The organism is Christensenella tenuis (assembly GCF_014287795.1).
Taxonomy (GTDB): domain Bacteria; phylum Bacillota; class Clostridia; order Christensenellales; family Christensenellaceae; genus Christensenella; species Christensenella tenuis.
Genome location: NZ_JACOON010000002.1, coordinates 171753 through 229423 on the forward strand (window position 1 = coordinate 171753; position 57671 = coordinate 229423).

The 57671-nt window shown below is 47.0% G+C and carries 50 protein-coding genes and 2 tRNA genes (1 of these 52 only partly in view); 41 read left to right on the forward strand and 11 right to left on the reverse strand.

Going from position 1 to position 57671, the window contains the following annotated elements; genetic code table 11:
- Positions 1-57 precede the first annotated feature (57 nt).
- The 4 genes from H8S18_RS04555 (at position 58) to H8S18_RS04570 (ending at position 4536) form a co-directional block, all read left to right on the forward strand.
- The gene (locus H8S18_RS04555; RefSeq protein WP_186857118.1) at positions 58-1383 is read left to right on the forward strand and encodes a hypothetical protein; all 1326 of its coding nucleotides are present in this window, start codon (positions 58-60) and stop codon (positions 1381-1383) included.
- Between the two features lie 75 nt (positions 1384-1458).
- Complete coding sequence (locus tag H8S18_RS04560; RefSeq protein WP_186857119.1) at positions 1459-2268, forward strand: SGNH/GDSL hydrolase family protein; 810 nt, start codon at positions 1459-1461, stop codon at positions 2266-2268.
- 218 nt (positions 2269-2486) lie between these two features.
- Positions 2487-2846 (forward strand): L-rhamnose mutarotase, encoded by a 360-nt coding sequence (locus H8S18_RS04565; RefSeq protein ID WP_186857120.1) that lies wholly within the window; start codon positions 2487-2489, stop codon positions 2844-2846.
- A gap of 268 nt (positions 2847-3114) precedes the next feature.
- Positions 3115-4536 carry a hypothetical protein gene (locus H8S18_RS04570; protein ID WP_186857121.1) on the forward strand — a complete coding sequence of 474 codons (1422 nt, stop codon included), beginning with the start codon at positions 3115-3117 and terminating at the stop codon, positions 4534-4536.
- A 289-nt stretch (positions 4537-4825) separates the two neighbouring features.
- Here H8S18_RS04570 and H8S18_RS04575 read toward each other — a convergent pair whose 3' ends face one another.
- The gene (locus H8S18_RS04575; RefSeq protein WP_186857122.1) at positions 4826-5710 is read right to left on the reverse strand and encodes an AraC family transcriptional regulator; all 885 of its coding nucleotides are present in this window, start codon (positions 5708-5710) and stop codon (positions 4826-4828) included.
- Between the two features lie 200 nt (positions 5711-5910).
- Between H8S18_RS04575 and H8S18_RS04580 the strand changes: the two genes are divergently transcribed.
- From H8S18_RS04580 to H8S18_RS04600, 5 genes are all read left to right on the forward strand, one after another.
- The gene (locus H8S18_RS04580; protein WP_186857123.1) at positions 5911-6558 is read left to right on the forward strand and encodes a hypothetical protein; all 648 of its coding nucleotides are present in this window, start codon (positions 5911-5913) and stop codon (positions 6556-6558) included.
- Positions 6559-6967: 409 nt separating this feature from the next.
- Positions 6968-8233 carry an L-rhamnose isomerase gene (locus H8S18_RS04585; RefSeq protein ID WP_186857124.1) on the forward strand — a complete coding sequence of 422 codons (1266 nt, stop codon included), beginning with the start codon at positions 6968-6970 and terminating at the stop codon, positions 8231-8233.
- Between the two features lie 73 nt (positions 8234-8306).
- Positions 8307-9812: a rhamnulokinase gene (locus tag H8S18_RS04590; protein WP_186857125.1), complete on the forward strand. Its 1506-nt coding sequence runs from the start codon at positions 8307-8309 to the stop codon at positions 9810-9812.
- A gap of 15 nt (positions 9813-9827) precedes the next feature.
- Positions 9828-10685 carry a hypothetical protein gene (locus H8S18_RS04595; protein ID WP_186857126.1) on the forward strand — a complete coding sequence of 286 codons (858 nt, stop codon included), beginning with the start codon at positions 9828-9830 and terminating at the stop codon, positions 10683-10685.
- A gap of 481 nt (positions 10686-11166) precedes the next feature.
- Complete coding sequence (locus tag H8S18_RS04600) at positions 11167-11751, forward strand: HD domain-containing protein (RefSeq protein ID WP_186857127.1); 585 nt, start codon at positions 11167-11169, stop codon at positions 11749-11751.
- Between the two features lie 690 nt (positions 11752-12441).
- Here the strand turns inward: H8S18_RS04600 and bsh are convergent.
- Positions 12442-13419: a choloylglycine hydrolase gene (gene bsh / locus H8S18_RS04605; protein ID WP_186857128.1), complete on the reverse strand. Its 978-nt coding sequence runs from the start codon at positions 13417-13419 to the stop codon at positions 12442-12444.
- Positions 13420-13727: 308 nt separating this feature from the next.
- Between bsh and H8S18_RS04610 the strand changes: the two genes are divergently transcribed.
- The 3 genes from H8S18_RS04610 to H8S18_RS04620 all read left to right on the forward strand — a co-directional run bounded on the left by H8S18_RS04610 (position 13728) and on the right by H8S18_RS04620 (position 16448).
- Positions 13728-14432 (forward strand): hypothetical protein, encoded by a 705-nt coding sequence (locus tag H8S18_RS04610; protein ID WP_186857129.1) that lies wholly within the window; start codon positions 13728-13730, stop codon positions 14430-14432.
- A gap of 174 nt (positions 14433-14606) precedes the next feature.
- Positions 14607-16187, forward strand: a complete 1581-nt coding sequence (locus H8S18_RS04615) for an RNA-directed DNA polymerase (RefSeq protein ID WP_186857130.1) — start codon at positions 14607-14609, stop codon at positions 16185-16187.
- Between the two features lie 184 nt (positions 16188-16371).
- A tRNA-Met gene (locus tag H8S18_RS04620) sits at positions 16372-16448 on the forward strand.
- 52 nt (positions 16449-16500) lie between these two features.
- Here the strand turns inward: H8S18_RS04620 and H8S18_RS04625 are convergent.
- Positions 16501-17883, reverse strand: a complete 1383-nt coding sequence (locus H8S18_RS04625) for a TrkH family potassium uptake protein (RefSeq protein WP_186857131.1) — start codon at positions 17881-17883, stop codon at positions 16501-16503.
- Between the two features lie 611 nt (positions 17884-18494).
- On the opposite strand from H8S18_RS04625, the gene H8S18_RS04630 reads away from it, so the two are divergent.
- The 4 genes from H8S18_RS04630 to H8S18_RS04645 all read left to right on the forward strand — a co-directional run bounded on the left by H8S18_RS04630 (position 18495) and on the right by H8S18_RS04645 (position 21177).
- Positions 18495-19346 (forward strand): tyrosine-type recombinase/integrase, encoded by an 852-nt coding sequence (locus tag H8S18_RS04630; protein ID WP_186857132.1) that lies wholly within the window; start codon positions 18495-18497, stop codon positions 19344-19346.
- A gap of 162 nt (positions 19347-19508) precedes the next feature.
- Positions 19509-20093 (forward strand): TetR/AcrR family transcriptional regulator, encoded by a 585-nt coding sequence (locus H8S18_RS04635; RefSeq protein WP_186857133.1) that lies wholly within the window; start codon positions 19509-19511, stop codon positions 20091-20093.
- Positions 20090-20680: a TetR/AcrR family transcriptional regulator gene (locus tag H8S18_RS04640; protein WP_186857134.1), complete on the forward strand. Its 591-nt coding sequence runs from the start codon at positions 20090-20092 to the stop codon at positions 20678-20680. The genes H8S18_RS04635 and H8S18_RS04640 overlap by 4 nt, the downstream gene beginning before the upstream one ends.
- 140 nt (positions 20681-20820) lie before the next feature.
- Positions 20821-21177: a hypothetical protein gene (locus H8S18_RS04645; protein WP_186857135.1), complete on the forward strand. Its 357-nt coding sequence runs from the start codon at positions 20821-20823 to the stop codon at positions 21175-21177.
- Positions 21178-21267: 90 nt separating this feature from the next.
- On the opposite strand, the gene H8S18_RS04650 is transcribed toward H8S18_RS04645, so the two are convergent.
- Both H8S18_RS04650 and H8S18_RS04655 read right to left on the reverse strand, forming a co-directional pair.
- Positions 21268-22137, reverse strand: coding sequence for a radical SAM protein (locus H8S18_RS04650; protein WP_186857136.1), 870 nt, complete (start codon positions 22135-22137; stop codon positions 21268-21270).
- Positions 22138-22210: 73 nt separating this feature from the next.
- On the reverse strand, positions 22211-22579 hold the full coding sequence (locus H8S18_RS04655) for an FtsB family cell division protein (RefSeq protein ID WP_186857137.1): 369 nt from the start codon (positions 22577-22579) through the stop codon (positions 22211-22213).
- A 231-nt stretch (positions 22580-22810) separates the two neighbouring features.
- Here H8S18_RS04655 and H8S18_RS04660 point away from each other — a divergent pair, with 231 nt between their 5' ends.
- The 13 genes from H8S18_RS04660 (at position 22811) to H8S18_RS04720 (ending at position 37340) form a co-directional block, all read left to right on the forward strand.
- Positions 22811-23953 carry a DUF3048 domain-containing protein gene (locus tag H8S18_RS04660; RefSeq protein WP_186857138.1) on the forward strand — a complete coding sequence of 381 codons (1143 nt, stop codon included), beginning with the start codon at positions 22811-22813 and terminating at the stop codon, positions 23951-23953.
- A gap of 137 nt (positions 23954-24090) precedes the next feature.
- Positions 24091-25422 carry a type I glutamate--ammonia ligase gene (gene glnA / locus H8S18_RS04665; RefSeq protein ID WP_186857139.1) on the forward strand — a complete coding sequence of 444 codons (1332 nt, stop codon included), beginning with the start codon at positions 24091-24093 and terminating at the stop codon, positions 25420-25422.
- Positions 25423-25519: 97 nt separating this feature from the next.
- A tRNA-Glu gene (locus tag H8S18_RS04670) sits at positions 25520-25594 on the forward strand.
- A gap of 474 nt (positions 25595-26068) precedes the next feature.
- Complete coding sequence (locus tag H8S18_RS04675) at positions 26069-26767, forward strand: DUF1361 domain-containing protein (protein ID WP_186857140.1); 699 nt, start codon at positions 26069-26071, stop codon at positions 26765-26767.
- 1182 nt (positions 26768-27949) lie between these two features.
- Positions 27950-28999 (forward strand): LacI family DNA-binding transcriptional regulator, encoded by a 1050-nt coding sequence (locus tag H8S18_RS04680; protein WP_186857141.1) that lies wholly within the window; start codon positions 27950-27952, stop codon positions 28997-28999.
- A gap of 175 nt (positions 29000-29174) precedes the next feature.
- Complete coding sequence (locus H8S18_RS04685; protein WP_186857142.1) at positions 29175-30227, forward strand: uroporphyrinogen decarboxylase family protein; 1053 nt, start codon at positions 29175-29177, stop codon at positions 30225-30227.
- A 13-nt stretch (positions 30228-30240) separates the two neighbouring features.
- Positions 30241-30594 (forward strand): L-rhamnose mutarotase, encoded by a 354-nt coding sequence (locus H8S18_RS04690; RefSeq protein WP_186857143.1) that lies wholly within the window; start codon positions 30241-30243, stop codon positions 30592-30594.
- 49 nt (positions 30595-30643) lie between these two features.
- On the forward strand, positions 30644-31705 hold the full coding sequence (locus tag H8S18_RS04695) for a sugar ABC transporter substrate-binding protein (protein ID WP_186857144.1): 1062 nt from the start codon (positions 30644-30646) through the stop codon (positions 31703-31705).
- 137 nt (positions 31706-31842) lie between these two features.
- A complete protein-coding gene (locus H8S18_RS04700) occupies positions 31843-33324 on the forward strand; it encodes a sugar ABC transporter ATP-binding protein (protein ID WP_186857145.1) in 1482 nt (493 codons plus the stop codon).
- Position 33325: 1 nt separating this feature from the next.
- On the forward strand, positions 33326-34318 hold the full coding sequence (locus H8S18_RS04705; protein ID WP_186857146.1) for an ABC transporter permease: 993 nt from the start codon (positions 33326-33328) through the stop codon (positions 34316-34318).
- 15 nt (positions 34319-34333) lie between these two features.
- Positions 34334-35413 (forward strand): uroporphyrinogen decarboxylase family protein, encoded by a 1080-nt coding sequence (locus H8S18_RS04710; protein ID WP_186857147.1) that lies wholly within the window; start codon positions 34334-34336, stop codon positions 35411-35413.
- A 21-nt stretch (positions 35414-35434) separates the two neighbouring features.
- The gene (locus tag H8S18_RS04715) at positions 35435-36424 is read left to right on the forward strand and encodes a sugar phosphate isomerase/epimerase family protein (protein ID WP_186857148.1); all 990 of its coding nucleotides are present in this window, start codon (positions 35435-35437) and stop codon (positions 36422-36424) included.
- A 28-nt stretch (positions 36425-36452) separates the two neighbouring features.
- Entirely contained in the window at positions 36453-37340 is an 888-nt protein-coding gene (locus H8S18_RS04720) for a ribokinase (RefSeq protein ID WP_186857149.1), read from the forward strand.
- A gap of 52 nt (positions 37341-37392) precedes the next feature.
- Here H8S18_RS04720 and H8S18_RS04725 read toward each other — a convergent pair whose 3' ends face one another.
- Positions 37393-38286 (reverse strand): glycerophosphodiester phosphodiesterase family protein, encoded by an 894-nt coding sequence (locus tag H8S18_RS04725; protein ID WP_243165074.1) that lies wholly within the window; start codon positions 38284-38286, stop codon positions 37393-37395.
- 168 nt (positions 38287-38454) lie between these two features.
- Complete coding sequence (locus tag H8S18_RS04730) at positions 38455-39345, reverse strand: DegV family protein (protein WP_186857151.1); 891 nt, start codon at positions 39343-39345, stop codon at positions 38455-38457.
- A gap of 337 nt (positions 39346-39682) precedes the next feature.
- On the opposite strand from H8S18_RS04730, the gene H8S18_RS04735 reads away from it, so the two are divergent.
- The 6 genes from H8S18_RS04735 (at position 39683) to H8S18_RS04760 (ending at position 46706) form a co-directional block, all read left to right on the forward strand.
- Positions 39683-40876, forward strand: coding sequence for a pyridoxal phosphate-dependent aminotransferase (locus H8S18_RS04735; protein ID WP_186857152.1), 1194 nt, complete (start codon positions 39683-39685; stop codon positions 40874-40876).
- 17 nt (positions 40877-40893) lie between these two features.
- Positions 40894-42324, forward strand: a complete 1431-nt coding sequence (locus tag H8S18_RS04740; protein ID WP_186857153.1) for a 2-isopropylmalate synthase — start codon at positions 40894-40896, stop codon at positions 42322-42324.
- Between the two features lie 169 nt (positions 42325-42493).
- Positions 42494-44785: a 5'-nucleotidase C-terminal domain-containing protein gene (locus tag H8S18_RS04745; RefSeq protein ID WP_186857154.1), complete on the forward strand. Its 2292-nt coding sequence runs from the start codon at positions 42494-42496 to the stop codon at positions 44783-44785.
- Between the two features lie 610 nt (positions 44786-45395).
- Positions 45396-45593 (forward strand): hypothetical protein, encoded by a 198-nt coding sequence (locus tag H8S18_RS04750; protein ID WP_186857155.1) that lies wholly within the window; start codon positions 45396-45398, stop codon positions 45591-45593.
- Positions 45594-45603: 10 nt separating this feature from the next.
- Positions 45604-46005, forward strand: coding sequence for a hypothetical protein (locus H8S18_RS04755; protein WP_186857156.1), 402 nt, complete (start codon positions 45604-45606; stop codon positions 46003-46005).
- Between the two features lie 149 nt (positions 46006-46154).
- Complete coding sequence (locus H8S18_RS04760) at positions 46155-46706, forward strand: amino acid ABC transporter ATP-binding protein (RefSeq protein ID WP_186857157.1); 552 nt, start codon at positions 46155-46157, stop codon at positions 46704-46706.
- A 13-nt stretch (positions 46707-46719) separates the two neighbouring features.
- On the opposite strand, the gene H8S18_RS04765 is transcribed toward H8S18_RS04760, so the two are convergent.
- Positions 46720-48333, reverse strand: coding sequence for an ABC1 kinase family protein (locus tag H8S18_RS04765; RefSeq protein WP_186857158.1), 1614 nt, complete (start codon positions 48331-48333; stop codon positions 46720-46722).
- 142 nt (positions 48334-48475) lie between these two features.
- Complete coding sequence (locus H8S18_RS04770; protein WP_186857159.1) at positions 48476-48787, reverse strand: phasin family protein; 312 nt, start codon at positions 48785-48787, stop codon at positions 48476-48478.
- Positions 48788-48948: 161 nt separating this feature from the next.
- On the opposite strand from H8S18_RS04770, the gene H8S18_RS04775 reads away from it, so the two are divergent.
- From H8S18_RS04775 to H8S18_RS04800, 6 genes are all read left to right on the forward strand, one after another.
- On the forward strand, positions 48949-49728 hold the full coding sequence (locus H8S18_RS04775; protein WP_186857160.1) for an HAD-IIA family hydrolase: 780 nt from the start codon (positions 48949-48951) through the stop codon (positions 49726-49728).
- A gap of 41 nt (positions 49729-49769) precedes the next feature.
- Positions 49770-51227 carry an apolipoprotein N-acyltransferase gene (gene lnt, locus H8S18_RS04780; RefSeq protein ID WP_186857161.1) on the forward strand — a complete coding sequence of 486 codons (1458 nt, stop codon included), beginning with the start codon at positions 49770-49772 and terminating at the stop codon, positions 51225-51227.
- 48 nt (positions 51228-51275) lie between these two features.
- Positions 51276-51983: an MBL fold metallo-hydrolase gene (locus H8S18_RS04785; RefSeq protein WP_186857162.1), complete on the forward strand. Its 708-nt coding sequence runs from the start codon at positions 51276-51278 to the stop codon at positions 51981-51983.
- Between the two features lie 93 nt (positions 51984-52076).
- Complete coding sequence (locus tag H8S18_RS04790) at positions 52077-52355, forward strand: DUF3795 domain-containing protein (RefSeq protein ID WP_186857163.1); 279 nt, start codon at positions 52077-52079, stop codon at positions 52353-52355.
- 5 nt (positions 52356-52360) lie between these two features.
- Complete coding sequence (locus H8S18_RS04795; RefSeq protein ID WP_186857164.1) at positions 52361-52957, forward strand: nitroreductase family protein; 597 nt, start codon at positions 52361-52363, stop codon at positions 52955-52957.
- A 477-nt stretch (positions 52958-53434) separates the two neighbouring features.
- Positions 53435-55000: a glycosyltransferase family 39 protein gene (locus H8S18_RS04800; protein ID WP_186857165.1), complete on the forward strand. Its 1566-nt coding sequence runs from the start codon at positions 53435-53437 to the stop codon at positions 54998-55000.
- A 400-nt stretch (positions 55001-55400) separates the two neighbouring features.
- On the opposite strand, the gene H8S18_RS04805 is transcribed toward H8S18_RS04800, so the two are convergent.
- Positions 55401-56711, reverse strand: a complete 1311-nt coding sequence (locus tag H8S18_RS04805) for a S1C family serine protease (RefSeq protein ID WP_186857166.1) — start codon at positions 56709-56711, stop codon at positions 55401-55403.
- 236 nt (positions 56712-56947) lie between these two features.
- Positions 56948-57671, reverse strand: partial view of an MFS transporter gene (locus tag H8S18_RS04810; RefSeq protein WP_186857167.1) — the 3' portion only. It continues 740 nt past the right edge of the window; only the last 724 of its 1464 coding nucleotides appear in the window; its start codon lies off the right edge, out of view — the gene reads right to left on this strand; its stop codon occupies positions 56948-56950.

A 57671-nucleotide genomic window follows, 5' to 3' on the forward strand; every position in this document is an offset into this window, starting at 1 on the left:
AACGGCGGAAAGTTCTGATGCTTTCTTTCGGGCGAAGATAAGCGGGGGGAACGCGCGATGGCAGAAAAATATCAAATCTATACTAACCAGCAAACCGTAGAAGACGTAGGCAGGATTGCAATCGAACCTACGCAAAAGGAAATCGGCCGTTTAAGGAAATTGGCGGCACGCTATTCCGAAATTGCGCAAAGCGGCGACATGAAGGCGAAGAAACGCCAGTGGACTGCTCTGCGGGATTTAAAGCCCGAACGCCCGATGATTTTATTCGAGACATTTTCTGTGACGGGATTTCTTCGTGATGAAGAATTTGAATGTGAAAATCCTTACCTTCGGAATGTAGAGAAAACGTTCCTGCAAGCGATTAAGCAATATGAATTTGTACAGGATGATATCGTGCTGGAGAATTATTTCCAGCTTGCGTGGCGCGTGATCCGTTCGGATTACGGAGTGAAAATCGTTGAGCATCATGCGGAAGATTCTATGGGCTATATGTCCAATTTCCCAATTGGAACGCCGGAAGACCTTGAAAAGCTGCGTCCGCGCACATTTTATGTGGACCGGGAGCGCACGCTTGGATTCAAGCAGACTCTGGAGGAAATATTCGGAGATATCCTGCCCGTACGCGTAGGAAATTATGACAATTTTTTCCCGGATCTTGGGTTCAATCCGTTTTGCGGGAACAATGCGCCTGTCATCACGATGGACCTCTTTAAGCTCGTGGGCAACGACAATCTGATGTTCTGGCCCTACGACCATCCGGAGGCTCTGAAACAGCTGATGGACTTCCTGATGGAAGACCGCCGGCGCTTCGTGCAGTGGCTTCAGGATGAAAAAATTATGGCGCTCAATACGGACAACCAGTTTGCGGGGCCGTCCGGCTATGGCTATGTATCCGAGCTGCCCGGCGTGGAAAGCGGTGCGGAGCCTGTTCCGAAAAATTGCTGGACATGGGTCGAGTCGCAGGAAACGAATCTGTATTCGCCCGATATGTTTAACGAACTGTTCCTGCCCTATTTAGCGGAATTTGCGAATATGTTCGGCCTTGTGACTTATGGCTGCTGCGAACCGGTGGACGACCGCATTGAATATATCAAAAAGGCGATCCCGAAGCTTCGTACGGTTTCGGTATCGGGTTGGAACAATTTTGAGAGCGTCGCAGAAGCGCTGGGAAAAGATTATGTATATTGCCGGAAACCGAATCCGGCCTACATCAGCGGAGCGGACCGTAATTGGGACGGTATGCGGCAGGATATCGGGCGTACGTGGAATTGTACGAAAAACCAGCCGGTCGAGTTTATTGTGCGCGACGTTTACGACGTTGCCGGGGATATCGGACGTATTCCCGAATGGGTAAAGATGGTCAAAGACACAGTAGGCATCTGACGCAGGCCTGAAAGGCCGTCTGGCGGCGGCGTTGTCTGTTTTTGCGTTGGAAGCGGAAAGCGTGAGGATGGAACCATGTTTGAAAGTGAATTCAATTTAAGCTTCAATCTGCATAAAGCTTACACGGATATCGGGCTCCGGGATGATGACAAGGTGAAAATGTCCTGTATCTATGATATTCCTCTGGATCAGATAGACGGCGTACTGGAAGGCTTTGAGAAATGTAATCGGGAAAATATGGAAGCGGTGCTGCACGAATACGGCACGCCCGAGGTAAATACGGAAAAAGAATTCCGTATCGCTTATCTTGGCGATTCCATCACAAGCTACCGTATGAGTCACCGTTGCATTATGCAGCGGCTCCTTGCGCCCTATGAAAATATTTCTATCAAGGATTTTTCGATTGCCGGGCTGAAAGTGAGCGATCTCTTTACGGCGTTTTATCCGGGCATCAATGATTTTGCGCCGAATATCGCGGTTATGATGATCGGTACGAACGATATGCGCATCACAGACGACGAATATCAGTATACGCATACGCCCGTTGAGCATTTCGCGCGGGACTATGCCTACCTTGTTGAAAAGCTCGGAAAAATGGGCTGTGCGGTGATCGTCATCACACTGCCGCCGTTCTGTATGGAAAAGATGAAACCCGCCCTTGCCGGGTGGGAGATACTCTACCGCAAGGATGTGCAGAAGGAGTATGACGATGTGATCATTGAGACCGCGCGGAAAAACGGCGCGGTACTCGTCGATATGCGTGCGGAATATGAAAAGTATGACCCAGCGGATATCACGATCGAAGACGGGCTGCACCTGAACCCAAAGGGGCATGGGATACTGATCCGAAAGGTGTTCCCTGAAATGGCGAAACTGCTGAAGTAGCGCGTCGCCAAGATCCATAAAAATATAGGTTTTGGATTTGAGCGTCGCAGGCCCGGCCTGCGCGATACTGCTCATCCATCCAATGAAAAAGGCGCTTTTTGGCTGAGAGCTTAAGGCGCCTTTTTCCATGCAAAAATATGATATTTTTCGACAAGTTATTTGCTTGTATTCCAGGGAAGACCACCCTATATTGGAAAGAAAAAAGGGAGGATATTGCAATGCAGAGAGTGTTTATGAAAATGCAGGTAAAGCCGGGCGGCGAAAAAGAATATGTCAGGAGGCATGTCCTGTTGATGAACCGGGAAGCGGACAGGAACGCGTCGCCGGAAGAGCTCGAACTATGCCGGGAAACGTGGCGGATCCACAAAGAGGCGGGGATCAAAAATTATAGTATCTTCATGATCGGCACGGCGTTGTATGCCTATTTTGAAGCGGAAGACTATCAAAAGACGCTGGATATCATCACGAGGAGTGAGGCGGGACAGCGCTGGCAAAGCTATATGGACGGATTCCTTGTACAGGAAGATGGCGTTCCCGTGATGGAGGTCTGTGCCGAGCCGATTTTTTTTATGGAGTAACAATTCTAATTTCTTGGCATGCTTTTATCGCTAAATTGTGCAATGGAAATCAAAAAACATAACAATATTGCTGTATAATTTTACAATCAAATCTTTTCGAATATATTTGTTTGACATGCGAAAAAATACATAATATCATGGTTTTAGAACCCAAGAATATTCGAAACCCTATTAATAAATATAAATATTTTGTAAAAAAAGTTTGCGGCTGCATGTGAGGAAAATACGCAGCGGCATGTATTATTCAAATAATCGGAGGAAATGAATCATGGCAAAATTGGAACCAAAGGTAACGCCGAAGATCGGTGTGATGTACACAGGACTGAAAGCCTATTGGCCGCAGTTCCCTGAATTTCTCGATATCGGGGCGAAAATGCTGGAACGCTATATGAAGCGGTTTGAACAGGTAGGAGAAGTCGTTCTGGAAAAATTTGTAGATACGCCGGAGCGTGCGGAAGAAGCCGGAAAGCGCTTTGTAGAAGAGGGGATCGATATTCTTTATATCCTGCCTTTCGGCTATACAACGGGTATGATCATCGTGCCTGCGGTTCGGGCGCTTCGCCCAGAGATACCGGTGCGGCTCCTCGTCACGCATGAGGATTCCACCTACGATCTCAAGACCGCGTCTACAAGTGACTTCCTGCATCACAGCGGTATTTGCTGCGTACCGGAATATGCGAATATCCTCGTGCGGATGCGCCGCAAATTCAAGGTGATCACAGGACCGCTTAAAGACGAACGCTTCTGGACGGAGATCAAGCGGGACGCGATCGGTGCGGCCGCCGCGCGCGAATTCAAAAAACTGAATTTCGCAATTATTGGCGCTCCTTATACAAACATGACGGATATGCCCGGCGACGACCATAAGCTGCTCGCGGCGACGGGCAAAATGTTTGTGCGCCCGGAGGTCGAAGAATTTGAAGTGGAATATAATAAAGTAACGGAAGACGAGATCAAAAACATGAACGCGCAGTTCCGGGATTTCTACGCGGTAGAGGACAATGTAACAGACGAGCACATGTATGAATCCGCAAAAATCGCCGTGGTGTACGACAAGATCATCAAACAGAAATATGATATCAGCGGTTACGGATATTATTGGTGGGGCGTTTCCGATCTCTACACGCATCTGCGTGCACAGTCGACCATCGCCGGCTCCCGCCTTGCTTCCATGGGACGCCCGGGCGTAACGGAAGGCGATGTCAAGACGGCAATGGCCATGAAGTTTATGGACCTCGTCGGCGCGGGCGGCATGTTCCTTGAGTTCAATACGATCGATTACGACAACGATTTTATTCTCATCAGCCATGACGGCCCGGTCAACTTCAACGTATCCGAAGGAAAACCGGTGCTTCAGCATCTGGATATCCAGCACGGGAAGACGGGCCGCGGCCTCGGCGTAGACTTTAACCTGAAGAAAGGGCCGGTCACGCTGGTCAATATGACGCAGAGTGATCCGGATGTCGATACGTTCAAGCTGATCTATACGGTCGGAGAGGTCGTAGACGGAGATATCCTCCACGTCGGCAACCCGAACGGACGGCTGAAGATCTCCAAGCCGATCCCGCAGTTTGTCAACGAGTGGTGTCAGGAAGGGCCGCAGCATCATAATTCGCTCGGTATCGGGGATATTTCTCAGGAAGTGGAAGTATTTGCAGAGGCAATGGGCTTCGCCTGCGTCCGTATTTAAGAAAACTAAGAGAAAAGCAAACCGAAACGCGCCCCGCTGCTGTGCGGGGTGCATTTCAGATTATCAATAAATTTTATTACGGATGATCATAAGCTGTTAATTTGCGGACAAGGGCGACATGCGCGCCCGCAGGTCCGCTCCTATGGCGCTTTTATGACCGCGCGTTTTGCGCGCAATAAAATCGCCGCAAACTCGAAAAAGTGTCCAGCCGCGCAGCGGCGAGACTTTTTTGAAAACTCAAACGCGCCCCGCTGCCGTGCGGGGCGCGTTTTGTATACAGGGCAGCGTCCTATTTGGAAACGTTCTGATACTGCTTGCGGAATTTTAGCGGAGTGATCCCCACCTTTTGCTTAAACATGTTAATGAAATGACAGGTATTGTTAAATCCGACTGCTTCCGAAATATCGGTAATGGTGAGGTCGGAATACTGCAAATATTCCTTCGCGTGGTTAATGCGGGTATTGATAATGTATTCCACCGGGGAATAGCCGGTATATTTTTTAAATTCTTTTGCAAAATGATATTTGCTCAACCGCAATTTATCCGAAAAATACTCGAGACTCAGGTTTTCGGGAAAATGCGCGTCGATATCGGCAAGCGCCGTCTGGATAAACTGCGGCATATTGATCTTAGGCGAAACGACTGCGCCGGCAGTAAAGAGGATTTCCGTCAGGAGTTCCACCAGAATACGGGAAGAGAGAAACTCCGCGCCAATGCTCTTGGATTTATTTGCGGAGAGAAGTTTTTCCATCAGGAGCTGTATTTTGGGATTTTTCGAGGCGTCAAGGACGGGGATATCGCGGGTTTTAAATTGGGAATAATAACCGCGCGCGGTGATCCCGTTGAACTGTGCCCAAAGAATGTTCCAGTTTTCCTTGGAATGCTTGCTTGTACGGTGCGTATGCGGTTCCATGGAATCGACAAAAACAAGGTCGCCTGCCTTCAATTCATAGGTCTTTCCGCCTATGGCATATGTTCCCTGCCCGGAAAGCGTAAGCATAATAAGATAGGAAGATATATTTTCCTGGCTGGTATAATAATTCGAGGATGCTTTAAAGTATCCAAGCTCCTGCACATACAGGAGGAATGACTTTGTGAGCTCTCCCGGCGTATTGAAAATCCAGGTGGAATCTTCCGTCAAATCTGTTGTAAATTCCCTGGTCAATGTTTCCATAATGATATTACTCCACAAGATATTTATAAAAATAGACAACCTTTTCTATTGCTTCTTTTATTTTATCATATATAATAAAAGAATAAACAAAAAACATGTATTTTCCTACAACAAAATGAAATTTATTGATTCGAAAGATTTTACCGGAAGTTTGGTATTATAAAAATTTACTAAAACGTTTTCATGAGAGGATAATCTGAATGGATACGACAACAAAAAAACAAAAACCAGGGATCGTTCTTGCAGTTTTGCTTTTATTGGCCTGCGCGTTCTTTTTTATCACGTATGGCCTCTATGTTGGCGAGGCGACCCGTGGAGAGGAAGTTTCGGCCGGGCAGGTTATTTACACCCTGTATGCGTATGGCGGATTTGGGGTCATCTGTTTGGCAGGCATTGCGGTCGCCGCGCTTTCAAACGTAAAGAAAAAAGCGGTAGTGTCCCGTGTATTTATGTGGGGGACAATCCTGCTGGCGTACCATTTTGCAACGCAATTTTTTGCAAACGCTTTTAACCTGGCGGTGATGACTTTCCAAAAGGGGCTGATCTATTCATCAGAATATATTCCCAGCCTGCTTCTTGTGGCGGCGCTTATCGCAGTGCTCTGCCAGTGGAATGCAGAGAACCGGAAAGCTGCGGCTATGATTTCATGGATTTCCCTGCTGGTTTCGGCGTTCCTCGCCGGCTGGTTTATTTACCATAAACTTACGTCGATGATCTCGCTGGATGCGGTGATTGTTTATGATGCGCTGTTTGGTGTGGCGCATGCGGTTGTGACTCCCGTGGCAATTGGCTTCCTGTTCCAGGCAACGCGAAAAAATGAGGCGTTCAGGCAAAGTTTTATCAAATGAAGATATCCGTGCGGCTTCTGCGCCGGAGGATGTGGCAAGATATTTAAAAATTATTTTGGAATCCAGGATTTTATGCTGTGAATAAAGAAGAGAAATTGTCGTAGAGAACGGAATATTTGCGGAAAACAAGCTTGTGGTTCATATGCCGACAATAATATGAAGTTTTTTCGCAATTATCTTTATTGAAACCTGTGCCGGCAAAGGTATAATAGAATCAGAATCCAATCCAGAAGAATCCAGAAAAGAAGATAGAATTGCATGTAAAGTAGATGGGACTCATGGTGAAAGGTCAGAAGTGGCGCAGTGGGAAAGCGGTTTTTCCAAAGAGGCGTTAAAACGGTTTAATACCCGATATCGGGGAGTTTCTGACAGGAATTGTTGGAAGAAATAATAGAAAGGATATGGGAAAATGAAAAAGGAAAGTATAATGAGCCAATATGAAGCGGCGAAAGAACGGTTTGCGGAATTTGGAGTAGATACGGATGCTGCAATGAAAGCTATGGACGAGGTAGAAATCTCCATGCATTGCTGGCAGGGAGACGACGTAATCGGCTTCGAGGGAAGCGGGCAGGAGCTTTCGGGCGGCATCCTGACGACGGGGAATTATCCGGGCCGTGCGCGCAACGCAGAAGAGCTTCGTGCGGACTATGAGAAAGCGTTTTCGCTCATCCCCGGAAAGAAGCGTGCGAATCTGCACGAATTCTATTTGGAGACAGACGGCAAATTCGTTGACCGTGATGAAGTGGAAGTAAAATATTTTGAAAACTGGATGCAGTGGGCAAAGGAGCAGGGCATCAATCTGGACTTTAACACGTCCATGTTCTCACACCCCAAAGCGGATGCAGGCTATACGCTGGCAAGCTATGATGAAGATATTCGGAAATTCTGGGTAGAGCATGGGATCCGCTGCCGCGATATTGCGGCTGAAATGGGAAAGCGCCAAGGAGCTCCGTGTGTGCTGAATCACTGGATGGTGGACGGCAGCAAGGATGCGCCGGTAGACCGGTATGACAGAAGGGCGCTCTTCATCAAGAGCCTGGACGAAATTCGTTCCAAAGACATTTCCAAGGATTATGTTCTGGACGCGATCGAGAGCAAGCTGTTCGGGATCGGTCTTGAGAGCTTTACGGTAGGCTCCGGCGAGCTTGCGCTCGGATATGCGGTTTCCCGCGATATTCTTCTGACGTGCGACCTCGGGCATTTCCATCCGACGGAAAGCGTCGCGGATAAAGTATCAGCAGTTCTCCAGTTCCTCGATAAGATGCTGTTGCACACGAGCCGCCCGGTCCGCTGGGACAGCGACCACGTTGTACTCCAGAACGACGAGACAATGGCGCTGATGCAGGAGATTGTCCGCGCGAATGCGCTGGACAGGGTTTATATTGCACTGGACTTCTTTGATGCAAGCATCAACCGCATTGCGGCATGGGTCATCGGGACGCGTGCGACGCAGAAAGCGTTGCTGTCCGCATTGCTTGAGCCGCAGAAGCTGCTTCTGGATGCGGAGAGAAAAGGAGATACGACGTTCCGTCTGGCATTGGTAGAGGAAATGAAGAATATGCCCGTCAACGCCGTGTGGGATTACTACTGCGAAAAGAACGGCGTTCCGGTCGGCATGGATTGGTTCGGCGAAGTAAAGCAGTATGAAAAAGACGTTTTGTTGGGAAGAGACTAAAATAGGAACGGGCGGCCCCGGGTGATTTCGCCCGGGGCCGTTTGCTATACACTGAAAAAGCTGGAGGGAGAATATGAAAATCAAACGGCATTTGGCATTCGATTTTGGCGCGGAAAGCGGACGGGCAATTGTAGGAAGCATTGAAGACGGGCGGCTCACTATGGAGGAAATCCACAGGTTCCCTACGCAGAGCATGTTTGTGCACCATTCGCTGCGGTGGAATGTATATCGGTTTTATGAAGAAATAATCCGCGGGATGCGGAACTATGTTGCAAAATATGGAAACGAACTGGAGAGCATTGGAATAGATACGTGGGGCTGTGATTATGGATTTTTGGCCAAGGACGGCACGCTTTTGGAAATGCCTTACCAGTATCGGGACAGCCGTACAGGCGGGACAAGCGAAGTGATAGAGGAAACGCTGGGAAAAAAGAAGGTCTATGATATTACAGGCATCCAGTTTCTCAATATTAATACATTGAATCAAATGATCTCTGTCGTACGGGATACGCCGGGGCGCTTTGACGATGCGGAAGACATGTTGTTTATCGGGGATATCCTGCACTACTTGCTAAGCGGGAAAAAGGGAGCGGAATTCACGGTTGCTTCCACGTCGCAGATGCTGGATGCCTATGGAAAAAATTGGTCGGACGAAATTTTCAAAGGCTTTGGTTTCCCGGAAAAGCTTAAGACCAAGATTATTTTTGCGGGCGATGTGCTCGGCACAATTGATCCCGCGCTCGCCGAGGAGGTGGGACTCAGCCCGGATGTAAAAATTGTCGTTCCTGCGGTGCATGATACGGCAAGCGCCGCAACCTCCATTCCGGCGGAGGGAAGCGACTGGGCCTATATCAGCTCGGGAACGTGGTGCATGGTCGGACTGGAGACGGATGCCCCGGTAATCAATGATATGAGCTTCCAACTCAATATTTCAAATTCCGGCGGCAGCCTGGGCAAAAATCTTTTCCTGAAAAACGTGATGGGTCTATGGATTATCCAGCAGTGCAAGAAAGCATGGAACCGTACAATGCCGGATCTTGACTATCCGGAAATTGTGGAACGCGCCATGAAGGCGAAACCGTTCGCCGCGTTTATTGAGCCGGATGACGATTTGTTTTTTGCGCCACACGACAATATTGCCGCCATCCGTGAATATTTGGAGAAAACCGGACAAACGGGCGTAGATACAAACGACGTAGGTACGGTGGCACGTATCGTGTACGAAAGCCTGGCTTTAAAATACCGTTATGTCGTGGATTTGCTGAAAAAAGCTACAGGAAAAAATGTGAGCGTCCTGCATATCATCGGCGGCGGTACCAAGAACGCGCTCTTAAATCAATTTTCCGCAAATGCGCTTGGGTTCAAGGTAATCACCGGACCGACGGAGGCAACCGGTACGGGGAACCTCCTGCTTCAGGCTTATGGCTGTGGAGAGCTGAACTCCCTTGGCGAGATACGGAATATCGTGAGAAACTCAAACGACTTCGAGGTGTTCGATGCCGATGAGGGGAGCAAACAAGAATGGGCGCGGGCCTATGAAGATTTCCAGAAGATTTGTGGGCTGGAACAAATATCATAAGGCGGAGGTTTTATCATGAAAAAATGGACATTTCGTTTTTTTTCACCGGGAGAAGCGGTTGAAGATGACGGCCAGACTTTTGGACTTACCGCGAGTGAGTGCTATCCTTTGGGAAACGAAAAAAAAATTCTGGGCGAGGTGTTTGCCGGAACATATGACGAGGTACTGGAACGCCTTGGGCAATATGCAGGCGCCCAAGGCGCAGGAGTGAGCAATGCGGTCATCCTGTTCCGGGAGAACAAGGGAAACGAAACGTTTATTCAAAAATTTTCGGGATTATTCCCCGGGATTGGCTGTGCCGGCGGCACTGCAGCGCATACGGATACGCACGGGCCAAGGGTTCTTCCCGGGGATGGGGATGTCGCGGTTATGCTTGTGGGGCAGCCTTCTGTCGTCCAGTCGTGCAACGTGCATGAGAAAATCGGATATGCGGATATTGAATGCGAACAAAGGTATGTAGGCAAAATTGACGGAATGCGTGCCGACGAATGGTTCCGGGAGAAGGCCCAAATATATACGGATGGGAAAATTTGCTACGAACAACTGACACTTTCGGAAGATAATGGAAAAAATGTGCACTTTACAGAAAAAGATGGCAGGCTTTTTGCAAACGCGGCGCTTGATACGGAAAAAATTCAGATCCGGTACGTTTCACGAAAAGATGCGCAGAAAACAGCCGACCGATTCGCAAATACAGATGATACAATCGTTTTCGGCTGTGCCGGTGTAAACACCTTACTTGACCGCCGGGTACCCTTGGGTGAGGACAGTATGATTGGATTCCTGTTCAGTGAAGTAGTAACTCTTGATCGAAAGCCTATGTTTGCCAACCTGATGCTGTCGAAAATCGTATTTCGTGATGAAAACTCATGAAAATAGAAGGGCGGGAAAACACGGCATTGCAGGAAGAAAAATAGACTGCCGAAAATTCCATAACCTCCTGAACAAAAGCAGGTACTGGAATGAAAACGGAATAATATCCATGGAGCCTGTAAAGTATTAAAGGCCCCATGTCCGGGGTTCTATCATTATTTTCAGAAACAAAACGGCAAGCGCGTTATCGGATAAATTGTGGCGCCTTGCCGTTTTGATATGGACGCAAAGCATAAACTGTAAAAGGGAAGAGCGCTTCTGGCGCACTGTACCACTTTGATCTAAACCCATACATACACCTTTCAGCCAAAACGGCACAAAATATGTTCGCTGCACGCCGGAAACAGAGTTCAAACCACGGAATGGTCCACTCCCTCCTATCCTTTTCTTCTCTTGCCAGCTCAGCCGGGAAAAGATGTCTTTATATTGCGCTTTATTGATTGGATGGCATATAATAAAAGAAAAAACGGAAGGGGATTCTATGGGTGCGCAGCAACAAATCGTTGAATTGAAAAATGAGTTCGGGGGACTCCTGTTATCTACCAAACGGGAGGGAATAGAAAATTTACTTGCATGGCTTGACGGGACGGATTTTTATTCCGCGCCTGCCAGCACGTCCAAGCACGGGGCATATGAAGGCGGCCTGCTGAACCATAGTATGAATGTATACAAACTGCTTGTAAATTTCAATAAGAATATCAAATGTGAACGTGAAGATTCCCTGATTATTGCTGGGCTTTTGCATGACGTTTGCAAGACAAATATGTATATAAAGGGAATCAAAAACGTCAAGACGCCAGGAAAACGCGAGTGGACGGAAAAAGAGGTCTATATGATTGAAGACGAGCTTCCCATTGGTCACGGAGAGAAGTCTGTTTACCTGCTGATGAAGCATATTGATCTCACGGAAGAGGAGGCGATTGCGATTCGCTGGCATATGAGCGGCTATGATGATGCCGCCCGCAGTTATATTGGCGGGATAACGCAGTCAAAAGCGTTTGAAAAATATCCGCTTGCTCCCGCTCTTGCGATCGCCGATATGTACGCGACCTATTTTGCCGATTGAGCCATCCGGGAAAACTTTCCGCCGCTTGTATTGACTAAAACAAAATTTTAATCGTTGTACATAAAATTTATAATAACGGCTGCCAGCCGGTTCTCTCCATTTCCTGTTGAATTTCTTCCCATGATTTATTCATTACGCGGATCACCCCGCCATTGCCTCCACGGTACCATTTTCCGTTTTTGGGATTGAAATATGTATGCGGTATGACAAAAGACAACAACACCTACCGCCTGTTCCATTTCCCGAATGGTGTTGATGGTGAGATGGTAGAGGTTACGCCATTGGTGCTAACTGACGCACAGGGATTCAGTTCCATGCAGATAGCCTTAGCCCGTTTGCCCTGCTTTCAGAACAGGTAGCGCAATCAACTACCGTTACTGATACAACAACGGTAAACGATATAACCAAACCGCCCAAGATTGGTGACGATAGTATGGACATTACATTTCTTGCGGTTCTTGCTATCGTTGCGGGGCTGCAACAGTAATTTACAGGAAACGTCATCACAAAGCATAGTGACAAAAGCAATACCAATATGACAAGAACCCCGCTTAGCGAAATGTTAGGCGGGGTTTTGGCATTGCCTTTAATAATGCAATTTTGATCTACAGTCGCTCCGTAATATCTACGTACTATAAATATTTACGATTTTAAAATACGTTTAGTCTAAACAACTAAAATTTGCAGGCATTAGCGATTCTGATAATTGATCTGCTGCTCCTTCACAAGTGAATAGCTTATTATAGTATTTCCATCCAGATTTTCTCTATACATATCAACTGCTGTGATCTGACTGTTTTCATAAGTTGTATAATAGTAAATCCCCTTGTCCATATTACAGCAGGAAGAATAAATTGTTATTTCATATTTATCTTCCCCAAGATGTACGCAGCCTCGTTGCTGCTCTACCGAGCCAAGAATGTGAAAAAATTGGCTGATGCTTTCCGATTCCGAATCACCGGAAACCGAGTTCATTTTTGTAAACGCTGTTTTAACGAATCTTGAAGCGGATGATAAATCTCCGGGGAGGCCTATCGCCCCCATACCCCGGCTATATTGTTTAAGTTCCAATTTGGCAGCAAATGTGTTTGCAGGAGGTTCTTTAGATAAATGCATATAATTATTGAGATTGAACATTTGATAGTCAAACGTAGGATTATTTGTCATAACTCCCACAGGATTTTCGAAGATTTTCAAACCATCCTTTATCGATTCCACTACAATAGAATTTCCCTTGTCAGAAATCATCCAATGTAGTGGAGAAAGCGGCAGTTCTTCATTAAAATTCAAATCTACTAAGTTGATCCGTTCTAAAAGAATCCTTGCTTCATTCACATTAGCACATTGACCGAGGATCCATGGAATAAATTCAAAAGGAGCAATATTATCGCAGCCATCCCTATCCTCTTTATAATCTGCATTGTTTGGGAAATTTAGTCCTGCCATGCTGAGGCCCTTTTCATTTGTTGCATCATAGTAAAGCGGAAACCCATCAACTATATAAGCCATTCCTATCATTGCATAATGATGATCGAGTGTTTTCCCATTGCGAAGATGAAATGGATAATATCTTGGTGTAACCGTTACCGTTTCATTATAAGAAAATTCCAAATCCAGATTTCTTCCAAAATAATGATCTTTTGTGTAATATGTGATCGCTGTACACATTTGTATTCTCTCCTCATATATTTAATTTCTGTAAAGCAACTATCGATTCTCCTTCTTTATAATCAAGTACCATTATTTATGCTGATTTTACCTATATTTTTCATAGTTCTATCTCTTTAAACTTTTGAACTGTCGTTTTATTTATTAACCATTTTAAAATCCTGTAAACATTCAGGGGAGCTAGATACTTGGAATGATTATATGAGTATCTCTGACACTAGAATACGTAATTTTGAAAGATTTACACAATTGTAATTCCTGCTAGTTTAAAAAGTTTTGGCGAAACTACTTTTATGGGGTGTACCAGTTTGAAAAAAGTAGTTTTCAGCGGAAATGCTCCATCAGTTAGCAATGATTCATGGGAATACGTTTTTGCCAACTGTTCCCCCGATTTAACTTTATACTACTATCCAAACGCAACAGGATTTACTACTCCCGATTGGCACGGATATGCTTGCTATCCGCTTTCATCAGAGGAAACAGAAGAAGTCCAAATTGATACGTTGCCGCAGGAACAACAGACTGCCGCACAAAGCAAAGTGATGGCTGCTATTGGCATTCCTTCACTCAACGAAAACCAAAAACTAACCTACTATGATATTCAACTGGTGAATCCTGTCACAGGAGAAGTATATACAAAAGACAACTTCCCATCAGAGGGTATCGATGTACTGATTCCATATCCCGACGGTATGACAAAGGACAACAACACCTACCGCCTGTTCCATTTCCCGAATGGTGTTGACGGCGAGATGGTAGAGGTTACGCCATTGGTGCTGACTGACGCAGGGATTCAGTTCCATGTAGATAGCCTTAGCCCGTTTGCCCTGCTTTCAGAACAGGTAACGCAATCAACTACCGTTACCGGTACAACAACTGTAAGCGATACAACCAAACCGCCCAAGACCGGTGATAGTAGCATGGACGTTACATTCCTTGCGATTCTTGCTATCGTTGCAGGAAGCTCTTGTGCCGCAACAGTAATTTACAGGAAACGTCATCACAAAGCATAGTGACAAAAGCAATGCCAATATGACAAGAACCCCGCTTAACAAAATGTTAGGCGGGGTTTTGTTATTGTTCCTGTTGTTTTTATCGAAAATATTGAGATGTTTTGATTAGTGGTGTATAGTTATAATTAAATATTGATAGTGTAACTTATTCTGTTATAATATATAGGAGAAAAAATGGTGCCAGATTATGATATAAATGCTGTATATCATCAAATAAAATATTATTCTTATTATTCAGAATATTTACCAGCATCATTTAATCTTATTCCTTCCTCATACGATATAGATATATTCCAAGAAGATTTTTCTCAAATAGGGGATGTTATCGAACCCCATTCTTTTTCCATGAGCAAACTGAATAATTCTTTAGATAGACGTAAAATTTATATTCCTGAACTGTACTCATACGTTAGACTGATAAATTATGCTATTAGTAATAATATAATTAAAGAAATAATTGATTTCACAATAGAATTTTCGAATTCTTTTTCTCCAATATTGGATAAAAATGGAGATATATTTACACATGACCAAGCTTATAATGGAGATGGTGATGAGTCAATTGCTCCAAAATATATAGAAAATATTATCAATAAAATAAATAAATCTAAAGGTGCTATTGAAGTACTAAAAATAGATATATCAAATTGTTATGCAAACTTTTATACACATATGATTCCTGCAATTATTTTAGGAAAAGATGTCGCAACGGAAAATTATAAAGAATACTGTAGAGATAAACATTCTCCTTTGATCGATGAAAAATATTTTGTTTATAGTAAATTCGATAGTATGGTGCGGGCAATGAATGGCAATAGAACCAATGGACTTTTACCAGGTCCTATTATTTCGAAAATCCTTTGTGAAGGATTGTTGACTCAAATAGATATTGATTTAAAAAAACTAAATATAAATTACAGTAGGTACGTTGATGATTTTGAATTCTATATTTACGATAAAAAAGATGTTGAAAAAATAACGAGTATTATCCAACAAATTTTTAACAATTATTATTTTACAATTAATGGAGAGAAAACTATTCGTGAAGAATATCCGTTTTATATTACAAACAATTTCAGAAATATAATATCAAAATATTTTGATAATAAACTTGACAATTTGAAAATAATGGATTTATTTAATAAGTTTTATACTCTGGAAAAGAATGGTACAAAAGGAGCAATCAAATATTTGTTGAAGGTTATTGAGTCTGAACGCCCTAATATTGAATCTGACTTATTTTCGTCATATTTATTAGATATTCTTAACAACGATGATCGAGCGGCACTTAAAGCATATAACCTTATCTTACGGGAGGCTCTAAAAAATGATTCCTGCGTCGTCGTGGATCAAATTTTTGTAGACATTATAAAACGGACTTTGGAGCGGAGGCTATCTAATGTTCATGATCTCGAAGTCATTTGGTTAACTTATTTGATTACTATTTTAATATCTCATGGAAAGTTAGATAAGCACGATTTTGATATTCAAATTTCTAATATTATAAAAAATGGTAATGATTTAGCTTCAATAATATTGCTGCATGAACTCGATTTATCAGCAGCGCAAAAAGACTTGCTTAAAAATACTGCACGTTCGTGGATACTACTATATGAATTATATAATAATGATTTGATTCCGAGAGCAGATTTTTTAAGGAAAGCATCCATATCTAAAAATGCGAGATTTTATGATAGACTTAAAGAGAATGGATTCTCCTTTTATAATAATGATTTATGGATTACTGGGATATAAAATCAAAATAATTCAAATACTTCCCTCCTCTTGCCCTCGACATAGACTCGCCAAAGTTTTATACTATTGGCACATAATAAATATATACGCGATTTCATGATACAAAACGCGCTTTTCCCTTGACATCCTCTGCCACCTGTTATATAATAATTAAGCTGTCTTAAATAAATAGCATAAAATACGTCGCGGGGTAGAGCAGTTTGGTAGCTCGTCGGGCTCATAACCCGGAGGTCGCAGGTTCAAATCCTGTCCCCGCAACCATTATTAAAAAGGCTTTTGGAATATTCCAAAAGCCTTCTTTGTTTTCTAAAGTTTAACCAATCATAATGCGGTCTTTTGGATAGCGGATATTGGTGTTTCTGTTTTCAAGGCGTGCAGCAAGCGCCATCGTGAAAGTAAAAATTCCCACTCTGCCGCCATACATCAGGATCATAAAAACGGCACGGCTTGCATCAGTAAAGTTAGCGGTAACGGCAGAAGTCATGCCCACCGTACCAAAACTGGATACGACCTCATATATCGTATCAGAGAGCGTAATCGGCCTTGTATATTCAATCAGGGAAACGATGATGATTGCGGTAAATACAAATAGAACGCCCAGCGCGACGATCGCAACGGAACGCAGTACAACAGGTTTATCGATGCGCCTGCTGAAGATTACAACATCTTCCCGTCCGCGGATAATAGATACAATGAACAAAAGCATCAATGCCACGGTTGTCGTTTTAATTCCGCCGCCTGTACCCGAAGGGGATGCGCCAATAAACATATAAATAACGGTCAGGATTTTGGAAGCGGGCGTTAGGTCGCTTTGCGGAACAGCGGCAAAGCCGGCGGTACGTGAAGAAACGGAGTGAAACAACGCCCAGGAAGCTTTATCTTGTATGGAAAGATCTTCCTGACCCAGCGTCAAAGGATTATTATGTTCAAAAAGCAGGAATAACGCAAAACCAGCGGCGACCAGAAAAGAGCTGACGCTCAGGACAGTCTTGGTATGCAACTGCAAACGGTGGTGTTTATTATGTAACCATTGATATAAGTCTAGAAGAACATAAAAACCAATTCCGCCAAGCACCATTGCGCTCATAGTAGCAATGTAAACGACAGGATCGCCAAGATAAGGCTGTAAGCCGGTGCCAACGCCAAAAACATCAAAACCTGAATTGCAAAAAGAAGAAACTGCCTGGAAAATGCTGTAATAAAATCCGCGGGATACACCAAACAGTGGAACAAAGCGGGTGGAGTAAGCAAAAAATATACAGAGCTCGATTATGGCGGTAACAACAATAATATCGTGTGTCATCTGCACAACGCCCTGAAGGCGGGAATCATTGAGTGAATTTTGAGTCATGGAGTTTTGTATGATGAGACGGTCGCGCAGGGTAAAACGCCTGCCAATCATCATATACAATAGGGAGGTCATAGTCATAAAGCCGATACCGCCCAGCTGAATGAGTACCAAAAGTGTAATTTGGCCAAAAAGGGAAAGTGTCGCGCCAATATTGAATACGCTTAACCCGGTAACGCATACGGCAGAGGTTGCCGTAAAAAGTGCATCAAAAAACCGCAATGGCTGGCCGCTCACGGTTGCAATGGGAAGGGATAGTAAAAAAGCCCCAATCAGGATCATTCCTCCAAAACCGAACACAAGGATTTGCGCTGGGCTAATCCCACGTTTTTTTAATATATGGGCCATAAAAAGTTTCTCCCAATCATAGTTATACCTATTTATACTATACACTGTTTATGGACCGTTAACAAAAATTTCAGATGAAATCTGCAGAATGCGGCCCATTTTTAGAAAAAGTATTGCAAAGAAACCCTAATCCATATCAGCAGCCTTTCTGAGAATAGGCAGGCGAAAGTATCTGCCGTTCTGAATTGATACCCACTGGCCAATATAGGTATGTCTTTTGGCAAGGTATTTTTTTATACTATTCTATAGCCGCAATAATTCGAAGAAAACCCCGGATGGCATTTCCCTGAAAAGAGCTTCCCGGTACGCACAAAAGCGGTACGATGTTTTGCGTATTGCACGGTATGTTGCTGTTTCCTGCGGGAAAATGGGTATGTGTTAAAAATACAGACGCGGTTGTGAATAAATTAAATTGATTTTCTATAATTGAGATGAGGGAAGGGGACCGTATGGGCGGTGGCAGGTGTGTTCAAGAAAGAAAAAGGGCATATTACCGCGCGCAATTTTTTAATGCACCGGAAACAGCCTATTCAAAAACTATACATGCTTTGTCCATATTTTGAGGTTATGTTAATTATGCGTAGATTAACGCAATAAAAGAGGAGGAAGAGATGGGCCAAACGATAACCTTAAAGGAAACAGGGCAAAAGAAAAAAGAATATATGGAATACTTGCTGACGCAGGAAAAGGCGAAGAACACGGCAAAAGCATATGCGCGGCATATCGATACGTTCATCCACTATATCCGCGACGAGCGGAAACGGGAAGAATTTGGTAAAATCGAGCTCGTGGAGTTCAAACAATGGCTATTGCCGAAATATTCACCGTCAACCATCAATTTAATCATCAGATCGCTGAATGGTCTTTTTGCCTTTATGGGGTTTGAAGCCATGAAACTAAAAAAGTTGAAGCAGCAGAAATCAAACAGTGTGGAGAATGTATTGACCATGGATGAATATAAAAAACTTTTGACAGCGGCAAAAATGCGAAATGAAAAAATGTATTATATCATCCGCACACTCGCCGGGACGGGAATTCGCGTGGGAGAGCTGAAATATATTACTGTGGATGCCGTGAAACATGGTGAAGCACGTATCATCAACAAGGGAAAAATCCGCAATGTGGTTCTGAAAGAAAATATTCGGCACATGCTGGCGGATTATTGTGCAAATAACGATATTATGGGGGGAGTAATCTTTGAAGGACGGAACGGCCGGGAAGTAATCAGCCGATCCTACATCTGCTCGGCGATGAAGGAACTTGGTACGAGAGTTGGGATTCCCCGGGAAAAATTATTTGCACATAACTTACGTCATTTGTTTGCGAAACGGTTTATTGAAAAAACCAACGATATTGTAACGCTTGCCGATGTTCTCGGGCATACGAGCATCGATACGACCCGTATCTATACGAGGACGTCGAATGCGGAGAAAAAAGCAAAAATTGAGCAGGTAGATTTATAAAATTGGCAAGAAACCTGTTTGCACTGAAATTTAGAGACCGGCCGGATAGAAATGAGCATAAAATCCGCGCCGGTCTGAAACAGGAAAAAATAATACATGAATAGATTGGGAATGTTTTATATGTTATGATAAGATCAATCGAAAAAGAAAGCAGACAAGAAAATGAGAGAGCAAAAAAGTAAGGAAACAAGAAAGAAATTGATAGAAACAGGCATTGAGCTGATTTGCAGGGAAGGAATTAAAAATTTTTCAATCCGAAGACTTGCCAAAGAGTGTGGGATGTCGCCAAAGGGACCTTACAATTACTTTGAAGATGCGAATGATTTTATGAATGAAGTCCGGCACAGGATCCTGCGCGGGATGATGGAGCGGCTCCATTCTGATTCAGTGATGCGGGAAAAAGACCCCCTGGGAAGGCTTATCAAGCTGGAAAAAGAGTATTATTCTTATTACAGGCAGTATTTCCACCTTCTGCACCAAATTTTTTCCAAAGCGCCGATGACGCAATACTATATTGAAGATGATGGGGAGGCCTGGCAATATATTAAAGATTATCCGTTTGTGACCAATGAAGATGATGAGCGGAATACCATGCTTTACAAGCAAATGGTTCTGGCAGCCCTGATGGAGGGGATGCCGTATACGATTGAAAAAGACAGCGTCGGCGCAGAGACGCGTATTGAAGGGATTTTAAAGACAGGTCTTTCCTGTATGGATGGAACGGTCGCCGGGGGAGGCATAAAATGACAAGACATGGAGAGCTTAACAAGACAAGGGAAATATTGCTCAACACGGCATTGGTCATGATAAAAGAAGACGGCCTGGAAGCGTTTTCGGCCAGAAAACTGGCGGAAAAGTGCGGGCTCACACACCAAGCGCCTTACCGGTATTTTGAGAATAAAGAAAATCTGATGGAAGGCATCATTACGGAGGTGCTTGTGCAATTAGGAAGCTACCTCGCCGTTATGCTCCGAAAGAGAAGACAAGAGGAGCCGTTTTTGGTGATTTTTGAGGAAACGATTCGTTTTCTGGTAAAAAATCCCAGCTACGGGTTATTGCTTTATTCGGATGTGGGGGAAGGGCTGCCCGACAAGTACGCGGAGGAGCGCCGCAGGCGGATCAGTCTTGATTTTAGGAAAGTCGCAAAAGATTATTTTACCCGGTGTGGAATTCTGGAAGAAAAACAGGAGGATGTGTTCGATGCAGTCAACGCAATTTTAAACGGCCTTATTCTTCGTATGATGAACCGGGCTATTATTTTGGAAGGAAGCCTTGGACCATTCGTCCGTATTATCGTAGAAGATATCCTCCATCTGAAAATTGAGGAGGAGTAAGGCGCCTGTAAAATAGTGGAGGTTAAATATAAAGAAGCGCCTTGCGGCGCTTCCGTTATGAGGAAGAATATGAAAAAAATCTTATATTTTTATTATAAGGTAGAATTATGAATATTAAATATTAAAATTATTAAATAATTATGAATAAAAAGACATCCGGTGAAATATTTAAGAAATATTTAGGAGCGCCGCCTTGTTTCCCAATCTTTACCGATGCTGTTACAATATTTGACAGCGCTATTCTCCTGCCTGCAGATCCGGGTAAATTGAGCGGCTATGCGCCTTTTAGCCCGCCCGCCTCCATTTCTGTGCTGGGCTTTTCCCGGTTTTGTAATTTTTTGTTTCGCATTGATATGGCAAAATTCTTCCTGAGTAGAAGCTTTCATGCCGCAATTTTATTTTATAATCCACTTGTCTTGCGTTCCTGTCCTGCCGATATACCGTTTTCGTTTCGTTGGCTTTGTCTTGGACAACGTGAACAATGCAGGATAAAATAAGCAAGAAACAAAATTTTATAGCCTGCCGCTTTCAACCGTAAAGGAATGCAAAAGCAGCCTGAATGCCAGACGGCCCATGTATTTAAATGGTTATAACATGCGCAGATATTCCTTTTTATATGCCGTTTTTCCTTCCAGGGCGTCCTTTAAAGCGCGAATCATCGCAGGACGGTCCGCATTGAGCGTCCCACGCAAAGAGACATAATTGGATGCATGGTTGCTGCGGAACACACTGCCTTCGCAGTCCATGTGTTCCAGCATGATAAGCGTCTCAAGCGCAACTTCCTCCGGGGATAACGGATGGAATATGCCTGCCGCGGCCTGTGCAAAAAGAGGAGTTCCTTTCTCGAGCATCAGTGTGAGCAACCCGATGTAGTCGGGTTTCATTTCGGTAAAGGCTTCCCCGCTGCAAACGGCATGTTCGCGCCAAAGCTCCTTGCCGCCGATTCCGCTGATGGCTGTAACGGAAAGTGGAATTCCGGCTGCTTTTACCTGAAGGCCGGCGGAAATGATTTCTTTGGCGGTCATTCCTTTGCAAACGCGCCGCAGCACTTCGTCGCTGCCAGACTCCAAGCCAAGATAAGCGATGCCCAAACCGGCTGCGTGGAGCTCCCTGAGCTCGTCTCTGGATTTCAAGAGAACGCTGCGGGGCGAAGCGTATACGGCAACACGGGTATCGGCCGGAAAGAGGACGCGAATATGCGAAAGAACAGCAAGCAAATTTTTTGTGGGAAGAATCAGCGCATCGCCGTCTGCAAGAAAGATACGCCGCGCGCCGGGATAGAATTTCGCCATCTCTCTAAGATCCGCAAGAATATCCTCCACCGGACGAATACGGAATTTCTTTCCCCGATACATACTGCAAAAGGTACAGCGATTGTGGGAACAACCGATTGTGGCCTGTATAATTAAACTGCGCGCCTCGCTCGGCGGACGATAAATATCGCCTTCATATTGCATGAGTATCTCTCCTTTCGTGCGCTTGGTGCAAACAACACCAAAAAAACCTGCCGGCCGGGTAGCGGACAGGTTTTTATTCACTTGGCTGAGCCGATGGATCGGGAGTGGCTGATGGCTCCACACCGTCCGAAGGGGCCGCGGATGCGGAATCGCCGTTTTCCGGGAATACATATTTTTTTTCTCCGGGCTTCAGCCAACCGAGACGTTCGCGCGCTTCACGCTCCACATACTCGTCGCTTCCGATGTAATCCCGTTCATTTTTATAATAGTCAATTTCTTTGTTCAGTGCGTCCTGTTCTTCAAGCAATTGCTGCTGTTTGGTTTGCTGGGTGGCAAGGATTGTTTGCTGGTTGAAGAACGTTAAACTGGCGTACACAAGTACACCTAGCAAAACAAATATTTTAATTCGGTTAAAACGAAATGTTTTTTTCTTCTTTGCCATAGGGCAAATCCTCCACTGATTATCTATAACATAACACACTCCGACCTGTTCTTCAAGCAAAATTCCAATACCCGCAGGGGGGAGGCTTAATCTTAATTTTTTACGAAAGTGTTTAAAAAGTATGAAGTAAGTGCTATAATAATACCTGATTTTGCAGATTCAACAAACTGGCTGCAAATAGTCCGGTTATACCGGGCTGCAGGGAAAACAAAAAGAAAGGTTCTGTATTTTATGAAGAAAATTTTAATCGTAATGCTTGCAGTTCTTCTGGCATGCAGCATATTCGCGGCTTGCTCCAAGCCTGCGGAGGAAGAACCGTCGGTACAGCCGACCGTAATTACGGCGGAAACGCCGCAGCCTACGGAAGCTGCTACCACGACTCCCGATGCGGTGCCGACGGATGTATCGCCGACAACGGGGCTTCCGGGCAACACGACGTATAAACCCATTATGGTACAAATTGACAATGCGGACGCAGCCCGTCCGCAGACTGGGATCAGCTATGCAGATATTGTCTATGAGACGGATGTTGACGGCAGCGATACGCGGCTTACCGCACTTTATAACGACCAGATCAACGGAGACGCTCCCGAAGAGCTGGTTGTTGGGCCGGTACGTTCTTCGCGGTATTACCACCAGTGGATCCAGGAGGAATGGGATGCCCTTTATGTGCACATGGGAGGGCCGGACCAGACCTCAAAGGACGAAACCGATATCTGGGGTTCCAGCAGCGAACATATCCAACAGCGCATCAATGGCGCGGGCAGGCATGCCTCCAATGAAGGGCTGTTCTTCCCGCTGAAAGACGGCTATTCCCAGTCTGATTATGCGGGGATCGACCTTATGGAAGCACTTGACGTTTACGATTACGAGCCGCAGGCGCTCCAGTCCTTTACGTTCTATCCGCAGCAGGATTATGCGGACCAGCCGGAAATTTCAGAAATTGGGTTGAATTTTTTTGGGAATAAAACCGCGCTGGCATCGTATGAGTATGATAGTGCCAAAGATAAGCTCCTCCGCTCAACGAGGGGCAAGGAACACACGGATGCCGCGACAGGAGACCAGATTGAGGTCCAGAACGTGATTGTGCAGTTCGTAAATGATTCGGCTGCAAACGACGGCCCGGGCAGCGACCGCCGGATCGTAGACGTAAAGGGCAGCGGAGACGCGCTCTTCGTGATCCACGGCAAGCTGATGAAAGGAACGTGGGAGCGTCCGACGTATGATAGCGCAACTTCCTACAAGCTGGAAAGCGCGGAAGAAATCACGCTCGCGCCCGGAAACACCTGGATTTCCATGCTCTCGTCGGATAAGGACGTAAATGTCACATACGCAGACGGGTCGGAGGAAACGATCAGCGGAGAAGCAAACTGAGGCATTCCCCGCCAGTAAAAAGCAAATAAATTTCAGGACGGAAAAGGCTGCTCGCAAGAGCAGCCTTTATTATTGGTTGCGCAAATAACAGGATTTCATATATAATAGTAATATCGTTAAATACGGAGGAGAATAGAATGCCAAAATATACGAAGGCAGAATTACATAAGATTATCGATGAAAATGATATCAAGTTCCTGCGCCTGCAGTTCACCGATATCTTTGGAATACTGAAGAATATAACGGTTATGACCTCGAAGCTTGACAGCATCATCGAGCAGGGATGCATGTTTGACGGTTCATCTATCGATGGCTTTGCGCGTATTGAAGAGTCGGATATGATGCTGCTCCCCGATCTTGATACCTTTGAGATTTTTCCGTGGTCAAACCCCAAGGGACGTACCGCGCGGTTTATCTGCGACGTTTATATGCCGGATGGAACGCCATATGAAGGATGCCCGCGGCATATTTTAAAGCGCCAGCTTGCGAAAGCAAAAGAAATGGGCTATACAATGGATGTTGGCCCGGAATGCGAATTTTTTCTGTTCCACAAGGATGAGCATAATAAGGCGACAATCGAGACAAACGATGACGGCGGATATTTTGACCTTGCCCCCCTCGACATGGGCGGCGCAGCGCGCCGGGATATTTGCCTTGCACTGGAAGAAATGGGTTTCGAGATCGAAGCGTCCCATCATGAATGTGCGGCAGGGCAGCACGAGATTGATTTTAAATACGGAAATGCGCTCAAAATGGCAGATGACGTCATGACCTTTAAAATTGTTGTCAAACGCATTGCGCAGGATCATCACCGCCATGCAACGTTTATGCCCAAGCCGATTTACGGCATTGCCGGAAGCGGGATGCATATTAATATGTCCCTGTGCACGGGAGAGGGGAATGCATTCTGTGATAAATCCGATGAGCTCGGGCTTTCCAAAGAAGCCTACGGTTTTATGGCGGGCATACTCAAGCATGCGCGCGGCCTGTCTCTGCTCACCAACCCGACGATCAATTCCTATAAGCGCCTTGTGCCGGGCTTTGAAGCACCGTGCTATATTGCATGGTCGGCAAAGAACCGCAGCCCGCTGATTCGCGTACCGTTCGCGCGCGGCGCGGCGACCAGAATCGAGATGCGCAATCCAGACCCAACGGCCAATCCTTACCTCGCGTATGCAGGCGCGCTTGCGGCCGGGTTGGAGGGAATCCGCGAAGGGCTTACGCCGCCGCCGCCGGTAAATAAGAATATTTATACCCTGTCGGAAGAGGAAAAGAAAAAGCATATGATTCGCCGCGTACCGCAGAATCTGTTCGACGCGATCAATGATTTCAAGGAAGATCCGTTGATGCGGGAAGTCCTCGGAAACGGAACATATGAAAAATACCTCAAAGGCAAAAAACAGGAGTGGGCCGATTACTCCACCTGTGTCCATGAGTGGGAGCGCCAGCATTACCTGACAAGATATTAGGCACGTGCGCCGGTCTGGAAAATTCCGGGCCGGCATATTTTTTTGTTGACAAATCAGCCATTATCTACTAAAATTATTAGTGCTATCAAAAAAGGATGGCCCCATGGTCAAGCGGTTAAGACGTAGCCCTCTCACGGCTGAATCTCGGGTTCGATTCCCGGTGGGGTCACCACGCCGGAGTAAGCTCCGCAAACAAAAATCCCGCGCAAACGCGCGGGATTTTTGTTTGCTGCGATGCTGCGCATCCTCTTCCCCGGCGAATTCGAATGGAGCGTTAGCGAAATGAGTTCGCCGGGGCCATTTTATCTGTACCTATTTTATATCAATGGCACATGCCGCGGCAAACTACGCTGTATAGAAAGCCCGCGGTGCATACCGAGGGCTTTTGCGTTCACTCCATTGTTGCTCCTCCATGCTCCCGGCTAAAACATTCGCTCATCTTTCGCTTGCTTAACACCTCTTGCGAAAGCGGGTGATGGGAACAGGAGATCATTTTCGTTCAATTTCCCCCATGCGAAGCCTGCATTGCGCTGGACTTGCCAGCCGCCTTTTTATATCCGGTAAATATAGTTCCATTTAATATAAACGTTTAGAATGGGCACAGGCGTTTATGTTGAAATTATCGTGACTGAAAGGAGGGCACATAATGTTTATATTGATTCTGGGGATCGCCGCTATCAATTTGTTCGCGGTATTGCTTATTGTGCTGCGGCCCAGGCTTTTCGGGGTAAAACTCTATAAACCAATGCTGAAAAACATGGGGCTGTCCCTGCTGCCGCTTTTGGTGCTGATTACGACAATCGTCCTGATGATCGCTGTTCTGGCTTACGTAAACCCCATCTTGGGATTCGTAATCGGAATCGTAGGAGTGGCTTCGTGGCTGATGCTTCTTCCAAATGCCGGATATCTGGTGACGGAGCTTAACTTAAATCATAGAACAGTAGATAAAAAGGAAGTCCCTATATGGTACGACATCATCGCCGTATTGTCCCTTTCTATGTCTGGTGTGATGAACACTTTGCTCAATGTGATGATGCTCCAATTAATCTATGCGGTGATTGTCCATCCAAGCAATGCGTTTGATCTGGGGTTTGTCAATAACAGGAACCTCTGGATTATTATTAGCGTGGTATTCCTCTTGATTAGCTTCGGCATCTATATCGGGCGGTATTTGCGCTTCAATAGTTGGGATATCCTCAAGCCGCGCCGCTTTATCGGCATTCTGAAGAAGCATTTCGCGCAGCCGGGCAAGAAAAAAGAATTGTTTGTATTTATGGCCTGCTATACGGTTTTCTTCCTCATCATGTACCTGATCGTTGTATGGCCGGTCCTTACCGTCAGATAAATCCGTGGAAACTGGTTCGGAAGTTTATCCCATCAAAAAAGAATATACATAAATGAAGAAAATATAATCGGGGCAAGGGAGTATAAGGATGAAATGCACGACAAATGTTTTCCCTCATAGTCCGCTATCGCCTTGCGTAGCATGGCTTTCGTTTCCTCTTTGTATCAACAAACTCTTTCTGCACCTTCCCCACGTTTTCATTCTTGATATAAAAGCGTCTGTCCCATCCTTTGTCTTTCTTACAGAACCTTTTGCCAGAGATATGGTAGAGTTCCACACCGTGTAGCAGCTAATGATAATAGAATAAGGCAAAGGAAACCCGTCATTTGCAGGACACCGTATTGCCGAAGCGAAAAGAACAGCTTGCCGACACCAAAAACTGCAGGATTACCACCTCCCCGCTCAATCTGTGCCAACATACTAACATCGCTTAATTTTGAAGGTTCATCCATACTCAATTCATTTTTTCTCGTAGCGACTTTATATTATAGGTTACGATCTGATTCATTGTATGCAAATTTTATCCTCCTGCTTGACAATATGTATTATTATATTGTAAACGATAGAAACTCCATTATATTATCTATATTATTGTTCAATCCTCTCGCAGTTCGTACCCTAGCCCTTTTTATCATCATAGATGTACTTGTCATTAAAAGATCCTCTGTCATAATATATTCGCACATACATTACAGTTCTCCGATTGTCATACTCTGTTATATCTTGTTATGAAATTTTCTTGCCCTTGCCTCTGTTATTATGAACAGTCAGGGAAAAGAGTAAGTTTGTGTGCTGCGAATACATTGCAATAAAATCCTTTGTTTTCAAGACATTCAGGGGATTTTATTAGAACATTGTTACCTCTGCAGGTGTGAAATTCAAAATTGAATCGGATCTGCACGCTAAGAAGAGAAGCAGACAGGAACGCTTTGGAAACGGCATTTTTTCTATTTTTTAGGAGCATATTCGGTGGCAAAATATAAAACGTTTCAAATTCCTAAAAAAAGTGTTGATTTTTATAGAAATATAAAATATAATATAAATAATAGATGAAATATAACGAAAACACACACAATTTATTTATAAATTATCTATTCAAGTAAAAATTAAAGAGATTGATCCTTTTATATAGTATAGGAACAGAATGCGTCATCAAAATTTGAAAGGTTTTAAATCGACGAAATGATTCGCAAAAGGGCAGCCACCATCATAGACGTTGCGAAACAGGCCAATGTCTCTATCGGAACAGTTTCAAATGTACTCAACCATGCGGCCAACGTATCGGAAAAGACGAAACGCAAGGTTGAAGAAGCAATAGGAATTCTGTCTTATTCACCCAATGATGCGGCGCGCAGTATTCGTACAGGCAGGACGCATTCTATTGGAATCGTGGTTCCAGATATTATGAATGAATACTATGCCAAGACGATTCAGGCGCTTATGGATGCAGCCTATAAAGAAAATTATACGGCGCTTATCACGTGCTTCAAAAACAGGCCACAATATGAAGAAAAGCTTCTCAATATGCTTATCGACCGCCGAGTGGAGGCGATCGGTATCATGGGTGGTGTCGAGGATAACGAGCTGGTAAAGGAGGTGGCACAAAAGGTGCCTGTTTTGCTTATCGACCGCCGAATTGAGGGGAGTGGGCTGTCGGCAGTGCAATTCGATAACTGCAGTGCGCTTATGGAAATGGTAGCCGTGCTGAAAGAGGCGGGCTATCGAAAAATCGGCTATATGTCAGAAACACTTGCCATGACCAATATTGCGGATCGCTATCAGGGATTCCTGCAAGCTATGAAAGGAAACGGACTCGCGGTGGATGAAAGCTGCGTATGGCTCTCCAAAGACCTGCAGCTTGAAAAAAATCAGAACGGTTATAAACTGATGAAAAAGATTTTAAATGAGCGGAAACGTTCAGAATTGCCAGAGGTTCTGCTCACGTCCTCAGACCTCATCGCGGTAGGCGTTATGGACGCGGTAAAAGAGGCTGGTTTCCGCATTCCGCACGACATAGGAATTGTCGGCTTTGATAACATCACACTTTCCAACCATACCTTTCCCACCCTTACCACAGTGGAACAGGATATGGAAACAATCGGTAAAACGAGCTGGGATGTCATCCGTCAGCTCATGAAACGTAGAACAAAAATCGTACATGAAATCACATTAGAGCAAGGACTTGTATTCCGGGATTCCTGTAAACTCCCGGAACGGATCAAAAACCGGTAATAGTGAAATCCCGGTAAACACGCAAAGATAACAAAACAATTTTTGAAACGGCGTTTTTCAAAACGCATGCTTCGTGCAACCAAAATTCGGGGGCACAGAACAATACCGAAGGCGAAGTATAATCAAAAAAATAAAACGTTTTAAATTTAATAACAGGTTAAAAGGAGGGGGAACAATGGATTCAAAAACAAGGTTTTATCATGCAATGGAAGGAAAACCAATCGACCGTCTACCTATGTGGTATGGAGCAGAGCCTGACCTCACACATAATATCATGAAACTTCTTGGCGTAGAAACGGAAGAACAGATGATGCAGGAAATCCATGCGGATTTCCGCACGATCCGACCCAAATATATTGGACCGAAACTCGCTCGCTATGAGGACGGCACCTTTGATTCCATCTGGGGAATCCGCCGTGGCGGCGGATTTTGGGGGACGGCATTGAATCACCCGTTGGAGCAGATAGAAGATGTGCGTGAGCTTGATAAATTCGAATGGCCGTCACCCGATCTGTTTGATGTGGAGTTTACGCCGGAGGAAATAGCGCTTTCAAAAGATTACGCAATCATTGGTGGGGAGTGGGCGCCCTTTTTCATTGAGGCTTATGAACTCGTAGGTATGGAAAAATTGCTTATGGATATGTATATTAACCCGGAACTTGCTATGGGACTGATTGAGAGGTGCCTTGATTTTCATCTTGAAATCAATGAACGGCTGTTTCCGAAATATGCCCAATATATTGATATGTACTGGTTTGCGAACGACTATGGAATTACACGCGGCCTGCTGATGGACCCCGATATGTGGCGCAAGTATCTGAAACCACTTCAAAAAAAGCTGGCCGACCAAGGACATAAATACGGTATGAAGGTAGCCATGCATTCGTGTGGGGATATTACCTCTATCATCCCAGACTTGATCGATATCGGAATTGAGATTGTGAATCCGATCCAGGTGAATTGTCCGGGGATGGATCCTCAAAAGCTGAAACGCGAATTCGGGAAAGATATCGTATTTTTTGGCGGAATTGATTACAACGAGCTTCTTTCAAACGGTACTCCAAGCGAGGTTAAGCAGGGCGTGAAGGATATGATCGATATCCTTGGCTACGACGGAAAAATGATTGTTGCGCCCACACATGATCTGCTAATGGGTGAAGTCCCGGCGGAAAATATGGTAATGCTGTACAAGACGGCATATGAATATTCTCCGAAATTTTTTGAATAAGGAGGGCATTGATATGAAACTTTACTGCGTTGTGAATGAACTGAAACCGGAACACGTAAAGGATTACAGTGAGTATCACAGGAATGCGCATAAAACAGAATGGAAAACACAGCTCAAAGTCTTGCGTGAAGCGGGAATGGAACTATGCAATGTGTACATTTGGAGAAACTATGCAATTATGGTCGTAGGATGTGAAGATCTTGACGAATGCTATCGCCGGCTTGCGACCATGGAGGACAACCTCCGCTGGCAGGAACTGATGAGCGGATTCTTCGCAGGACAGCCTAAATTTGATGGGACGGAAACAATTTCACTGGAACAGATTTTTGATTTGGCGGAACAATCCAAATTATGTTCAGCTGAGTAAAGGGAAAAATACAAGGGGAGTCAGGACAAGAAAAAATGGAGGGAAAATAATGAAAAAGAAACTATTGGTAATGGTAATAGCAATTGTTTTATGCGCTGCCTTCGCGGTTGCATGCTCTACCCAGGGACCTGCTACGAGTACTGTGGTCTCCGAAACTCCGGCCTCGGACGGCGTAGCAGACTCTACGGAACCAGCGGCGGACAGTGGGGATAGTCAGCTGATCATCGGATATAATGCTTATTCCGATGCGGTTGCATTCTCAAAGAGCATCAGCGACAATATGCAGGAAAACGCGGATAAAATCGGCGCAAAGCTTTTGAAGAGCGATACGGAAGGTGACGCTACGACGGCCCTGCAAAACGTAGATACGTTCCTTGCGCAAGGGGCCGATGTGATCGTCGATTCAACCTGGGTAGACGCGGCAACGCAGGCGATGGCTGAAAAATGCAAGGAAGCGGGAGTGCCCTTGATTTCCATTGACATTCCGATCTCGGAAGAATTTCAGGACAATTCCTATTTCATGGGTGTCAATAACTATGGAGCAGGTACCGTAACGGGTGAAGCAGCTGCGGATTACATTAAGAATAACTGGGATAATCAGCTTGATTATATCCTCGTATCTTATACGGAGAGTACGGGCGAAGTATTAAAGCAGAGGATCTATGGTGTAATTGACGCAGTGCGCGATGCGGGCATTGAAATTGATGACAGCAATGTCGTCTGGGTCAATCCCCAGTCAACAGACGCGACGGTGGAAACCAAGTCGCTTACAACAGATTTCCTTACTGCGCATCCGGATGCGAAACATATCCTGATGTGCTGCGTGAATGATCAGGCCGCAATGGGCATGAATGCTGCGGTAGAGACTTCTAACAGGACGCCTGATTGCCTGATCGTGGGGCAGGGTTGTGACGATCCGGCGATCGAAAACCTGCGTAAGGATGAAGACAACGCATGGATCGGCTCTACGGGCTATTTCCCGGAAACTTATGGCAACTATGTTTTCGACATCATCGATACGCTTATGAACGGCGGTACGCCGGAACCAGAAACCTATGTTGAAAACATTTTTATCACGAAAGAGAACATTGAAGAATTTTATCCACAGTAATCTTTGAACTGAATGAGTGGTAGGGCAATGCATACTCCCCTGCATTGCCCTGAATATGAGGTCGGAACCAGGATGCAAAAGAGTGGTGGAACGGTTCCCTATAGTCTGAAAAGCAGGATGAAACTGGCGGTGAAAATATGGAAAAATTACTGGAAATGAAAAATATCACAAAACGGTTTCCCGGTGTAACTGCCCTAAGCGGCGTAAATCTCGATTTGGAAAAGGGTGAGATACTTGCGTTGCTTGGCGAGAATGGCGCGGGTAAATCAACCCTGATGAAAATTTTATCGGGTGCATATGTGCCAGACGAAGGGGAAATTTATCTCGAAAATGAAAAGCTAGAGCCGAGAAACCCAGGTGAAATGATAGAGAAAGGCATTGCCGTGATGTACCAGGAACTCAATTATCTGGATGATCTGAGCATTGCTGAAAATATTTTTCTGGGAAATCTGCCCATAAAAATGGGACGCGTAAACTACAAAAAATTGTATGCGGATACGCAGGAACTTCTCAGTATTGTTGGCTTAAAACATGACCCTAAAACGGAAGTGTCGAATCTTTCGATTGCGGAAAAGCAAATGATGGAAATAGCAAAAGTGCTCTCTAAAAAAAACAAGGTGCTGGTGATGGATGAACCGACGTCAGCCCTCAATGAGGTGGAGACACAAACGCTTTTTAAACTTTTGCGGGAGCTGGTACGAGATGGAATTTCTATCGTATTCATCTCTCATAAAATGGATGAACTGTTTGAGATATCGAATCGGATTGAGGTTCTGAGGGATGGAAAATATATCGGAACCGTGGATACAGCAAAAACAAATGTAAACGAACTCGTGACCATGATGGTTGGCAGAACCATTGGTGATATGTATCCCAAGGAAGAAATTAAACATGGCAAAACTATTATGTCGGTGCAGGATTTGACGGGGACGGATGTACATGGAGTATCGTTTGAAGTAAAGGAGGGCGAGATTGTTGGGCTTTTTGGCCTCATGGGTTCAGGACGCACGGAAATTGTAGAAACGATTTTTGGAAAGCACCAAGTGCTCGGCGGCAGTGTTATGGTAGATGGAAAGCAGGTTCTCATGAAAAATCCTCAGGATGCCATTGAAGCTAAAATTGCATACGTCCCACGTGAACGAAAGAAAGACGGCTTGGTTCTTTCCGCTTCTGTAAAGGAAAACATGACGTATGCCTACCTGAAGAAAATGCGCAAAGGCATTGGCCTTGATACAAGCCGGGAACGTGAAATGGTAAGGGAATGGATTGACAGGCTCAGCATCAAAACGCCGGATATGGAAACGCCGGTAGACTCGCTTTCAGGCGGGAATCAGCAAAAGGTGGTCATTGCAAAGTGGATGCTCGATCAGCCCCGGGTTTTAATCCTCAATGAACCAACGCGGGGAGTTGACGTAGGGGCAAAAGTAGAAATTTATAAAATGATGGAAGACCTTTGCAAAATGGGAATAGGAATTGTTATGATTTCGTCAGAAATGCCGGAAATCATGGGAATTGCGGATCGGATACTCGTCGTCCATGAGGGGAAAATTGCGGGCGAATGCACACGGAACGAATTCAGCCAGGAAAAACTGATGTTTTTAGCGATAGGGGGAGAATAAAATGACAGTTAAAACAACGGGGATCAAAGAAGAAAGGAAGGGACTTATTGGCGCGATCAAAAATTCGGGTACCACATTCAGCCTGGTTATTGTGTACATTATAATGTGTATCATCTTTGGGCTGCTGTCCCCTCACTTTTTCACAGTAAATAACTTCTTGAACATTGGAATCTATTCATCCATCATTGGCGTGATGGGTGCGGGCGTAACCGTGGCGATGCTTCTTGGCGCCATGGATATTTCGCAGTATGCGACGGCAACGCTTGCAAGCATTGTCGCGGCGATGCTGCTGCAGGAAGAAGTGAACCTGTTTGTGGTGATTATCGCCGCTATCGCTGTAGGTATTTCCTGTGGCGCGGTGAACGGAGTTTTAGTCGCGGTACTGAAGATACCCGCGATTATCGTAACATTGGGTACTATGCAAATCTTTCGCGGAATTGCCTACCTGCTTGCGGGCGGAAAAACAATTATGATCAAAAACGCGGATTTTGATCTGATCGGAAAGGGATATATCGGGAACACCATACCGATATGCATCGTAATTATGGTACTTGTATTCATATTGATTTATTATTTGCTGCGCCATACTGGCTTTGGACGTACGGTATACGCGGTAGGCGGAAACGAAAGCGCCAGTTACCTTTCAGGTATCAACGTGGTGCGGGTCAAATTTTTGGCACTTGTACTGTGCGGAGTCTGTTCAGCGGTTGCGGGTCTTATCACTTCATCGCAAGTAGGTGCGGCAATTCCATCAAACGGCGTCGGCTCTGAAATGGGAGTCCTTTCCGCTGTAATTTTAGGCGGCATCAGCTTATCGGGCGGCAAAGGGAGAATATCGGGTACAATTATCGGCGTGTTGATCCTGGCGACGATCCAAAATGGATTGACCCTCCTGAGCGTACAATCTTTCTACCAGATGATTATCAACGGCATCGTATTGATTCTGGCCGTGCTCATGGATGTTATTCGCAGGGGTGTACTGAAAAAACAATAAGAAAGGAATTTCGAAATGAATGCAAATCTATGGAACCCGAATAAAGAACGGTTGCTTACGACTCTGCGGGGAGAAATAGCGGATCGGGTGCCGTATTTTGAAAGCCTGATTGAGGATCGTGTGGTGACGCACATTCTGGGACGGGATGTGGGGAGCACAATGCCTGCGTCGCGGGGAACGGAAGACAACGGATGCATGGTACCGCCGCCGATGGATATCCGGGATTATCTGGAGCTCATTGAGTATACCGGGCAGGACTCAGTGCTGTACGAGGCATTGTGGGTTCCCATGAAAATGCCGGATGAGACCGGAAAGCTTCATGCCGTAACTGGCGGAGTTGTCAAACAGTGGCAGGATCTTGAACGGGTAGTGCAGCCTTCGTGGGAAGACGACCTGAAATACAGGAAAAGCTATTTAGAAGAATATGTGGCGGGTGCAAAGGAAAAAAATGTTGCGGTTACGCTTTTTACAGGGGCTTTTTTCCAATACACCTACGAGTATCTGGTAGGCTTTGAGGATTTTTGCGTTATGGCATACGAAGACAGGCCGCTGCTCGAGCGTTGCCTTGATCTGTGTGTGGAATATTATGAAAAAGTGATTGAGATCGGAATTGAGGCGGGCATTGATATCCTGTGGGTGGCTGACGATGTTGCCTATCGGTCAGGCACTTTTGTAAGCCCGGAGATGTTTGAAGAATTGTGGCTTGAGCGGATGCAAAAGCTGGTGAAGATGGGAAAAGACGCAGGAATTCCGGTGATTTTCCATTCGTGCGGAAACCTCAACGGGATTATGGATACTGTGATATGTAAGTTGGGGATTGATTGCCTGCATCCAATCGAACCATACTCAATGGACATTGACGCAATTAAGTCGGAATATCAGGATCAGTTCTGTATTGCAGGGAACATTGATATCGCAGGGCCGTTGGCGTTCGGAACGCCGGACGAAGCATACCGTGAGGCGGAAAAATTAATTACAGCAATGAAACCGGGAGGTAAATATATTTTTGCTTCAAGCCACAGCATCACAAACGACATCCCACCAGAAAATTTTGATGCGATGCTGCGTGCGCTGCGGGAGGTTGGAGTTTACTAATTGTGGGAAAGGACAGGTAAAATGGAAAAGTTACGGTATTCGGTGATATTAGGGAACGTCGGCTCATGTGCTGATAGGTACATGATGGGGGGATATTCGAATCCTTTTACCGTGGAACAGATGTTTGAGCGGGTCGCAGGAATCGACGGCGTGGAAGGGATAGAACTCGTAAGCGATTGGCATATCACTGCAAAGAATGTGAAACTTGTTAAAGAACAACTCGAAAAATATAACTTCAAACTGGCATCCATCATTCCGGATCATTTCGGGGAAATGGTTTGGGGAAAAGGAGCCTTTACATCTAAAGACAAAAAAGTCCGGGACAAGGCTGTGAGCGATGTAAAAGAGATGATTGATATATCTAAAGAGCTTGGTGGCAATCTGATCAGCCTCTGGCCTGGACAGGATGGATACGACTACTATTTTACCGCAGACTACATGGAGGAACGTGGATGGTTCGAAGAATGCCTCAAAGATTGCTGTAATTATGATAAGAATTTTAAAATATCCGTGGAATATAAACCCAAAGAGCCGCGCAACCGGAGCTATCCTTCCAATGTATATTCCACATTGCTCATGGTGCGGGAAACAGGATGCGCGAATTGTGGGATTACTGTAGATTATGGACATGCGCTGGTTGCCTATGAAAATGTTGCGGAGTCAGTTTCCGTACTGAAAAAGTATGGAAACAAACTGTTTCATCTGCACATGAACGATAGCTATGGGTATTGGGATGACGATATGATTGCGGGATCCATCCATACTATTCCCTATCTTGAAACAATATATTGGCTCAAAAAAAACGGGTACGAAGGCTTTGTCTCCACAGACCAGTATCCATACCGTGAGGATGGGCAAAAAGCCGTAGCAGAGACGCTTGAATGGCTGAAATGTTTTGAACAGGTTGCAGACAGGATGTTGGAAGATCAGTCCGTAGAGGAGGTCATCCGTTCAGGAGATGCAACGCAGGCAAGCGCCATGCTTCGTTCCTACTTGTTCCCCTTGTGTTGAGAATGGAGCGGGGAAGGATGAACAGCTGATGAAAGTACTGAATTTTGGTTCGCTTAATATGGATTACGTATATGACGTACCGCATTTCGTGCAGCCAGGAGAGACGATTTCTTCCTCCTCGCGCAGCGTGTTTGCGGGGGGCAAAGGGCTCAATCAGTCAGTTGCTCTCGCAAAGGCCGGCGCAGAGACATACCATGCAGGCTGCGTTGGCTATGATGGAGATATTTTGAAGGAAATCCTTGCTGATGCGGGCGTAAATACGGAGTATATTCTGGAAGAGAAGAATGAACAGTCAGGCCATACGATCATTCAGGTGGAACCGAACGGCCAGAACTGTATTATTGTATTCGGGGGGACAAATCACAGGATTATGCGGGAACAGGGAGGTAATACCCTGGAAAATTTCAGCAGGGGGGATTTTTTGCTCCTGCAAAATGAAATCAACGGCCTTGACTACCTGATCAGGGAAGCGCACATGCGAGGTCTGCGTATTGTTCTCAATCCCTCACCCATTGATGAATCAATTGCGGCGCTGCCACTTTCTTATGTGGAGTTCTTCATTGTAAACGAAATAGAAGGCATGCAACTTGCGCAAACAAAAGAGATCGAAGAGATTATTCCCCGGCTTGCCGGGCGATATCCCCAAGCTAAAATAGTGCTGACGCTTGGAATCGATGGAGCGAGGTATTATGATGGGGAGCGGGAGTTTCAGCAGCCTGCCTATCCTGTGGAAGCCATAGATACGACCGCCGCGGGGGATACCTTTCTCGGTTACTTTATTGCAGGGATGGCAAAAGGAATAGAAACGCAGCAAACTTTAAAGATTGCGGCCCGGGCGTCGTCCATAACGGTAGCGCATAAGGGCGCGGCAGACTCCATTCCTACGCTTGACGAAGTCCTTGCGCGCGGATTGTAACAGGAATAAAAAAGCAGCCGGATTCGTTCCGGCTACTTTTTTATTGGTGGAATTAGCTGGCTTTATTCTGCTCCCAAAAAACAGAACGTTTTTTCGGCGTAAAGTTTTCAAAAATAATTGAGTCCGTATATTGCTTTGCGCGCTCGTATTCCTCGCGCGTCCGCACCGTCCAGGCAAAAATCGGCGCTCCGCTTCTGCGCAGGCGGCGGATCAGGCGCGAGTCAACTTTCTGACATTCATAGCTAATGAAATTTGGCCGGCAGATAAAGTTGACGCCCAGCCGCTGCACCACTAAGAGCAGTTTTGAAAGGAAGAAACGGACGAAGCGGTCCATCCCGGCCGGAAAATTATCTTTACAGAGTGAAAAATTGCAGGAGAGCTGCCCGCGATAAACATTCGGCGCATTTTTTTTAAACCAACGCACAGAAAACGGCGAAAAAGACTGGATGGCGTATTTGCCGCCATACTCCTCCATCATACGGTACAGTTCGCGTTCAAGATCGCCCGCAAACCCTTTCCTTTTGATTTCAATCAAAAGGGGAACCTGCCCCTTAATCAGTCGCAGCGTTTCACGCAGGGTCGGGATTTTGTATTCCGTACCGTCCAGCCGCAGCTTGCGCAGATCGGCAAACGTATAATCTTTGATCTTTCCGTCCACGCCGGTCATACGCTTTAAATTAGAGTCGTGGAATACCACGATGACTCCGTCCCGCGTGCGGTGAACGTCAAGCTCGATTGCAAAACCATGTTTTACCGCATTTGCAAATGCGGGCAAAGAATTTTCGGGGTAGCGTTCATTGTGCAGCCCCCTGTGTGCATATTGATAGTCTGTCAGCCACGTTTTTTCCGTTGGCGGCGCCGCCTTTGTCATGATACGGTCGAGCACCAGGACGGCGGCTACGATTGCAGCCAATACCATAAAGACCACAGAGACTTCCGAAAACATCAAAAAAGGTTCCTCCAAGCATTAATCTCAATTCCAAGTATAACAGAAGGAAATGAAGATACCAGATAGGAAAAATAAAGAATTTATTAAAATCCCGTAAGGTTTTAGAAAAATTCTACGAAAAACCCCTGCCGGACCCGCCCGGCAGGGGTCGGTCTTACCACTTTCCTATTTAAACTTAATATCCACCCGCTGTTTACCTACATAGTGAATATTAACCGTGCCTGGCCCGGAATGAGCGCCGATCACCGGCCCGGTATAATTGATGATGGTTTCCTTGATGGTGGGGAACCGTTCCTTGATCAGGTTTGCCACATATTCCGCTTCTTCAGGAGCATCGCCATGCCCGATATATACAATCTGTCCATCCGGATTATCGATATCCTCTTCCATTTTGTCCACCATCGCGATCAGCGATTTTTTTCTCCCGCGAATCTTTTCCACAGGAATAATTTTTCCTTCGTTATTAAAGGCAAGCACCGGCTTGATATTGAGCATTGTTCCAAGGAACGCGCTTGCGCGCGAAACACGCCCGCCGCGCCGCAGGTGTTCGAGGCTTTCCACCGCAAACCAATGCGTAATTTTCCATTTCAATTCTTCTGCATAATCCCGTGCCTGCTCTATGGTCGCCCCCTCGTTTTTCTTGTTGCTGACGAGGTGGACAAACAGGCCGTAACCGCGGGATGCAGACAGGGAATCGACAATAAAAATTTTCCGGTCCGGATATTTTTTCATCAATTGTTCCGCCGTCATCAGCGCATTGTTATAGGAACCGGATAGCCCGGAAGAAAATTCAAGATGCAGAATGTCTTTGCCCTCTTCCAGAATTGGGGTAAAGAATTCGGTGTAACGCTCCGTATTCACCATAGACGTGGTAGGCATGGAACCCGCGCGTACCTTTTCATAGAAATCGTGCGTCGGGATAGACGCCCCCTGGTCGTCGTAGTATTCGTGCCCGTCCATAAAAAATTGATATTGCAAAACGGGAATACCGCGTTCACGTGTAAAAGCGGTTGAAAGATCAGCAGTGGAACTGCAGGTCAGCACATAATCAGCCATCACATATTCTCCAATCATTTTATTGTGGCGGATTGGTTTTAAACGCCGAAAACACGCGGTTTTCAAAACCAACCTGCGCACCGCCCAAACATGCATCATACAGGCGTACACAACTAAGTATAGTATATCGTTTGGGACCCTAAAATGCAAGAAGGGAACGAAAAAATGAAGCGGTTTCAAAAACGAAAAATTATTTCTTTAAATTTGCATTTTGGAGCCGGAAGAGCTATTGCGTTTCCTGTATTTTTGTATTAGAATAGATATGCTAACAATGGGATGTACCTGTGCAAAGCACATGGTTATATAAATTTTAAAGGGGAATCTGTTGGAGGTAGAAATGCAACTTTCCGAAAAAGCACTTGCAATTTCGCCCTCGCTGACACTCAAGATCACGGCGATGGCGAAAGAAATGAAGGCGCGCGGGCTCGATGTGGTAGGGTTTGGCGCCGGAGAACCGGACTTTGACACACCGCAGCATATCAAAGACGCGGCAGTGGAAGCGATCCGTATTGGCATGACGAAATACACGCCGGCGTCGGGCACGCTGGAACTGAAAAAAGCGGTGTGCGCAAACCTGAAAACGAATCACGATCTTTCCTATGAACCGAACCAGATCGTGATCTCCAACGGCGCAAAACATTCTTTGTTCAACGCGTTCCAGGCGATTGTAAATCCGGGAGACGAAGTGCTGATTATTGCGCCTTACTGGCTGACCTATCCGGAACTGGTAAAAATGGCAGGCGGGATTCCGGTCTATGTGGAGGCAAAGGAAAGCAATAATTTTGAGCCTCTTGCGGCGGATATTGAAGCGGCTGTGACGAATAAAACAAAGGCGATTATCGTAAACAATCCATCCAATCCCTGCGGTTGTATCTATTCGCAGAAGACTCTTGAGGATATTGCCGGAATTGCAAAAAAATATGACTTCTTTATCGTTTCGGATGAAATTTATGGAGAACTCGTATATGATGGCAACAGGCACCTCTCCATCGCAAATTTTTCGGATGATGCTTATGCGCGCACCATCCTGGTGAACGGCCTTTCCAAAACCTACGCCATGACAGGCTGGCGGATTGGTTATACGGCAAGTACGCCCGGAATTGCCAAGGTTATGGGCAGCTATCAAAGCCATGCGACTTCAAATCCCTGCTCAGTCGCGCAATTTGCAGGCGTGGAAGCGCTGACGGGTCCGCAGGATGAGATCAAAAAAATGCGCGACGAATTTAACGAGCGCAGGAAACTGATGGTAGAGCTTGTCAATGGAATTGAAGGAATCTCATGCGTTACTCCGATGGGGGCGTTTTACGTGATGATGAATATTTCAAAGCTCAAGGGCCGCAAATTGGATGGGGAAGAGATCAGGGGATCGGTAGATTTTGCCGAGAAACTGCTCGAAAAGAAATTAACGGCGGTCATTCCGGGCGCGGCTTTTGGCGCGGATGATTTTGTCCGACTTTCCTATGCGATTTCCCGAGAGAATATTGAAAAAGGACTCCGGCGCATCGCGGAGTTTGTGGGGATGCTCGATTAACCGGAATGGAGAAGGCTATGGCATCGGAAAACAACAGATACAGCAAAACAAACCTGTTGCAGGAAAACGATTATAATTATACATTGCAGGACGTAGAGGAAGCAAACCTGTTCGAGGATATGTTCGATTACGATCAAGTGCCGAAGATCACGTTCAACCACCGGACGGTGCCCATGCACTTCCCGGACGAGATATGGATCACGGACACCACCTTCCGCGACGGGCAGCAGGCCCGTATCCCGTTCTCGGTCAAGGAAGTTGTGGACCTTTATAAGCTTCTGCACAAGCTCTCCGGTCCCAAAGGCATTATCCGCCAGAGCGAATTTTTCGTGTATACGGAAAAAGACCGCAAAGCGCTCGAAGAATGTATGGCGCTTGGCTACGAATTCCCGGAGATCACCACGTGGATCCGCGCGAACAAAAAAGATTTTGCGCTTGCGAAGGATATGGGAATACGCGAAACGGGTATCCTCGTTTCCTGTTCGGATTATCATATTTTCAATAAGATGGGAATGACGCGCGGACAGGCGCTCGACAAGTACCTCGGGGTAGTCAAGGATGCGCTCAATATGGGCATCGTCCCACGCTGCCATTTTGAAGATATCACACGCGCCGATTTTTACGGCTTTGTGGTTCCCTTTGCGCGAGAACTGATGAAGCTGCGCGAGGAAAGCGGCATCCCGATCAAAATCCGCATGTGCGATACACTCGGCTACGGCGTAACCTACCCGGGTGCGTCCTTGCCAAGGAGCGTACAGGGGATTGTGTATGGCCTGCGGTTCTACGCGAACGTCCCGTCTACGCTGCTTGAGTGGCACGGCCACAACGATTTTTATAAGGTGGTGTGTAACGCGGCCACGGCATGGCTGTACGGCGCATCTTCCGTCAACTGCTCTATGTTGGGCATTGGCGAGCGCACGGGCAACTGTCCGATCGAGGCAATGGCCATCGAATACGTGCAGCTCAAAGGAACGCAGGACGGAATGGACCTCCGCGCCATCACGGAAATCGCGGACTATTTTGAAACGGAACTGAAATACGATATCAACCCGCGTACGCCGTTTGTGGGCAGGAATTTCAATTCCACCCGTGCGGGCATCCACGCGGACGGGCTTTTGAAGGATGAACAGATTTATAATATCTTCAATACAGGCAAGATTCTCGGACGGCCCGTAACGGTTGTGATTGGCGAGCATTCCGGCCTTGCGGGGATTGCCCATTGGGTGAATGCGCACTTTAAGCTGGAAGGTGTGCAGAAGATCGATAAAAAATCCGAATTGGTGCAGAAAATCAAGGCCGAGGTAGACCGCCAATACGCGGAAGGCCGGACCACATCCTTCGGCGATAATGAGCTCGAAATGATTATCCGCGATGCGGACTATATGAAATATGCGGCGCTGTGCGCGCATGTGGCGGATATCGGTGAAACGGTCAAGGCAGACGACTGATGAAGACCAATGAAACGGCTTTCCGGGCGGAGGGCCGTTTTTTTGTGCTGTTTTGCGCAGGATGATTCCCATTGAGGTAAAAAATTTACCGAAACAGGAAAACGAATAGTATTCCCGGCGCATTGCCGCTATAATAAAATGCAGGACTGTTTTAATGGGGGAAACGAAGATGTGGATGAAAAAAAACAGCAGGATACTTGCAGTCGTTTTGGCGGTGCTGCTGGTGTTCCAGTTCGGGGCGGTTTGCTATGCCGCGGATGAGCCGGAAAGCACCCAAGCACCTGATGCTTTGGCGGACGTGCAAACAGAGGCCACGCAGGCCGGCGGGGCAGGGGAACTGCCGGACGCGTTTGAAGAGCAAGAAACCGTGCAGGCGGCAGGCAGCGGCACAGACATCGTGATTTACCATACCAACGATATGCATGGTGCGGTTACTTACGATGCGGGCAGCAAGTGTATCGGGCTTGATAGGGTAGCGGCGGTCAAAAAAGAAACGCCCGGTTCCATTCTGGTGGACGCGGGCGACGCGACGCAGGGTCTTCCCTTTGCATCCCTCACGCGGGGCGCGGATGTAGTCGACGTAATGGGCGCTGCAGGATATGATGTTATGGCGGCGGGGAACCATGAGTTTGATTACGGTACCGAACAATTTTTGGCCAATGCCGCGCGCGCCTCTTTTCCTATTTTGGCGGCGAACGTCTATAAAGACGGGCGTCCGCTTTTGGAGTCGGGCGGAAATAACGGTTGTCACATTCTGATCGAGCGAGATGGCAAAAAAATCGGTTTCTTTGGACTGACAACAGCGGAAACGGCCACAGCGACGAACCCAGGCGGGATTGCGGGCGTGGAATTCAAAGACGAAATCGAAACTGCGAAACGCGAGATAGACGAACTTACGGCAGCGGGTGCGGACGTGATCGTTGCAGTTGCCCATATCGGGGAATATACAAATGTTCCATGCGACAGCAGTAAACTGGCAGAAGCCATGACGGATGCCTATCAGGATAAACTCGACGTTATTATCGACGGGCACAGCCATACGCTGGAGGAAAAAACGGTGAATGGGGTGCTCATCGTACAGACGGGTACAGCCTTAAGCAGGCTGGGAAAAATCGTCCTGCATTTTGATGGCTCCGGGAATGTAACGGTATCCGGAGATATGCTTTCTTACGACGATATGCTTGCGGTCACGCCCGATGCGGAAGTAGCGGCAAAGATCGACGCGGTCAATAACAACCAGAAGGAGATTCTTGCAGAAGAGCTTTGCCAAGTGACCAATACCCTGTGGGGCGGCTATGTAGATGGAATTGCGGAACCGCGGATCGTAGAGACCAATCTGGGGGACTTTACGGCGGATGCCTACCGTGATGCGGCGCAGACCTTCCTTGATACTGCTGCCGGAATGGATGCCTACCGGAACAACCCGGTGATCGGCGCGGTGAACGGCGGCGGTATTCGTGCATCCTTTGCCAACGGCACGCTCACCAGGGGAGACCTCGTGAGTGCGTTCCCTTTCTCAAACACACTGATGATGAAGCAAATTACCCCTGCTGTCTTATATGAAATATTGGAGGTATCAGTATCCTCGATCACTGGGCAGGACAGTAGTACCGGCTTGCTTTCCGGGCAGCCGAACGGCGGTTTTTTGCAAGTGAGCGGTATCCGCTTTACCTATGATCCGTCCGCGCAGGCGGGACGAAAAGTAAAGGAAGTCTATTTGGAAGAAAGCGGCACGCCGCTTCAAAAAGATGATACAACCACGCAAATGATGCTGGTATCCAATAATTTCGTGATGAACGGTGGAAATGATTATACTGTGCTGGCCTCCCTTCCGCTTGTCGGGGAGATTGGTGGGGAACTTGAGACGGTGGAAGCCTATGTCCTCTCGCAGACGGAAGGCGGACAAAAGCCGCTCGCCGCAGACAGCACGGAAGGGCGGATTGTACCCGAAAGCGGGTATACGCCCGGAAATTACACCATAACGGCCAGGGTGCAAAACGGCGGCGGAAGCCCCGCGGCGAACCTGCCGGTATCCTATTATCTGGACGGAGAAGGTCCGGTCTGGACGCAAACGGATGAAAACGGCGTCCTTTCCGTTACCGTGCCGGACGGCCCGCACGGGCTTGCACTTTCGAAGACGCAAAAACAAGTTTACCTGAACAACTATTCGGGCGCGGGAATGGTGGAAAATGAATATCGTCCTTTCCCGGTACTGCTCTATCAAGAGCCGGAAGCCAGACCCGAGCCGTCGCCGACAACAGTACCTACGACGCGACCAACGGCTCAGCCCACGGCGGTTCCTACGGCGGCGCCAACGGCGCAGGAGGAGGAGCGGCAAAAGCCGCCTAAAACTGGCGATTCGTCTCCCATGGAAAGGTACCTCTGGATGAGCCTTTTGGCGGGGGGAACATGCGCGGGAGCAGCGGTTTACCTCTGCCGGAAGGGAAAACAGGCGGCATAAAACAGGGCAAATGCAAAAATTGCAGGAATCTCACCGGAACAGGCCGGGGGATTCCTGTTTTTATACAGCTTGAGAAAAATCTACAGGCTATGCTTGGGATAGAAGCGCCCTTTTCGTTAGCCATAGATTTGTATTTGCGAATGAACCATTAAAACGAAAGATGGAAAAGGCACTGCTGCCGTTTTAACGGCGGCAGTGCAGACCCGCGAAAAAACGGTTTTTTATGCACCGTCAGACACAGCCGAGACCGGCCCCAAATGGGGGCGGTATAAGCTACTGGCAATAAACAAACGGACCATATCATAGGAAGGTCCGCAATCCCTTGTAAAGCCAGCAGATTATGGTAAAATGAAGATAAGATTTACCCATAAGCTACAATTAAATATCGAAGGGAGGAGATTCGAACCATCATTACCGCCGTGGCGGTTTTTGCGCAAAAAGCCTTGGCGGGAATGGGAAATAGGGCTTTCGGAGGATGTAAAAAAAGACGGCATGTGCCGGCGGTTTTTTCCATCGCATCCTCGATTTCTATTGCAACCGGCCCCGCAGCCATGGTTCCGCTGCCCGGCGTGGCTGTGCCCCGGCGGATACTTTCCCGGAACCTGCCGCTGTGCCGTATCCGCTGGCGGTGACGGGTTCGTGGCGGTGCCATAATATTTTTAGCGGTGTTTTCCGTTTCCCGTTCATCAAGGGGGGCATCGGGAACGTGCAGTCGGCAAGCGAGCGCCTGCGTATGGAATTGACCGGGCATGGGAGCGTATTTTATAAACAACTGGCGCGCGTGATCTGCGGGCCGGGGCAATCATAAAGGAGGAAGTATGGAAGAAGAAAAAAGAGAAGTGCGGGAAGGATCGGGACTGGAACGGATCGAAGCGCTGCTTGCCGCGCAGGCGGAGCATAACAAAAAGCTGCTCCGTTCTTCGCGCGTGCACACGGTGATCCTACTCGTGTTTGTAGTTGTATTCGCGGCAGGGATTTTTGCGGTCAACGGGACGCTGGCGAGCGCCACAAAAGAGCTTCCAGTCATGCTGGAGTCCATCACCAACCTGACGGACACCGCGGCGAAGGAGATCGGGCGGATGGACGATATCGATTTTGATGCGCTCAACGAAACGATCAAAGGCATCTCCACAATCCGTTTTGACGTGCTGAACGAAAGCATCCAGGCGCTTACGGATATCATCAAACCGTTTGCGAATTTTATGGGGGCACTCAGTTAGCGGCCCGGTTTTTAGAAACAAAGAATGCCTTCAAAATGCAGCAAAACAAACAAGGGGCCGTTTTTTCAACGGCCCCTTGTTTACGCAGCGCAAAAAATGTGATAAATAGACTATCTTTATGAACCCGGAATGAAAACGAGGAAAAAAATATGATCTCCATTCAAAACGTATCCAAACAGTTTGGCAATATGTATGCCCTGAGGCATGTTGATCTTGAGATCGAAACGGGGGAAAAGACCGTTATCATCGGCCCTTCTAGGTCGGGCAAGAGCACGCTGATCCGCTGTATCAACGGGTTTGAGCATCCTACAAAGGGCAGGATTGTTGTGGATGGGATCGATGTAACCGCCAAAAAGGTGGACGCGCGCAAGCTGTATGCGGATGTGGCGATGGTTTTCCAGGATTTTAACTTGTATCCCCATAAGACAGTGCTCGAGAATGTGACGATCGCACCCATACGTGTGCACCACATCCCACGGGAGGAAGCCGAACGCTCGGGCGCAGAATATTTGCAGCGGGTAGGTCTGTGCGATAAGGTTGCGGAATATCCAACCAAGCTTTCAGGCGGGCGGGATGCGGTATTTCACTTTGCAAAAAAATTTTCCTGTAGCCTGCAAATTGCGCAGGGGGCGGAACATTACTTCCATACGCCGGCGCAATTACGTAAATTCGAAAAATGGCTTCAACAGACTTTACGCTGAGCATGCGGGATTTTCATTTCCGTTTTTCGCGGTCAGAACGCACGATTGACACAATGATCCCAATTACAATAATCACGGAAATCAAAAGGCCCACCACAATTGCAAGAGTGCTCAGGCTCATGATATCCACATCGGTTGTACCAAAATTTGAATAGCCTGCGCTGATAATAACGCCCGCCATCACGATGCATACCGCAAGCAAAACCACGGCGAAGGAAATACGGTTGAACATGCGTTCGATATTTTTTTCCATACGGCCAAGATCGCGTATTTTCAACTCCAGCGAGTAATCGTTCTTTTTTAACTTATGCAGGAATGTGAGCAGTGCCGAAGGTACTTTTTTGGTCACGTCAATCCAGTCAAGCGCGTAGGACTGGACTTCATTTTTGAATTCCTTTGTTTTATACCGGTTTGAAAGAATACTGCGGACGGTTTTCTCCGCAATTTTCAGGATATTGACCGACGGGTCAAGCTGTTCGATAATAACCTGCGCGGTTCCGAGGCTTTTGGCCACCAGTGTAAATTCACGCGGAATTTTCATCTTGTACTTTCCTGCCAATGAAAATACATTGGAAAACACCTTGGCAATATTAACGTCGGAAAGAGGCACATAGAGATATTCATCCAGTAAAACCTCGAGGGATTTTTCAAACGAATCCATATTGACGTCTGCATCCGCGGCATCCATCTCCGTGATGCTCTGCGCGATTTTGAGCGTATTGCGCGTGGCGATACCCATCACAAAATCGTTAAGTTCTCGGCGGAAACGGCTGTTGATCGTGCCCACCATGCCAAGGTCGATAAATTCAACATATTTTCCGTCCACCACAAAAACATTGCCTGGATGCGGATCCGCGTGAAAAACGCCGTTTTCAAGGATCTGCGTGATGAGTGAATTGGTAAAATCATAGGCGATCTGCGCCCGGTCCGCGCCGGAAGCCACAAGTGCGGGGATATCATCTATTTTAACTCCATTCACAAAATCCATGGTAAGGATCTTGGGCGTAGTATAAACCCAAAATATTTTAGGAACGCGGATATTGTGCTGCGAACGGACGCTTTCCCGGAAAAAGTCGGTATTTTCACCTTCCTTGGTAAAATCGATCTCCTGTTCCATTACGCGCCGGAATTCCGCCACCATGCCGGAGAAATCATATAACTGGCCATATTTGGAATACTTGTCCACAAGACGCGCAAGCTTTTCTAAAATGCCAAGATCCGTCTCGATGCTCTCACGGATGTGCGGGCGCTGTACCTTGACGGCCACTTCAGGACCGGAAAAAAGCCTCGCGCGGTATACCTGCGACATCGAAGCGGAAGCGACCGGCTCTGGATCGAATTCCGCAAACAGCCGTTCGATCGTATCATCAAGTTCTGTTTCGATCATCGCGCGCGCTTCTTCATAAGAAAAAGGCGCAACGGAATCCTGTAGCTTCTGGAGCTGTTTTGCCACATTTTCCGTGACAATATCCGTGCGCGTGGAAAGAATTTGCCCAAGTTTTACAAACGTAGGGCCAAGCTCCTCGCACATTTTGCGGATGCGTTCGCCTACGGAAGGCATATTGTGTTTTTGTTCCTGTTCGAAAATTTTTTGAGGATTTTTGGAGAGGGTGGATTTGACAAACAAAAAACCAAGCCCGTTCCTGTTGAAGGCGGACAATATTTCCCGATACCGTTGCAAATTCCTGGAAGCGATAACCTATTCCCTCCTTAAGGCAAAACAAAATACCGCAGCTTATCTGCTGCGCTGTCAGGTAAAGGCTAAGCGGTTATTTTTCGTCCGCCTTTGCCGCCGCGAGCTCTTCTTTGATGATTTCACGGATATCTTCCTTAGTGATGCGCGTATCCGCCGTGAGGCCAACGTCCTGAAGCGTCGTGCGAACCTCATCCTTTACCATACGGGAGATTTCTTCGCGCTGGGCTTCGCCCTTTTTAATCAGGTCATTGGCAAACCCCTGTGCATCCTTGCGCTGTACCTCGCCCTTGGCGACCATCTTTTCCACCAGGTCTTCGATCTTCTCGCGGGAATAAGCAAACAGGCCCATGCCGAAATTGATGCTGTCCTCTATGATATTAGCCATTGAAATAGCCTCCTTTTCATCGTTAATCTTATTATAACGCATCTGGAAATAAAGTAAACTGTGAATCCGAAGGGAAAAACAGGTATTGGCAAGAAAAGTTTGCAGGCAAAGGGCACAGCCATTATAATATAAGAAAGAGAATAAACGAGGGAGAAAACAGCATGGACTTAAAAGAATTGCACGAGAAAAAAGGCTTTATATGCGATATGGACGGTGTGATCTATCACGGGAATCGGCTTCTCCCCGGGGTTAAGGAGTTTGTGAACTGGTTGTATGCGGAAAAAAAGCCCTTCCTGTTCCTTACGAATTCCAGCGAACGTTCACCGCGCGAGCTGCAGCAGAAGCTGGGGCGGCTTGGGCTTGATATCGATGAGAGCCATTTTTATACCAGCGCGCTTGCAACCGCTAAATTCCTGAAAATGCAGTCGCGCAAGAAGAGCGCGTTTGTCATTGGCGAGGCGGGGCTTACAAATGCCCTTTACGAAGTAGGGATTACGATGAACGACGTGGACCCGGAATATGTAGTTGTGGGCGAAACGCACAATTATAATTTCGATAATATTTCCAAAGCGGTGCAGCTTGTGCTGGCGGGCGCAAAGCTCATCGGCACCAATCCGGATCTTACCGGCCCGGGAGAAACGGGAATTTTCCCAGCCTGCGGGGCAATGATTTCGCCGATTGAGGTCGCCACCGGAAAGCGCGCTTATTTTGTCGGCAAACCTAACCCATTGATGATGCGCACGGGAATTAAAATGCTTGGCCTGCATGCACAGGAAGCCGTTATGGTGGGCGACCGCATGGATACGGATGTCATCGCGGGTCTGGAGTCTGGGCTGGATACGGTGCTGGTGCTGTCCGGTGTGAGCACGCGGGCGACCATCGAGGAATATCCCTACCGGCCCAAATATGTGCTCGATGGGGTCGGCAATATCGTCCCGTGAGGACGCGTGGGATTTTGAAACCGCTCCGGTGAAGTGAAGCGATGAAGCACAGAAGATGGATTGAACGAGTCATTTGCGCAGCGTGCGGGATTTTCTGCGCGCTGTGTTTTGATGTGGCAGGGCTTGCTCCGTTCGTTTGGGCGGCGCTCGCCCCGGTATTCTTCCTATTATTGAAAAATAGCGGAGAACGCCGCAGGGTGGTCTTTTGTGCTTGCATATTCGCGCTTGCGTTTACCCTTGCCTATTATGCGCAGATACTGTCGCTCGACATTTCGGCCCGGGCAGGCGAAGCGTCTGCCGCTTTGCTCGTGGCGGCATGGATTGGCCTCGCAGCGCTCCACGGAGCGGTATTTGCGGCGGCGCTTTCCGCCGGAGTCCTGCTAAAATGCCCGTGTGGTATGCGCGCGCTGTTATGTGCGGTTCTTTTTACGGGCGCAGAATGGCTGCTGGGCGTGGGCGCTTTGGGCCTGCCGTTCCTGCGCCTCGGGCTTACCCAGTGGCGTTTTTTGCCGCTCACACAGTCGGCGCAGATGTTTGGCGTTTTGTTTATCAGCTTTCTGATCGTTCTTGTGAACGTACTCATTGCGCAGGCCGTTTTGGGGACGGGCAGGGGCAGGATGCGGTATCTTGCCGCGGCGGCGTTGGTGTTCTTTGCCAACCTTGCGGGCGGCATACTTGTGTCCGGCGGCAGAGCGGAAGAAGCGGATACCGGAATCGCGGCAGTGCAAATGAACGTTCCCTTCTGGCAGAACGAAGGAGAGGGAAGGTTTGAAAAAGCGCTTGCACTGGCGGAAAAAGAGGCCGGAAAGAGGCCGGACTTCATTCTCCTGCCTGAAAATTCGGTGTACGGATCTTTTAACGAAGAACCGGAGATCAGCAGCCCGGTTGCAAAGTTGGCGAAAGAATCCGGGGCGTATGTGCTGACCGGCGTTTACGGCGTCCACGGCTACCAGCTCAGGAATTCAGTCTTCCTGACTGCGCCGGACGGCAAAATTACGGATGTTTACCACAAACAGCGGCTGGTTCCCTTTTTTGAGAACGGGTATGAACGGAAGTTTTCCTTTACGGACGGAAAAGAACGCGGGATCTTCGAGACAGACTGCGGGATGGTAGGCGTGATGATCTGCTTCGAGAGCCTTTTCCCGGATATTGCCTCCGAAACAGCCGCTGGAGGGGCGGAACTGCTTGTCGTTGCGACGAATGATTCATGGTTCAAAAGCGATGTTCCGCTGGCAAGGCACCTTGCCCAGTCTGTGTTCCGGGCGCAGGAAACAGGGCGATGGCTTGTACAAGTAGGAAATACGGGGATGACGGCAATCGTTTCGCCCACGGGAGAAATTGCAGCAAGTCTTGAAGCGGGTACGGACGGAGTGCTGGTTGGGAATGTTGCGTTCAGGCGGGAAAAGACGGGTTATCTTATTCTCGGCGACTGGTGGCTGGCAGCTGCCGCAGCCGCCGCGGTGTTAGGCCTCGCCGCCGCATATAAAAAACGAATTTGAAAACAACGGCTCGATGCACTATAATGGAATGACAGAAAAGGAGAGGCAATGGCAGGAAATTTTGTCCGGCTCACCGCAAACGCGGGAGTCCTTTTAAATATAAATGGAAAAATGATATTGGTGGATGCACTGCATAACAGGTATACGGAAGTTTTCTCAAGCGTACCCGACGACCTTTTGTATGAAATAGCGCACGGAGAAGGAGAATTCAGCAAGATCGACCTGCTTGTGTTTACGCATGACCATCCGGATCATTACAGCAGGGAATGGACGCAGGAATTTTTGAAGAATCATCCGGATGCGCACCTGGTTTCTCCGGTCAACGATTTTTCCGGCGCCAATATCACTACGTTGAAAGCGCCGGAAGAGATGCATGAAGTCAAAGGAATTAAGCTGGAATGCGTGAAACTCATCCATGAGGGAGAACAGTTCCGGGACGTCGTCAATTATGGCTACAAGTTTGATATTGGCGGATTCACCATAACGGTTCTCGGCGACAGCGGACCGGAAAATATACCGCAGGTATTTGGCGGCGCGGATCTCGCACTCTATAATTTCCCGTTTTTTACGATCTTGCGCGGGAAAAAGATGATCGAAGAACTCCGCCCCAGGCAGATGATCGCCTATCATCTGCCCTATGAAGAAAAGGATGTAAACGGGTATATCCGGGCAACCCTGCGTTCGATCGAGCGAAATGGATATGCAAATGCGTGCGCGCTCTGGAAACGAGACCAAAAAGTCACGATACCGCTTTAAATGGGGCACAAGGTGCGTTTGCGCGGGGCAGGCGCAGCCATAAGCTGCTATATAAAAAAATGTTATCAATCGGCCGCGAGGGGGTTATTAATTATGATAGAAGCAAGATGTGGGAGACTTTGTTCAAACTGTGGATACTTTGAAAAGTGCGGCGGCTGTGTGGGCCGGGAGAAACCCGTTTGGGCGGCGCGCTGCCCAATCAAAAGCTGCTGTGAGGAAAAAAAACTAAAGCATTGCGGTTTGTGCAGCGGATTCCCGTGCAGGAAATTGGTGAAGTTTGCCAAAGATAAAGATTACGGAGACGGCGGCCTTCGCATCGGCCAGTGCCGCGCCTGGAAGGAAATTGGCGAGGACGCGGTTTACGAGGAGTAGATGAAATGAAACAAAGCTTTGAAGAAGTGATGAAAAAAAGACGGTCCATCCGTACGCTCGAAAAGGATAGCCGTATCACGCGGGGAACGGTGGAAAGAGCACTTGCCCTCGCCCTGCATGCACCGAGCGCCTATAATGCGCAAACCAGCAGGATGGTGGTGCTCATGGACGGGGAACATGGGAAATTTTGGGAAATTGCGGAAAAGGAGCTTCGCCTGGTAACGCCGCCGGACGCTTTTGCGCGGACACAGAAAAAATTGGATGGTTTTCGTGGCGGAAATGGGACGATTTTGTTCTATGAAGACCTTTCCGCAACGGAAAAACTGAAAAAGGATTTTCCATTATATGCGGATAAATTCGACCGTTGGGCACAGCAGAACAATGCGATCCTTGAATACGCGGTATGGCTCGCGCTCGCCGGGGAGGGCGTTGCTGCTTCGCTGCAGCACTATGATCCGCTTGTGGATGCGGCTGTTGCACAGGAATGGGATATTCCGGAAAACTGGATATTGATCGCGCAAATGCCTTTTGGCAAGGCGGCAGAGGAGCCGGGTCTGCGGGCGTTTAAACCAGCAGCCGAAATGGTAAAATTTTATGAATAGAAAAAAGGAGCCTATAAAGCTCCTTTTTCTATGTCAATATAATAATTGCTTGTCTGTCGCATCCGCCGAGAGGCATTCGCCTTTTTCAAAAAAGCTCCCGTTATTCAGTATAGCGCTTTGGCGCCGTAATCATGGTGCAGTGCGGAAGCTCTTCCGGTTTATGGCCAAGCTTCGGCGGACTGACAGTAATTTTCAATTCACCAGGATTATATATTAAAATTTTTGGGTTTCACGTTAAAATATTTTGTTGAACATCGTTTTGTTGTTTGGTTTACATTGCAAGCATCCGGTATCCTCCTTTCGTTCTTCATTAATCAAAGTATACATCGAATATGTGAACGCATTATGAATATCAAATGAAGATTAACGAAAGATTTTTACTAAGAGATAGATAAGCACGAAATAACAGGACCAAATATAAAGAGGCCTGTACATCCAGCGAATTCATTGCTATAATAAGCTGGATCAAAAGATTGGATGGACGAAGTTATGGAAAAGGGCGTTTCTGCTAACAGGGTGGTTCTGTCGGTTCTGACGGTATTGATTTTGATACCGCTTGTTTTCATTGCCGCAGACAGTGTCCTTATGACGGCCGGTATTCCGGATCCGCCCACAGAAGCGACGGCCTTTACAGCAGATATGCCGTGGGTTCACCTGGTTTCATCGGCTGCGGTGATTTTTCTGCTTATACTATTTCAAAAGCGGCTTCGGAATTTGCCGGAAAAGTATTTACTCATTGTAGGGATGATCCTTGTTTTTATTGTCGGCTTGGCCTGGGTTTTTAAGATGCGCGTGGAAGCGGGGGCAGACCAACTTCTTGTGCTTGAAGGGGCAAGCCAGTTTATGCAGGGCAATTATGAATGGTTTGTCCGCGGAGGATATTTTTACGTTTATCCCCATCAGCTTGGGCTCGCGGCTTATTTTCAACTTTTTATAGCGTTTGCCGGGCAAAATGCGTACCTTTGGATCCAGGCCGCAAACGTATTATGGCTGATGCTCGGATTTTATTGCCTTTACAAAATCACAGCCCTCTTGTTTGGCAAACGGGAAATCACAAATGTTGCCTTGGTTTTGCTGCTTTTTTGTTTTGAGATATTGCTTTATGTGGTATTTGTTTATGGAAACCTTCCCGCGTTTGGCCTGGGCCTTCTTGCCGTTTTGCTTACGCTCAGATATTTCAAAGAGCGAAAAGCCTGTTATGCTGTTTGGTCCGCTGTCGTGATCACAGCAAGTATCCTCCTGAGAAATAATAATCTTGTATGGCTTGTTGCTATGGTAATTTTTTATTTGCTGGACGCTGCCTTTGAAAAAAAGAAATGGTCGTTTGCTTTTGCCGCGCTGCTGATCGGCGCCAACCTGCTTGGCGGATTTGCCGTTGGTTTCTGTTATGCGCAGGCAACCGGAATTCCCGCGGCAGAAGGTGTGCCAAAAACCGCATGGGTGGCGATGGGGCTGCAGGAAGGCCCAATGGCGCCGGGCTGGTATAACGGATACAGCAATAATTTGTATCAGAGCATGGATTACGACGGAGAAAAAACGGCCGTACAGGCCAAGGAGAATATACGGGAATGCGTTGCGAATTTTGCGGAACATCCAGGATATGCGGCGAGGTTTTTTTATCAAAAGATTTCCTCTACGTGGAATAATCCAACCTTTCAGGGCTTTTGGATCAGTCAGGTACGGGATAGTCAGATCGAACAGGATAAGCTATCAAACAGCATTTATAATGGTGGGGCAAATCTCTTGTTGCAGGGCTTCATGAACCTCTACCAGTCGGTTATTTACATCGGCTCCGCCCTTTTTTTTCTTTTTCACTTCAAAAAAATCAGGCGCGAACAGCTTTTGCCCGGCGTTATATTTTTGGGGACGTTTCTGTTTCATGTTTTTTGGGAAACAAAAGCGCAATATGTGGCAACTTGTTTCCCGTTGCTGATCCCATATGCGGCCTGCGGCTGGACCGGTCTTTCCGGGCGAATAAAAGCCTGGATTGACGGAAAACGAAAAAATAAAATCCATCCTGTCATTCCGCAGGAAATTCCATGAATACAATGAAAAAAGAAGCGGATGATTCTTGACTGCTGATAAATCCTTAAGCGGGAACGATCGAGGGATAAGCCCCTCTTGCCTGCTTGCGTGAGCCCCAAGTACGGAACACGATGCCGTGCGGTTGAAAGCCACTGCATGATGGTTCTGCGGCCCTATGGCCCTATCGGCGCTGCGATCTCAAAAAGGCGTCCAACCGCGTAGCGGCGAGACTTTTCGGGTAAATTTAAGCGTCCGCTGGGGAAGCGGACGCTTTTTGACTTATATATCAATTGTAGGTTCTGTTTGGGTGGGTTATGTCTTAATCTGTTCATCTTATCATAGGCACGCCCCCTTCTCATTTCTTTAACTCTAGGATACTGCCCTTATGTGAATTCCATATGAAGTTCCAATGAACATTTTAAGAATTCGACGGGACATATTCTTCCAACGTAATGTTCGTAGATGCCGTGCGTCCGCTGCGCTCAATCGTAATTTCCACGGTGTCGCCTACGGAATGGCTGTCGATCACTCCTTCAAGGTCAGAGGAACTGGCGATTTCTTTTCCGTCCAGTGATACGATCCTGTCCCCGGCCTGAATACCAAGTTTTTCCGCAGTCGAGCCTTCCGTTACCTGCGCCACATAAACGCCCGTGCCCGAAAGACCGTAGTTCATTGCGGTTTGTACGTCGGAAATGTCAAGAACCGATATCCCGATGGAGATACGTCCTGTCACATAGCCGTTTTCGATCAATTCGTCGATGACGGTCTTTGCTTCATTCACAGGAATGGCATAACCAAGTCCTTCTACATTTGTACCGCCGGATTTTGCAACGACGATACCAATCAGCTCACCCTGCCCATTGAAAAGGCCGCCGCCGGAGTTGCCGGGATTGATGGCCGCGTTTGTTTGGATCAGGTTCATCGTGCCGTTCCCAAGGTTGATTTCACGGTTCGTTGCACTGACGATGCCGTCCGTTACCGTGCCGCCAAGCGTTCCCAGCGGATTGCCGATCGCAACCGTTGTGTCGCCGACTGCAAGAGCGTCTGAATCACCGAATGTAACGGGCGTAAGCCCCGTTGCTTCGATTTTAAGGACTGCAAGGTCCGTCTGCGGGTCCCTGCCAACAAGCGCCGCTTCATAGCTGGTTCCATCCTTCGTGCGTACGGTAAAGCTGGTTCCGTCTTCTACAACGTGATTGTTTGTGACGATGTAGCCGTCCTCGGAAATGATGACGCCGCTGCCCGCCGCCTCGCCGGATACCTGCTGCATAAACTGGTTCGTCTGCACAACCTCGGTTGTGATTTCCACAACGGAATCCTGCGTCTTCGCTGCGATATCCGATACGGAGAGGTCGCCGCCAGAGAGGTTGCTTACATCCGCTGAGGCCTGGAGTACGCCTGTGCTATTTTGCGTGGTTGCCGTTGCGGCGCTGTTGCGCCCATTCATCGTACCAACGCCAAATCCAAATACTGCCGATGCAGCGACGCACAGCGTAAGGACAACTGCCGCCGCTTTTTTGGTCAGGAAAGGCGATTTTTCTTTTTTGGGTTTTTTACCGCCGTTCTGTCCGCCGGAATAAAAACTTTCGCTGTCAAGCCGGCGGGGATCATTGCATTGTGCCTGCTGGAGATATCCGTTATTTTCACGGAAAGAAGGATCCGGAGCCGCACCTCCCTGGCCGCCCGGGAAACCGTCATTTTCATTATGGAAAAATTTATTTTCGTTCATGTTAAGCCTCCTTATAAACGATCTATTTCAAAGATTCTGTATTTTCATCACAAATTAATGATAATCTTAGAAAGTGACGAATTCTTGAACCCGGTTTGAACAATATTTGAAGGAAACGTAACAAAATTATGAATGTGGAAAAGGCATGGAAAAAGATCAGCCGCCTAAATATAAGGCGGCTGGGAAATGACGAAATGCAGAAGAGGGCTGATGGGAACGGTATTTTAAAAAATTACCTATTTCCTGTTTTCGGATGCAGCCGGGGATGCCTGTGGCTGCTGCTTCTTATCCTGAAAAAGACGCACTATTGTCAACAATACGCTTACGCAAAGGATAATAACGCCAATTCCATAGACGGTTTGCATGCCGTATACAAATACATCGGGCCTCCCGGAAATGAAGCCCTTAACCTGATAGCCAACCTTGGAACTCATCAACGAATATAGTAATGTAGTCAAAAGGGAAATACCGGTTACGCTGCCGAAATTGCGGGTAAAGGCGTTGATGCTGCCGGTGATGCCAAGCTTTCCCGCAGGCGCGGTAGACATAATAAGCGAAGTATTCGGGGCGGAAAAAACGCCTGCTCCAAAACCTACGACGCACAGGAACAGAATCAGCTTTGCCACCGGCTCGGTTGCCGTCATGGTAGAAAGCAGGAAAAGCCCTATCGTCATGACGGCAAGCCCGACAAGCGTAACCTTTGCCGCGCCTACCTTATCGGAAATATAACCGGAAAGCGGGGACATGATGCCCATCACAATGGGAAAGCTCATCATAATAAGACCGGTTTGGCCGGGATCGATCTTCAGCACGTCCTCGATATAAAACGGCTGGATAATGCTGATGCCGCTCATGGCGAAAAACTGGATGAGCACGCAGATGATACTGATCGTGAAAAGGGAATTTTTGAACAGGGAGAGCTCCACAATAGGCTGTGCGCTCTTTTTTTCGAAAAGGACA

Excerpts from the sequence above, each read along its gene's own strand:
- H8S18_RS04625 (WP_186857131.1), bottom strand. The coding sequence starts at position 17,883 with ATGGCCCATATATTAAAAAAACGTGGGATTAGCCCAGCGCAAATCCTT.
- bsh (WP_186857128.1), bottom strand. The coding sequence starts at position 13,419 with ATGTGTACAGCGATCACATATTACACAAAAGATCATTATTTTGGAAGA.
- H8S18_RS04790 (WP_186857163.1), top strand. The coding sequence starts at position 52,077 with ATGATAGAAGCAAGATGTGGGAGACTTTGTTCAAACTGTGGATACTTT.
- H8S18_RS04630 (WP_186857132.1), top strand. The coding sequence starts at position 18,495 with ATGGGCCAAACGATAACCTTAAAGGAAACAGGGCAAAAGAAAAAAGAA.
- H8S18_RS04735 (WP_186857152.1), top strand. The coding sequence starts at position 39,683 with ATGCAACTTTCCGAAAAAGCACTTGCAATTTCGCCCTCGCTGACACTC.
- H8S18_RS04565 (WP_186857120.1), top strand. The coding sequence starts at position 2,487 with ATGCAGAGAGTGTTTATGAAAATGCAGGTAAAGCCGGGCGGCGAAAAA.
- H8S18_RS04555 (WP_186857118.1), top strand. The coding sequence starts at position 58 with ATGGCAGAAAAATATCAAATCTATACTAACCAGCAAACCGTAGAAGAC.
- lnt (WP_186857161.1), top strand. The coding sequence starts at position 49,770 with ATGAAGCACAGAAGATGGATTGAACGAGTCATTTGCGCAGCGTGCGGG.
- H8S18_RS04660 (WP_186857138.1), top strand. The coding sequence starts at position 22,811 with ATGAAGAAAATTTTAATCGTAATGCTTGCAGTTCTTCTGGCATGCAGC.
- H8S18_RS04705 (WP_186857146.1), top strand. The coding sequence starts at position 33,326 with ATGACAGTTAAAACAACGGGGATCAAAGAAGAAAGGAAGGGACTTATT.
- glnA (WP_186857139.1), top strand. The coding sequence starts at position 24,091 with ATGCCAAAATATACGAAGGCAGAATTACATAAGATTATCGATGAAAAT.
- H8S18_RS04675 (WP_186857140.1), top strand. The coding sequence starts at position 26,069 with ATGTTTATATTGATTCTGGGGATCGCCGCTATCAATTTGTTCGCGGTA.
- H8S18_RS04725 (WP_243165074.1), bottom strand. The coding sequence starts at position 38,286 with ATGTTTTCGGAAGTCTCTGTGGTCTTTATGGTATTGGCTGCAATCGTA.
- H8S18_RS04680 (WP_186857141.1), top strand. The coding sequence starts at position 27,950 with ATGATTCGCAAAAGGGCAGCCACCATCATAGACGTTGCGAAACAGGCC.
- H8S18_RS04775 (WP_186857160.1), top strand. The coding sequence starts at position 48,949 with ATGGACTTAAAAGAATTGCACGAGAAAAAAGGCTTTATATGCGATATG.
- H8S18_RS04635 (WP_186857133.1), top strand. The coding sequence starts at position 19,509 with ATGAGAGAGCAAAAAAGTAAGGAAACAAGAAAGAAATTGATAGAAACA.
- H8S18_RS04710 (WP_186857147.1), top strand. The coding sequence starts at position 34,334 with ATGAATGCAAATCTATGGAACCCGAATAAAGAACGGTTGCTTACGACT.
- H8S18_RS04615 (WP_186857130.1), top strand. The coding sequence starts at position 14,607 with ATGGTGCCAGATTATGATATAAATGCTGTATATCATCAAATAAAATAT.
- H8S18_RS04685 (WP_186857142.1), top strand. The coding sequence starts at position 29,175 with ATGGATTCAAAAACAAGGTTTTATCATGCAATGGAAGGAAAACCAATC.
- H8S18_RS04805 (WP_186857166.1), bottom strand. The coding sequence starts at position 56,711 with ATGAACGAAAATAAATTTTTCCATAATGAAAATGACGGTTTCCCGGGC.
- H8S18_RS04730 (WP_186857151.1), bottom strand. The coding sequence starts at position 39,345 with ATGGCTGATTATGTGCTGACCTGCAGTTCCACTGCTGATCTTTCAACC.
- H8S18_RS04600 (WP_186857127.1), top strand. The coding sequence starts at position 11,167 with ATGGGTGCGCAGCAACAAATCGTTGAATTGAAAAATGAGTTCGGGGGA.
- H8S18_RS04760 (WP_186857157.1), top strand. The coding sequence starts at position 46,155 with ATGATCTCCATTCAAAACGTATCCAAACAGTTTGGCAATATGTATGCC.
- H8S18_RS04740 (WP_186857153.1), top strand. The coding sequence starts at position 40,894 with ATGGCATCGGAAAACAACAGATACAGCAAAACAAACCTGTTGCAGGAA.
- H8S18_RS04570 (WP_186857121.1), top strand. The coding sequence starts at position 3,115 with ATGGCAAAATTGGAACCAAAGGTAACGCCGAAGATCGGTGTGATGTAC.
- H8S18_RS04755 (WP_186857156.1), top strand. The coding sequence starts at position 45,604 with ATGGAAGAAGAAAAAAGAGAAGTGCGGGAAGGATCGGGACTGGAACGG.
- H8S18_RS04690 (WP_186857143.1), top strand. The coding sequence starts at position 30,241 with ATGAAACTTTACTGCGTTGTGAATGAACTGAAACCGGAACACGTAAAG.
- H8S18_RS04590 (WP_186857125.1), top strand. The coding sequence starts at position 8,307 with ATGAAAATCAAACGGCATTTGGCATTCGATTTTGGCGCGGAAAGCGGA.
- H8S18_RS04800 (WP_186857165.1), top strand. The coding sequence starts at position 53,435 with ATGGACGAAGTTATGGAAAAGGGCGTTTCTGCTAACAGGGTGGTTCTG.
- H8S18_RS04580 (WP_186857123.1), top strand. The coding sequence starts at position 5,911 with ATGGATACGACAACAAAAAAACAAAAACCAGGGATCGTTCTTGCAGTT.
- H8S18_RS04795 (WP_186857164.1), top strand. The coding sequence starts at position 52,361 with ATGAAACAAAGCTTTGAAGAAGTGATGAAAAAAAGACGGTCCATCCGT.
- H8S18_RS04585 (WP_186857124.1), top strand. The coding sequence starts at position 6,968 with ATGAAAAAGGAAAGTATAATGAGCCAATATGAAGCGGCGAAAGAACGG.
- H8S18_RS04745 (WP_186857154.1), top strand. The coding sequence starts at position 42,494 with ATGTGGATGAAAAAAAACAGCAGGATACTTGCAGTCGTTTTGGCGGTG.
- H8S18_RS04715 (WP_186857148.1), top strand. The coding sequence starts at position 35,435 with ATGGAAAAGTTACGGTATTCGGTGATATTAGGGAACGTCGGCTCATGT.
- H8S18_RS04650 (WP_186857136.1), bottom strand. The coding sequence starts at position 22,137 with ATGCAATATGAAGGCGATATTTATCGTCCGCCGAGCGAGGCGCGCAGT.
- H8S18_RS04575 (WP_186857122.1), bottom strand. The coding sequence starts at position 5,710 with ATGGAAACATTGACCAGGGAATTTACAACAGATTTGACGGAAGATTCC.
- H8S18_RS04640 (WP_186857134.1), top strand. The coding sequence starts at position 20,090 with ATGACAAGACATGGAGAGCTTAACAAGACAAGGGAAATATTGCTCAAC.
- H8S18_RS04595 (WP_186857126.1), top strand. The coding sequence starts at position 9,828 with ATGAAAAAATGGACATTTCGTTTTTTTTCACCGGGAGAAGCGGTTGAA.
- H8S18_RS04770 (WP_186857159.1), bottom strand. The coding sequence starts at position 48,787 with ATGGCTAATATCATAGAGGACAGCATCAATTTCGGCATGGGCCTGTTT.
- H8S18_RS04700 (WP_186857145.1), top strand. The coding sequence starts at position 31,843 with ATGGAAAAATTACTGGAAATGAAAAATATCACAAAACGGTTTCCCGGT.
- H8S18_RS04785 (WP_186857162.1), top strand. The coding sequence starts at position 51,276 with ATGGCAGGAAATTTTGTCCGGCTCACCGCAAACGCGGGAGTCCTTTTA.
- H8S18_RS04655 (WP_186857137.1), bottom strand. The coding sequence starts at position 22,579 with ATGGCAAAGAAGAAAAAAACATTTCGTTTTAACCGAATTAAAATATTT.
- H8S18_RS04720 (WP_186857149.1), top strand. The coding sequence starts at position 36,453 with ATGAAAGTACTGAATTTTGGTTCGCTTAATATGGATTACGTATATGAC.
- H8S18_RS04645 (WP_186857135.1), top strand. The coding sequence starts at position 20,821 with ATGAATAAAAAGACATCCGGTGAAATATTTAAGAAATATTTAGGAGCG.
- H8S18_RS04695 (WP_186857144.1), top strand. The coding sequence starts at position 30,644 with ATGAAAAAGAAACTATTGGTAATGGTAATAGCAATTGTTTTATGCGCT.
- H8S18_RS04560 (WP_186857119.1), top strand. The coding sequence starts at position 1,459 with ATGTTTGAAAGTGAATTCAATTTAAGCTTCAATCTGCATAAAGCTTAC.